General features: G+C 37.1%; 56 protein-coding genes, 1 tRNA gene and 1 pseudogene (1 of these 58 running past the window's edge). 30 read left to right on the top strand and 28 right to left on the bottom strand.

Translation table 11 applies throughout. The features are described from left to right. From xrtF to SJY23_RS02470, 9 genes are all read left to right on the top strand, one after another. Positions 1 to 167, top strand: the end of a protein-coding gene (gene xrtF / locus SJY23_RS02510; protein ID WP_396597322.1) for an exosortase family protein XrtF. 382 nt of this gene lie to the left of the window's left edge; only the last 167 of its 549 coding nucleotides appear in the window; its start codon lies beyond the left edge, outside the window; it ends in the stop codon at positions 165 to 167. Further along, the gene (locus tag SJY23_RS02505) at positions 160 to 591 is read left to right on the top strand and encodes an exosortase F system-associated membrane protein (protein WP_396597321.1); all 432 of its coding nucleotides are present in this window, start codon (positions 160 to 162) and stop codon (positions 589 to 591) included. The genes xrtF and SJY23_RS02505 overlap by 8 nt, the downstream gene beginning before the upstream one ends. A gap of 35 nt (positions 592 to 626) precedes the next feature. Then, a complete protein-coding gene (locus SJY23_RS02500; protein WP_396597320.1) occupies positions 627 to 1,190 on the top strand; it encodes a DUF3347 domain-containing protein in 564 nt (187 codons plus the stop codon). 521 nt (positions 1,191 to 1,711) lie between these two features. Then, positions 1,712 to 2,743 carry an alpha amylase catalytic subdomain protein gene (locus SJY23_RS02495; RefSeq protein WP_035335735.1) on the top strand — a complete coding sequence of 344 codons (1,032 nt, stop codon included), beginning with the start codon at positions 1,712 to 1,714 and terminating at the stop codon, positions 2,741 to 2,743. A gap of 104 nt (positions 2,744 to 2,847) precedes the next feature. Next, positions 2,848 to 3,264, top strand: a complete 417-nt coding sequence (locus tag SJY23_RS02490; RefSeq protein WP_396597319.1) for an HYC_CC_PP family protein — start codon at positions 2,848 to 2,850, stop codon at positions 3,262 to 3,264. A gap of 154 nt (positions 3,265 to 3,418) precedes the next feature. Next, positions 3,419 to 4,189 carry a hypothetical protein gene (locus SJY23_RS02485; RefSeq protein WP_035335737.1) on the top strand — a complete coding sequence of 257 codons (771 nt, stop codon included), beginning with the start codon at positions 3,419 to 3,421 and terminating at the stop codon, positions 4,187 to 4,189. A gap of 39 nt (positions 4,190 to 4,228) precedes the next feature. Beyond that, entirely contained in the window at positions 4,229 to 4,855 is a 627-nt protein-coding gene (locus SJY23_RS02480; RefSeq protein ID WP_396597318.1) for a heavy-metal-associated domain-containing protein, read from the top strand. Between the two features lie 85 nt (positions 4,856 to 4,940). Continuing rightward, the gene (locus SJY23_RS02475; RefSeq protein ID WP_396597317.1) at positions 4,941 to 5,813 is read left to right on the top strand and encodes an NHL repeat-containing protein; all 873 of its coding nucleotides are present in this window, start codon (positions 4,941 to 4,943) and stop codon (positions 5,811 to 5,813) included. A gap of 5 nt (positions 5,814 to 5,818) precedes the next feature. Further along, positions 5,819 to 6,586 (top strand): heavy-metal-associated domain-containing protein, encoded by a 768-nt coding sequence (locus SJY23_RS02470; protein ID WP_396597316.1) that lies wholly within the window; start codon positions 5,819 to 5,821, stop codon positions 6,584 to 6,586. A 317-nt stretch (positions 6,587 to 6,903) separates the two neighbouring features. Here SJY23_RS02470 and groL read toward each other — a convergent pair whose 3' ends face one another. The 9 genes from groL to miaB form a co-directional block, all read right to left on the bottom strand. Next, positions 6,904 to 8,538 carry a chaperonin GroEL gene (gene groL / locus SJY23_RS02465; protein ID WP_021778235.1) on the bottom strand — a complete coding sequence of 545 codons (1,635 nt, stop codon included), beginning with the start codon at positions 8,536 to 8,538 and terminating at the stop codon, positions 6,904 to 6,906. Between the two features lie 53 nt (positions 8,539 to 8,591). Further along, a complete protein-coding gene (locus SJY23_RS02460) occupies positions 8,592 to 8,942 on the bottom strand; it encodes a four helix bundle protein (protein WP_396597315.1) in 351 nt (116 codons plus the stop codon). A 35-nt stretch (positions 8,943 to 8,977) separates the two neighbouring features. Continuing rightward, positions 8,978 to 9,253 (bottom strand): co-chaperone GroES, encoded by a 276-nt coding sequence (gene groES, locus SJY23_RS02455; RefSeq protein WP_035335741.1) that lies wholly within the window; start codon positions 9,251 to 9,253, stop codon positions 8,978 to 8,980. 165 nt (positions 9,254 to 9,418) lie between these two features. Then, complete coding sequence (gene secG / locus SJY23_RS02450; RefSeq protein WP_035335742.1) at positions 9,419 to 9,760, bottom strand: preprotein translocase subunit SecG; 342 nt, start codon at positions 9,758 to 9,760, stop codon at positions 9,419 to 9,421. A 6-nt stretch (positions 9,761 to 9,766) separates the two neighbouring features. Further along, complete coding sequence (locus tag SJY23_RS02445) at positions 9,767 to 10,681, bottom strand: hypothetical protein (protein WP_396597314.1); 915 nt, start codon at positions 10,679 to 10,681, stop codon at positions 9,767 to 9,769. A 2-nt stretch (positions 10,682 to 10,683) separates the two neighbouring features. Beyond that, entirely contained in the window at positions 10,684 to 11,196 is a 513-nt protein-coding gene (locus tag SJY23_RS02440; RefSeq protein WP_035335744.1) for an LptE family protein, read from the bottom strand. A 39-nt stretch (positions 11,197 to 11,235) separates the two neighbouring features. Next, on the bottom strand, positions 11,236 to 12,459 hold the full coding sequence (locus SJY23_RS02435) for a tRNA modification GTPase (protein WP_396597313.1): 1,224 nt from the start codon (positions 12,457 to 12,459) through the stop codon (positions 11,236 to 11,238). Positions 12,460 to 12,525: 66 nt separating this feature from the next. Next, positions 12,526 to 13,794: a sigma-54-dependent Fis family transcriptional regulator gene (locus SJY23_RS02430; protein ID WP_035335745.1), complete on the bottom strand. Its 1,269-nt coding sequence runs from the start codon at positions 13,792 to 13,794 to the stop codon at positions 12,526 to 12,528. 110 nt (positions 13,795 to 13,904) lie between these two features. Next, the gene (miaB, locus tag SJY23_RS02425; protein WP_396597312.1) at positions 13,905 to 15,356 is read right to left on the bottom strand and encodes a tRNA (N6-isopentenyl adenosine(37)-C2)-methylthiotransferase MiaB; all 1,452 of its coding nucleotides are present in this window, start codon (positions 15,354 to 15,356) and stop codon (positions 13,905 to 13,907) included. 127 nt (positions 15,357 to 15,483) lie between these two features. Between miaB and SJY23_RS02420 the strand changes: the two genes are divergently transcribed. Then, entirely contained in the window at positions 15,484 to 16,416 is a 933-nt protein-coding gene (locus SJY23_RS02420; RefSeq protein WP_396597311.1) for a lipid A-modifier LpxR family protein, read from the top strand. A gap of 52 nt (positions 16,417 to 16,468) precedes the next feature. After that, a complete protein-coding gene (locus SJY23_RS02415) occupies positions 16,469 to 17,239 on the top strand; it encodes a hypothetical protein (RefSeq protein WP_396597310.1) in 771 nt (256 codons plus the stop codon). Between the two features lie 61 nt (positions 17,240 to 17,300). Here SJY23_RS02415 and SJY23_RS02410 read toward each other — a convergent pair whose 3' ends face one another. Then, positions 17,301 to 18,146 (bottom strand): hypothetical protein, encoded by an 846-nt coding sequence (locus SJY23_RS02410; RefSeq protein ID WP_396597309.1) that lies wholly within the window; start codon positions 18,144 to 18,146, stop codon positions 17,301 to 17,303. 264 nt (positions 18,147 to 18,410) lie between these two features. On the opposite strand from SJY23_RS02410, the gene topA reads away from it, so the two are divergent. The 7 genes from topA (at position 18,411) to SJY23_RS02375 (ending at position 28,030) form a co-directional block, all read left to right on the top strand. Then, the gene (gene topA / locus SJY23_RS02405) at positions 18,411 to 20,957 is read left to right on the top strand and encodes a type I DNA topoisomerase (RefSeq protein WP_035335751.1); all 2,547 of its coding nucleotides are present in this window, start codon (positions 18,411 to 18,413) and stop codon (positions 20,955 to 20,957) included. A 3-nt stretch (positions 20,958 to 20,960) separates the two neighbouring features. Beyond that, positions 20,961 to 22,127 (top strand): formimidoylglutamase, encoded by a 1,167-nt coding sequence (locus tag SJY23_RS02400; protein WP_396597308.1) that lies wholly within the window; start codon positions 20,961 to 20,963, stop codon positions 22,125 to 22,127. Positions 22,128 to 22,235: 108 nt separating this feature from the next. Next, entirely contained in the window at positions 22,236 to 23,606 is a 1,371-nt protein-coding gene (gene gldK, locus SJY23_RS02395) for a gliding motility lipoprotein GldK (RefSeq protein ID WP_035335754.1), read from the top strand. A gap of 81 nt (positions 23,607 to 23,687) precedes the next feature. After that, entirely contained in the window at positions 23,688 to 24,323 is a 636-nt protein-coding gene (gene gldL / locus SJY23_RS02390) for a gliding motility protein GldL (RefSeq protein WP_396597307.1), read from the top strand. A gap of 47 nt (positions 24,324 to 24,370) precedes the next feature. Next, entirely contained in the window at positions 24,371 to 25,939 is a 1,569-nt protein-coding gene (gene gldM / locus SJY23_RS02385) for a gliding motility protein GldM (RefSeq protein ID WP_396597306.1), read from the top strand. A gap of 13 nt (positions 25,940 to 25,952) precedes the next feature. Then, positions 25,953 to 26,843 carry a gliding motility protein GldN gene (gldN, locus tag SJY23_RS02380; protein ID WP_035335758.1) on the top strand — a complete coding sequence of 297 codons (891 nt, stop codon included), beginning with the start codon at positions 25,953 to 25,955 and terminating at the stop codon, positions 26,841 to 26,843. A 131-nt stretch (positions 26,844 to 26,974) separates the two neighbouring features. After that, on the top strand, positions 26,975 to 28,030 hold the full coding sequence (locus SJY23_RS02375; protein WP_396597305.1) for an NAD(P)/FAD-dependent oxidoreductase: 1,056 nt from the start codon (positions 26,975 to 26,977) through the stop codon (positions 28,028 to 28,030). 9 nt (positions 28,031 to 28,039) lie between these two features. Here the strand turns inward: SJY23_RS02375 and SJY23_RS02370 are convergent, their stop codons facing one another. After that, positions 28,040 to 28,435: a DUF983 domain-containing protein gene (locus SJY23_RS02370; protein WP_035335760.1), complete on the bottom strand. Its 396-nt coding sequence runs from the start codon at positions 28,433 to 28,435 to the stop codon at positions 28,040 to 28,042. A gap of 82 nt (positions 28,436 to 28,517) precedes the next feature. On the opposite strand from SJY23_RS02370, the gene SJY23_RS02365 reads away from it, so the two are divergent. The 7 genes from SJY23_RS02365 to SJY23_RS02335 all read left to right on the top strand — a co-directional run bounded on the left by SJY23_RS02365 (position 28,518) and on the right by SJY23_RS02335 (position 37,827). Further along, positions 28,518 to 30,428, top strand: coding sequence for an ABC-F family ATP-binding cassette domain-containing protein (locus tag SJY23_RS02365; protein WP_035335761.1), 1,911 nt, complete (start codon positions 28,518 to 28,520; stop codon positions 30,426 to 30,428). Between the two features lie 336 nt (positions 30,429 to 30,764). Continuing rightward, on the top strand, positions 30,765 to 31,901 hold the full coding sequence (locus SJY23_RS02360; RefSeq protein ID WP_035335762.1) for an efflux RND transporter periplasmic adaptor subunit: 1,137 nt from the start codon (positions 30,765 to 30,767) through the stop codon (positions 31,899 to 31,901). Between the two features lies 1 nt (position 31,902). Then, complete coding sequence (locus tag SJY23_RS02355; RefSeq protein WP_396597304.1) at positions 31,903 to 35,151, top strand: efflux RND transporter permease subunit; 3,249 nt, start codon at positions 31,903 to 31,905, stop codon at positions 35,149 to 35,151. 1 nt (position 35,152) lies between these two features. Then, entirely contained in the window at positions 35,153 to 35,836 is a 684-nt protein-coding gene (locus SJY23_RS02350; RefSeq protein WP_396597303.1) for a hypothetical protein, read from the top strand. After that, on the top strand, positions 35,836 to 37,170 hold the full coding sequence (locus SJY23_RS02345; protein ID WP_396597302.1) for a TolC family protein: 1,335 nt from the start codon (positions 35,836 to 35,838) through the stop codon (positions 37,168 to 37,170). Before SJY23_RS02350 ends, SJY23_RS02345 begins: the two co-directional genes overlap by 1 nt. 51 nt (positions 37,171 to 37,221) lie before the next feature. Continuing rightward, a complete protein-coding gene (locus tag SJY23_RS02340) occupies positions 37,222 to 37,401 on the top strand; it encodes a CPXCG motif-containing cysteine-rich protein (RefSeq protein ID WP_396597301.1) in 180 nt (59 codons plus the stop codon). Between the two features lie 69 nt (positions 37,402 to 37,470). Further along, the gene (locus SJY23_RS02335) at positions 37,471 to 37,827 is read left to right on the top strand and encodes an STAS/SEC14 domain-containing protein (protein WP_396597300.1); all 357 of its coding nucleotides are present in this window, start codon (positions 37,471 to 37,473) and stop codon (positions 37,825 to 37,827) included. 3 nt (positions 37,828 to 37,830) lie between these two features. On the opposite strand, the gene SJY23_RS02330 is transcribed toward SJY23_RS02335, so the two are convergent. After that, positions 37,831 to 39,387, bottom strand: a complete 1,557-nt coding sequence (locus tag SJY23_RS02330; protein ID WP_396597299.1) for a hypothetical protein — start codon at positions 39,385 to 39,387, stop codon at positions 37,831 to 37,833. A 163-nt stretch (positions 39,388 to 39,550) separates the two neighbouring features. Between SJY23_RS02330 and SJY23_RS02325 the strand changes: the two genes are divergently transcribed. From SJY23_RS02325 to SJY23_RS02315, 3 genes are all read left to right on the top strand, one after another. Beyond that, positions 39,551 to 39,623 (top strand) — tRNA-Met (locus tag SJY23_RS02325). Between the two features lie 200 nt (positions 39,624 to 39,823). Further along, positions 39,824 to 40,696, top strand: coding sequence for a 30S ribosomal protein S6--L-glutamate ligase (gene rimK, locus SJY23_RS02320; protein ID WP_396597298.1), 873 nt, complete (start codon positions 39,824 to 39,826; stop codon positions 40,694 to 40,696). Beyond that, positions 40,689 to 41,651 carry a succinylglutamate desuccinylase/aspartoacylase family protein gene (locus tag SJY23_RS02315; protein ID WP_396597297.1) on the top strand — a complete coding sequence of 321 codons (963 nt, stop codon included), beginning with the start codon at positions 40,689 to 40,691 and terminating at the stop codon, positions 41,649 to 41,651. The genes rimK and SJY23_RS02315 overlap by 8 nt, the downstream gene beginning before the upstream one ends. Positions 41,652 to 41,726: 75 nt before the next feature. Here SJY23_RS02315 and SJY23_RS02310 read toward each other — a convergent pair whose 3' ends face one another. From SJY23_RS02310 to SJY23_RS02295, 4 genes are all read right to left on the bottom strand, one after another. Further along, positions 41,727 to 42,140, bottom strand: coding sequence for a YeeE/YedE family protein (locus tag SJY23_RS02310; RefSeq protein ID WP_035335784.1), 414 nt, complete (start codon positions 42,138 to 42,140; stop codon positions 41,727 to 41,729). 3 nt (positions 42,141 to 42,143) lie between these two features. Then, on the bottom strand, positions 42,144 to 42,701 hold the full coding sequence (locus SJY23_RS02305) for a YeeE/YedE family protein (RefSeq protein ID WP_396597296.1): 558 nt from the start codon (positions 42,699 to 42,701) through the stop codon (positions 42,144 to 42,146). A gap of 144 nt (positions 42,702 to 42,845) precedes the next feature. Beyond that, complete coding sequence (cydB, locus tag SJY23_RS02300; protein ID WP_035335786.1) at positions 42,846 to 43,883, bottom strand: cytochrome d ubiquinol oxidase subunit II; 1,038 nt, start codon at positions 43,881 to 43,883, stop codon at positions 42,846 to 42,848. A 2-nt stretch (positions 43,884 to 43,885) separates the two neighbouring features. Then, positions 43,886 to 45,280: a cytochrome ubiquinol oxidase subunit I gene (locus SJY23_RS02295; protein ID WP_396597295.1), complete on the bottom strand. Its 1,395-nt coding sequence runs from the start codon at positions 45,278 to 45,280 to the stop codon at positions 43,886 to 43,888. A gap of 215 nt (positions 45,281 to 45,495) precedes the next feature. Between SJY23_RS02295 and SJY23_RS02290 the strand changes: the two genes are divergently transcribed. Continuing rightward, positions 45,496 to 45,861, top strand: a complete 366-nt coding sequence (locus SJY23_RS02290) for a hypothetical protein (RefSeq protein WP_396597294.1) — start codon at positions 45,496 to 45,498, stop codon at positions 45,859 to 45,861. A gap of 69 nt (positions 45,862 to 45,930) precedes the next feature. Beyond that, the gene (locus SJY23_RS02285) at positions 45,931 to 48,036 is read left to right on the top strand and encodes a TonB-dependent receptor plug domain-containing protein (RefSeq protein ID WP_396597293.1); all 2,106 of its coding nucleotides are present in this window, start codon (positions 45,931 to 45,933) and stop codon (positions 48,034 to 48,036) included. 68 nt (positions 48,037 to 48,104) lie between these two features. On the opposite strand, the gene SJY23_RS02280 is transcribed toward SJY23_RS02285, so the two are convergent. From SJY23_RS02280 to SJY23_RS02225, 12 genes and pseudogenes are all read right to left on the bottom strand, one after another. Continuing rightward, the gene (locus tag SJY23_RS02280) at positions 48,105 to 48,578 is read right to left on the bottom strand and encodes a Dps family protein (RefSeq protein WP_035335792.1); all 474 of its coding nucleotides are present in this window, start codon (positions 48,576 to 48,578) and stop codon (positions 48,105 to 48,107) included. Positions 48,579 to 48,635: 57 nt separating this feature from the next. After that, a pseudogene (locus SJY23_RS02275) lies at positions 48,636 to 49,300 on the bottom strand (peroxiredoxin). 183 nt (positions 49,301 to 49,483) lie between these two features. Beyond that, positions 49,484 to 50,362: a cysteine synthase CysM gene (gene cysM / locus SJY23_RS02270; RefSeq protein WP_396597292.1), complete on the bottom strand. Its 879-nt coding sequence runs from the start codon at positions 50,360 to 50,362 to the stop codon at positions 49,484 to 49,486. 7 nt (positions 50,363 to 50,369) lie between these two features. Further along, positions 50,370 to 51,155, bottom strand: a complete 786-nt coding sequence (gene epsC / locus SJY23_RS02265; RefSeq protein ID WP_396597291.1) for a serine O-acetyltransferase EpsC — start codon at positions 51,153 to 51,155, stop codon at positions 50,370 to 50,372. Positions 51,156 to 51,346: 191 nt separating this feature from the next. After that, the gene (locus SJY23_RS02260; RefSeq protein ID WP_035335795.1) at positions 51,347 to 51,607 is read right to left on the bottom strand and encodes a DUF202 domain-containing protein; all 261 of its coding nucleotides are present in this window, start codon (positions 51,605 to 51,607) and stop codon (positions 51,347 to 51,349) included. A 3-nt stretch (positions 51,608 to 51,610) separates the two neighbouring features. Then, positions 51,611 to 51,877: a heavy-metal-associated domain-containing protein gene (locus SJY23_RS02255; protein WP_035335796.1), complete on the bottom strand. Its 267-nt coding sequence runs from the start codon at positions 51,875 to 51,877 to the stop codon at positions 51,611 to 51,613. A gap of 138 nt (positions 51,878 to 52,015) precedes the next feature. Further along, the gene (locus tag SJY23_RS02250; RefSeq protein WP_396597290.1) at positions 52,016 to 52,381 is read right to left on the bottom strand and encodes a rhodanese-like domain-containing protein; all 366 of its coding nucleotides are present in this window, start codon (positions 52,379 to 52,381) and stop codon (positions 52,016 to 52,018) included. Between the two features lie 227 nt (positions 52,382 to 52,608). Beyond that, positions 52,609 to 54,015: a rhodanese-like domain-containing protein gene (locus SJY23_RS02245; protein ID WP_396597289.1), complete on the bottom strand. Its 1,407-nt coding sequence runs from the start codon at positions 54,013 to 54,015 to the stop codon at positions 52,609 to 52,611. A 158-nt stretch (positions 54,016 to 54,173) separates the two neighbouring features. Then, entirely contained in the window at positions 54,174 to 55,586 is a 1,413-nt protein-coding gene (locus tag SJY23_RS02240) for a rhodanese-like domain-containing protein (protein ID WP_396597288.1), read from the bottom strand. Positions 55,587 to 55,783: 197 nt separating this feature from the next. Beyond that, complete coding sequence (locus SJY23_RS02235) at positions 55,784 to 56,596, bottom strand: sulfite exporter TauE/SafE family protein (RefSeq protein ID WP_396597287.1); 813 nt, start codon at positions 56,594 to 56,596, stop codon at positions 55,784 to 55,786. A gap of 75 nt (positions 56,597 to 56,671) precedes the next feature. Next, a complete protein-coding gene (locus SJY23_RS02230; protein WP_035335800.1) occupies positions 56,672 to 57,304 on the bottom strand; it encodes a Crp/Fnr family transcriptional regulator in 633 nt (210 codons plus the stop codon). Further along, entirely contained in the window at positions 57,304 to 57,591 is a 288-nt protein-coding gene (locus SJY23_RS02225) for a DUF983 domain-containing protein (protein WP_225969284.1), read from the bottom strand. Before SJY23_RS02225 ends, SJY23_RS02230 begins: the two co-directional genes overlap by 1 nt. Positions 57,592 to 57,671: the final 80 nt, after the last annotated feature.

The following is a 57,671-nucleotide window of genomic DNA, read 5'->3' as shown; positions in this document are numbered from 1 at the left end:
GGATGAATGTTTTGCGCATTGCATTACTTACCATAGGGATTTATGAATATCCACAATATGCAGATGTACTTCATGGAACCATCTTTCCGGCGGTAATTTATGGTACCGTGTTCTTGTTATGGATAGGTTGGATCAACTCTTATAAAAAACCGGTGAAGGATGAATAAGTTAATCCGCGTCCTGATAGGTGGATTGTTTTTGTTGGGGTTGTTGTATGTACGCTTTCGCGAAAGCGAACTATTTTACGATCCGCTTATTGATTACTTCCATGGTGATTATCAGAATACAGCAATACCACAATTAATTGAAGGGAAGTTCTTTTTAAATGTACTTTTAAGATACTTTATAAACATGGCACTCTCACTCGGAATTTTATGGGCAGTTTTTACAGATAGGAGTATTTTAAAATTCACGAGTATATTTTACTTGATAGTTTTGGTGATATTATTACTGCCATTTTACTACCTACTACATCATCATAACCCTTCAGAATACCTGCCTCTTTTTTATGTGCGTAGATTCTTAATACAGCCATTGTTAATTTTTCTCTTATTACCTGCTTTTTTTTATTACCGTAAGGTTGATAAATAGGGTATGTGTATTTTTGTAGCCTAACATGTTATAAGATGAAAAACACTTTATTAGTAATAGCAGCTCTAGCGATTGTGTCGTGTAAACAACAAATAGTTTCAGATGTACAAACGGCACCTACTCAAATAGGTGTAAACGCTGTAGTTACAGAAAATGGAGATTTAAATGTGACTAACGCTGTTGAAGAGGTAACATTTAAGACGGATGAAGCGTCACAAATTCACGCAGCATATTTAAGTTTAAAAGGAGCCTTGGTAAATACAGATCCTTACGAAGCTGCAGAAATTGCTTCTAACTTTAAGAGCACACTTGAATCACAAACTGAAAGTGATATCGCAAAAGGTTTAAACGATGATCTTGCACTTATCTCAGTGTCTAAGGATGCTGCAGAGCAACGTGTAGCTTTTGAAAATATTTCTAAAAAGGTAGAGGTGTACTTGTCTAACGAGATTACATCTGGCACTATATATAAGCAATACTGCCCGATGGCATTTGAAGGTAAAGGTGCTTACTGGTTATCAAATTCTAAAGAAATACGCAATCCTTACTACGGTGATAAGATGTTGAAGTGTGGTGTCGTAGATAAGGAGATACAATAAGGACTTGTTTAATATATTCCTTGTCAATAACAGACCTACCTGTTGAAAGCAATTTACGCACTTATACTATTTTCCATTTTTGCATTACGTCCAGTTATGAACGTAAGCAATATGCTGTACTATGAGCTTAATATAGATTATATAGTAGAGACGTATTGTGTAAATAAAGATAAACCAAAGCTACAGTGTAACGGTAAGTGTTATTTGTCTAAGCAGCTATCACTAGATACTTCAGATAGTAGTAAAGAAACTCTGGGTTTACGTATTGTAGGGGCGTTTTACCCCTTATACTTTCAGTCAGAACAGTCATTTGCTATAACATCTTTAGTAAGTAATTACACTCAGAATTTTTACCCTTTAATAGAGGGTAAAATAGCCTCATATCAATCTGATATAGATTGGCCTCCACAACTATCAGTATAGTATTTATGAGAATGGTACGTATATGTACTGTTCAAAACCTTATGCATTCTCTATGAAGAGATATGCCCATTTTACTAGACAATAATTTACACATAATAATGAAAAATTTTATAATGGTTTTGCTTGCTATAGCAATGACCACAGTATTAAGCGCACAAGAAACTCAAACTCAAAACCCTTGGTCAAGTAATCGTCCAGATGGGCATGCTCCTATATCTGTTATGGGTGACCATACTCACAAAAAAGGAGAATTTATGTTTTCATATAGATATATGAATATGCAAATGAATGATCTCAAAAGAGGTAATGATGATGTAAGTTTTGAGAGTGTATTACTTCCTAATGGTGGAGAGTATATGGTTACACCTACAGATATGCCTATGAATATGCATATGTTAGGAGGTATGTATGCCGTATCAGATAAAGTAACCCTAGCTGCAATGATAGGATACACATCTATGGATATGGAGCACCTTACTGCAATGGGAGGAAATTTTGAAACTTCATCTAGTGGCATCTCAGATCTTAAAATCTCTGGTCTAGTTACACTTTTTAATAAGAACAGACAGCAGTTACATGGTAAAGTAGGGGTGTCATTACCTACGGGAAGTATAGATGAAATGGATGTTACTCCTGCATCTAATGGTAATGAGGTGATATTGCCTTACCCTATGCAGATAGGAAGTGGTACACTAGATGCATTACTAGGTGCGACTTATATCTGGCAGTCAGACTCTTTTTCTGGTGGTAACCAGCTAGATGCTGTTGTGCGTACGGGTACTAATGATCGTGACTACCGTTTGGGTAATAGTTATGCTTTAAATAACTGGGTGGCCTACAAGGCAACAGATTGGATTAGTTTTTCTGCAAGGGTAAAAGGAACTGTAGTTTCAGAAATAGACGGAGCAAATCCAGATTTAAATCCACTTATGGTAATCACTGCAGATACTAGAAACTCTGGTGGTACTTATATAGATGGAGGATTAGGGTTTAATCTTTATGCTTACAAAGGAGCATTAAAGAATGTACGTCTCGGTGTTGAGGTAGGTACACCTTTATTGCAAGATGTAAATGGAGTACAGCTTAAGCGCAAGGAAACTGTGACAGTTGGACTGCAATACTCATTATAATCAGTGCTACTATATAATTACTATGTGATCATATAGGCACAGTAATTGTTATTAAAAAGCCAAGTAACATCATTGTTATTTGGCTTTTATTTATTTTTGCATTAATGAAAATCGGTTTCCATAAAATAACATCTTTGTTTTTAGCGCTTTTAGTGCTAGGATCTACGATGTCTTTTAGTGTAGATAAGCACTATTGTGGAGATCACTTAATTGATGTTGCGATTTTTGGTGAAGCTGCTCCTTGTGAGATGATGCAATCCTTAGACGCTAAGTATGGCAAAGACACTTACAAAAAAATGGGATGCTGCAAGAATGAGCAAACCGTTTTTGAAGGTCAAGATGAGCTCAAAATACAATTTGATCAATTTACTACAGATCAACTTGTATTTTTAAAAGCCTTCACCTACAGCTATACATATCTTTTTGTAGAAGCAGATATACACTCTGCATCGGTTACAAATCATCCTCCTCCCTTGATAATTACAGATTATCAAGTTGCTTACAATCAATACCTAATATAATACCTGTATACACAGGTATCTCTTCGTGCAATATCATTGCATATTTGGGATTCCGCTATGGTTTTTATGCCATAAAGATATAAGCTAGTTGCTCTTTTTAGTAACTACACTTTTATTACTAATTACCCAATCTTTGGGTATAACGAGAATCACAATGAAAAAAATATTTATAGTCTTATTGGTGACATTCGCTTTCGCGAAAGCGTACTCACAAGGACCACCACTTACCGCAGATAAACCTATCATGTTAGGTGGCGGAAGTTTTATAGCAAAAACACTCACCGAAATACGCGTTTCAGAAGATGGTACAGCAACGCGAGTACCTCTTATGCTGCATTATTTACCTTCAGCTAACACACTTGTAGCGGTGCATTTACCTTACGTAACTTATGATTATGACGATTTTCGCGGAAGCGGAAGCACATTAGGTGACATTAACATTGTAGGTAAATATCAGTTCTATAGAAAAGATGGAACGGGTAAAACCTTCCGAATGGTTGCCAAAACATTACAGACCTTACCTACCGGAGAAGCTCTCGATATTGAGGGTATAAGTACCGGTAAATACTCAGGGTATTATGGTGTGGTAGCAGGTTATGAATCGCTTAAATATGGTATTTCTAACGAAGCAGGATATAGCTGGATGCCAGATGGTTCTCTTGATAAATTGGTTTATAAATTAGGATTTGGATTGCCATTGCTTAAGCCTACGTATCCAGTAAATCAAGTAAACTTGTATTTCGAATATTCTAGCGAGTGGTTTTTAGAGCGTGATCAATTTGAATTGCTGTATGCTCAAGGAATTCAATATGCAAGAAAACAATGGACGTGGGAAGCAGGGGTTCAAGTACCGCTTAGCCAAAACGTTCCTGAGGCAATAGAGAGAAAATATTCTATATATCTAGGAACACGTTTTATACTTTAATAATAACAGTATCTCATATAGAGAATTAAATTAAATACTATGAAAACAATAATATCAATATTAGTAATAGCCTTGTTTACCACTATGGGTGTGCAAGCGCAAAAAGAAATGGATCAATTTGAAGTACAGGTAGACGGTCTAGGTTGTCCATTCTGTGCATACGGATTAGAGAAAAAATTCAAAGAGTTTAAAGGAATAAAGAAAGTAGCCATCGATATTGAAACAGGCGACTTTAGTTTTTTATATCCTGCAGGAAAAGCACTTACGATGGATGCTGTCGTAAAACAGGTAGAAAAAGCTGGATATACACCTATTACCTCAAAAATCACTAGAGCTGATGGCCAAGTGGAACTCTCTGAAACGAATACTACGGAGCTAACAGAAGAGAGCATTGTAAAAACTCAGAAAATGCTTGTAGCAGGAAAGTGTGGAATGTGTGAGGCACGTATTTTGAAAGTTACAAACGGTATAGAAGGAGTGACAGACGCTGCTTGGAATCAGAATAATCAAATGCTTGAAGTTAGTTTTGATAACAGTCAGACTACAACAGATGCGATACAAAAAGAAATAGCTAAGGCTGGTCACGACACAAAAGCTCATAAAGCAACAGCAGGAGCTTATGACAATCTTCCGGCTTGTTGTAAATATGAGCGCTTAGTACAATAGTGTCTTTCACCCCTAAGGTAGAGACGAGTGAGGCAGTTATGTGATAAGCATGCCGCTGCCTCTCTTTTTTAAACACAAAACAACTATGAAAAATTTATACATTATACTCATTGCGGCTCTCACTGTATATAGCTGCAAGGAGGAGCCAAAAACTCAAGTCGCTTGGGTGCATTCTAAAACAATTAATCTTCAGGGCATAAATCCAATAGGAATTGCACAAGATGAAAATGGACTATGGCTAAGTGATGGAGATCACAATAGGGTCGTTCAAGTCAACCTTAATGGAAGTGTACAGAAAACTATAGATTCACTAGATAGGCCTATGCACATTGCAGCAGATGCTGGTATTGTATACATCCCGCAATACGGTAATGATGAGGTGTTGTCTGTATTAGGGACTACAAAAAAGCCTATTGTAATCACAGATAGTCTAGATGCGCCTGCTGGTATAGATGCTAGAGGAAACGCCATAGCCATAGCAGATTTTTATAATAACCGTATTTTATATACTGAAGATGGTGTGACTTGGTCTTCGTTTGGGAAAGAGGGTAAGGCAGCTGGAGATTTTTACTACCCTACTGATGTGCAAATCACAGATGATGCCATCTGGGTAGCCGATGCCTATAACAATAGGCTTCAAAAGTTTGATAAAAAAGGAAATCACCTGATGACAGTAGGCGAAGATCAAAAGATGAATGCAGCCACAGGTATTTATGTTTCAGATGATGAAGTGTTCTCTACAGACTTTGAGAATAATAGGGTATTAGTTTTTGATCATGAGGGAAATTTTAAACAAGAAATTAATGACGCTGTTTTAAAACCTACAGATATGTTGCTAGTAGGTGAGATATTATATGTAACTAATTATAAAGGGAAGTCGCTGAGTGTTTATGAGCAAAAAGAAGTGCTCGTAGAAGCTCCTCATGAGGAGGAACACCATGATGACCATAATCACTAATGGCTATGATAAAGCAAGCGTATACGGTAAAGGGAATGACTTGTAATGGTTGCAGGGCAGGTGTAGAAAAAAAGCTAGGCGATATTGATGGTGTTACAAATGTAATTGTTTCTCTAGAAGATGAAGAGGCTATCCTTATGATGCTTGATCATATTTCTATAAAGACACTGCAAGATGCTTTGCCAGAAAAATATAGCTTGTCATCAAAAATTGTCTCGAGAGCTGCTAGTGAAACGCAAGAGAGTAGTTCTGGAGTGTTTGTAAATAGTGAGAAAGCTGCCCAAGTGGTTGAAGAATCAAAATGGCAACAACTCAAACCGTTGTTTTTGATATTGTTTTACATTACAATAGCATCTACATTACTTAATTATAGAGAAGCAAACTGGCAGTCTGCTATGCTAGATTTTATGGGCTTATTTTATATTGTCTTTAGCTTCTTTAAAATGCTAGATCTCAAAGGTTTTTCAACAAGCTTTTCTATGTATGATCCGCTGGCTCATTCAGTACCGGTTTATAGTAGGGTATATCCATTTATTGAAACTATACTAGGGCTTATGTTTTTAATGCGTTTTCAGGTAGAAATAGCACTTATAGCTACTATTGTTATTCTTGGTATTACCACGGTGGGTGTGACTAAAACACTGTTTAATAAAAAGGAAATTCAATGCGCATGTTTAGGTACAGCTTTAAAACTACCTATGACAGAGGCGACTTTTATTGAGAATGCTATTATGATTGTAATGGCAATAATTATGCTTATAAAATTTATATGAAACTAAAGTTTACCACGGCCCAGATTTGCACTATTGTTTTAGTGTTCTTCTATATTGTTTGGGAATATAATATTCAAGTATATTTAATTGATGAGAATCTCGATTATGGAGTTGAGGTTCGCTATGATTTGATTTTTATTATTCCATTATTGCTAGTTATGATAGGGGTTTCTCTATGGCAATATTTCAAAAAGAAGTAATTACGCTTTCGCGAAAGCGTAACAGTAACCATAAAAAAACCTCTGCTTAAAAGCAGAGGTTTTTGATTTTTAGAACCACTCCGGGAGTAGCTCATAAATATATATGGCGATTCGCCATTACATCATTCCTGGCATTCCGCCTCCTCCCATAGGTGGCATTGCTGCTGGAGCATCTTCTTTAATGTCTGTAAGTGCACATTCTGTAGTAAGAATCATTCCAGAAACAGAAGCAGCATTTTCAAGTGCTACACGTGTTACTTTCTTAGGATCGATAATTCCTGCTTTAAGCATATCGGTGTACTCACCATTTTTTGCGTTAAAACCAAAGTCTTTCTTTCCTTCTAGTACTTTAGAAATCACAACAGCTCCTTCACCGCCAGCATTAGAAACAATCGTTCTAAGTGGAGACTCAATCGCACGGTTTACGATCTGCACACCAGTCTCTTGGTCTGCATTTTCTGTTTTGATTTTGTCAAGAGATTTCTTTGCACGCACAAGAGCAACACCTCCACCGGCAACGATACCTTCTTCTACAGCGGCACGAGTTGCGTGTAAAGCGTCATCTACACGGTCTTTTTTCTCTTTCATCTCAACCTCAGAGGCAGCACCTACATAAAGTACAGCAACTCCACCTGCAAGTTTTGCAAGGCGCTCTTGTAGCTTTTCTTTATCATAGTCTGATGTAGTAGTCTCTATTTGAGATTTGATTTGCCCTACGCGAGCTTTAATCATATCTGAGTCTCCAGATCCGTTTACAACAGTTGTGTTGTCTTTATCTATAGTAACTGTCTCTGCAGTACCTAGCATATCTAGCGTTGTGTTTTCTAGTGTAAAGCCTCTCTCTTCTGAGATTACAGTACCTCCAGTAAGGATAGCAATATCTTCTAGCATAGCCTTACGACGATCTCCAAAACCTGGTGCTTTTACAGCAGCAATTTTAAGAGCACCACGTAGTTTATTTACCACAAGTGTAGCAAGTGCTTCTCCATCTACATCTTCTGCAATGATAAGAAGTGGCTTTCCTGTTTGCGCCACAGGCTCAAGTACAGGAAGTAAATCTTTCATATTTGAAATCTTCTTGTCAAATAGTAAGATGTACGGGCTATCTAGCTCTGCACTCATTTTCTCACTGTTTGTCACAAAGTATGGAGAAAGGAAACCGCGATCAAACTGCATACCCTCTACAACATCTACATACGTTTCTGTCCCTTTTGCTTCTTCTACAGTGATAACACCTTCTTTACCTACTTTCCCAAAAGCTTCTGCGATAAGCTCTCCTATCACTTCATCATTGTTTGCAGAGATAGATGCTACTTGCTTTATCTTGTCTGAAGAGTTGCCCACTTTTGCAGTTTGCTTTTCTAGATCTGCAACGATAGCCTCTACTGCCTTATCAATACCTCTTTTAAGGTCCATTGGGTTTGCACCAGCAGCTACGTTTTTAAGTCCTTCTGTTACGATAGCTTGTGCAAGTACTGTTGCTGTAGTAGTACCGTCACCAGCAAGGTCATTAGTTTTTGAAGCAACTTCTTTTACCATCTGTGCTCCCATATTTTCAAGAGCATCTTCTAGTTCTATTTCTTTTGCTACAGTTACACCATCTTTTGTTACGTGTGGTGCTCCAAAAGATTTTGAAATAATCACGTTACGACCTTTAGGTCCTAAAGTAACTTTTACCGCGTTTGCAAGTTTATCTACACCACGCTTTAATCCGTCGCGTGCTTCTATATTAAATTGAATGTCTTTTGCCATTTTCTTTTGCTTTCGCGAAAAGCTTTATGCTGTATGCAATAAGCTTTAAGCTGTTATTTTAATTTTTGTTTTAAAGAATAAATCTTCTGTTTAATAATGTTCACTTTTGAATTTAGATTTTCAAAATGTTCATCATTTATATATTGAAGATCTTTTGATAGAATAAGTAAATATTCTGTTTCGCTTGCCGATCCCATTGCTATTGTCAGAAAGCGGTTGAATTCTGCATCACTATCTCTACCACATCCTTCAGCAATATTTGTTGGTATTGAAGCTGATGCTCTTCGTATTTGTGAAACAATGCCATAACTTTCATTTTGAGGAAATTTTCTAGAAACAGTATAAATATCTAAAGTAAGTTTGTGGCTTAACTCCCATATATTATACTTTCTAAAATCTCTCATAGCCTAAAGCTTATAGCATATTGCTTATTGCGGTATTATACAATCGCAAGGATATCATCCTCTTTCATAATCATATAATCTGCACCGTCAAATTTTAGTTCACTACCCGCATACTTTCCGTATATAACAGTGTCACCCACTTTAACGGTCATCTCGTGATCTTTTGTTCCAGATCCTACAGCTACTACTTTACCTCTTTGTTGTTTTTCTTGTGCGCTATCTGGAATATATAAACCAGATGCTGTTTGAGTTTCTGCCGCAACAGGCTCGATTACAACGCGGTCTGCTAATGGTTTGATTTTAATTGCCATTGTTATAGATTTAATTATTGAGTTGAATTGTTTTTGTAACGCTTAACTGGTTACGCGAGCGTAAAAGACAGAAATTATGCCACTCACTAAGCACTGACAAATTTTCATAAAACAAAAGAGCCAGCTAAAATAGCTGGCTCTTTTAATATGTTATGTTATGAGAGTCTATTGATCTCCTCCATTGTCAGGAAGGTTTACCGGTGCTGGTGCAGGAGTAGATTGCTCTACAGCATCTGCATCAAAAACTTGAGACTCATTTCTTACACTACCGTCAAAAATACTTAGGTTACTTGCAAGAATTAGTACTAATAAAATAGTCGCAAGTGCCCATGTAGCTTTGTCAAGAAAATCTGTAGTTTTCTGAACACCACCCATTTGTTGTGTCCCGCCACCTCCAAAAGAAGAAGATAATCCGCCTCCCTTAGGGTTTTGTACCATAATAACGACTACAAGAAGGAAAGCTACTATAATAATCAATCCTAAAAATATATAAAACGTAGTACTCATAATATTCTAATCTTTTTGTTCTTCAAGTTGTTCTACTGCCCGAATTTGGTCTGCAAAGAAACCACTTTTTTCTGGATATTTCAAACTTAAAATGCGGTATGCTTGTTTTGCCTTTGCAAAGTTTTTTTGCTCAACATAAACACGTGCTAAAGTCTCTGTCATAAGGGCGTCAGGAGAATATGGCAACTCTTTAATAATCTTCTTTTTTTCTGACTTAACAGACTTTATGGCGCTTATTTTTGGATTTGTTTCTATAAAAGAATCTATGATTTTGCGCTTACGCTCCTTGCTATTGTCTTCTTTTTTGAGAGTTAAAATCTCGACATTGTCTTCACTTCTTGTTGATTCGGTACCTTCTTTCGTGTCACTAGTGTCAACTCCAACGGTGTCATCTTGAGAACGGTCAATAGGTGTGAAAGAAGAAAGCTGTAGCCACTCAGAAAAAGAATGTGCTTCAGATTTTGTAAAAGGAAGTGGTTTGCCTACTTGAAGTGTATCTTCTGCCTTTGCCCTAGTCATTATAGAGTCTTTTTTCTCTATAAATAAATCTGGGTCAAGAATTTGAGAGGCCTTCGCTTGTTCTTCTTGCTCAACCTGTACAGATACATCTAGTGCATCTGTTATTTCTAAATCCCTTAAGAGTTTTTCTTGATCTTTTATTTGAGTACTTACAGCCGTCTGTAAGAAATGCTCAGATGTTATGTAGTCAAAAAGTACAGCTCTATCTGCCGTGTGACTAGCTGTACGTTTTAGTGCTTTGTTATAAGCAAAGCTCTCTTGGTTTTTTAATCCTTTTAAATACAGTGCGTGAGCACTTTGGAAAAATGGAAATGCATCAATGATAGTGCGTAACTCGCCTGTCTGCTCAGTATTAATCTGGTCAGGATGTTCTAGTAAATATGTGTATTGTTCTGTAGTCATTTTTACCAGCGAGCTAGTGATGCGTTAAAAACATCTTGAGTGATACGCTCGTAAATTTCATCTAAGGCGCCATCGAGTGCACTACCTACTAATTGTGTCTCACCAGGTACATCTGAGAAAAATGAAAACCTACGTTCAAAATCATACTCACCATCCTCGCGAGTGTTATTAAAAAATCTAACATTTACAGTAACTGTAAGTCGATTTTGTGCTGCTAGATTTTCAGATGTAGAAGCTTGTGGTGCAATGTAATATTCTATTATCTCGCCTTCATACACTACATCTGCGTTGCTATTTGTAAGTACTAGTGGTGATTGGTTTTGGATAATATCTCTAAGCTGTTCTGTAAACTCTCTATCTATACCGGGCTCAACAATTGCAGCCTCGTTTTGAAAAAAGCGAACTTCAAACGTCTCTTCCTTATCTATAGATACGCCACTTAATGAATACATTCCACAGCTTTGAATGGTCAAAGCTGTTATGATTAAAATGAATAGGTTATTTAAAGATTTCATGTGACTTGATCTATAAATTATATTGAATTGCTTGTGAAATTAGAAAATCGTGTATCCGATAATAAAGGAAGTCGTTTGGTAATTCGAATCCCACTCAATAAAATCACTAAGTAAATTTCTGTCTGTTTGATATCTAATTTCAGCACTATACCTATTATTAAATTTGTAGCCTATTCCAAAAGCGATATTACTTCCTGCCCGTACTTCTAACGGAGCGATGGAGGAATTATTTGCAGGGTCAAATTCGACAGCCGTTTCTGAAGATATATCTACGATAAATGATGCGTTTACAAAAAGTTTAGATTTGTCATTTAGAAAGAAATAATGTCTTAGACCTAATGGTATTTCTATAGATGAATAGTCAATTGATGTAGTAATAGCATCGCCAAAAACAGATCCAGCTTCCTGAGTCATTTCAGACTTAAAACTTTGGTATGAAGGTTCAATTATGAAAGCCCATTTATTATTATTTATTGGTAAAATTAATTCAAGTTCTAATCCAACACCAAAGTTTGTCTTACTCCCTAAATCGGCTTCTTTGACGGTGGCATTTGGATTTTTAATTGAGAAGGAGGAATTGTTTATTCTAGGCCTTATAGAAAGGTGAATAACCTTGCTTTTAGTCTCCTTATTATAATTTATGAAACTATAATTATTACATTCGTTGTGTTCAATAAAATAGCCAATTAAACTTCTCTTGTTGTAACTAACACCCTCTGGACTACTTGTGGCGTTTTTAGAACAAGTTATCTCTGTTTTTAATTGCTGTTTATATTGTGTATTTGTACTGATTTTTCCAGTTGTAGTTAAGAATTTCTTATATACAAGTTGCTTGATTTCAGCCCCAGATTTACTATAAAAATATCTGGTTATAGTTCCATTTTTGTAAGAGTATAAGCTAGTATTTCCTTCAACTAAAATATTTAGAAATAACGTTTTTGTTTCAAAAATAGGAGCTCTACTTTTATCTAAAAAATCAGCGCTAGCACTTGACATATCAATTTTTACTGTAGCTCTAACATACTTAGAAGAGTTTGAAATCATGAACTCCTTAACTGTACTGATGTCACCCGTTAAAGACTTGGAGTCTTTAGATAATTTATATTGAAAATTTTCTGGATTATTATTCCAATCATTGTCTTTAATTAAGCATTCGATTTTATTGTTGTTATTTTCAATAAAATACCCCTTTACGTATTCCGTTTGTGCAACGCTATTTATGCCAATACATGAAAGAATTAAAAATAGTAGTGCTTTGTTCATTTGATAAAGTTTTTTGATTGATGATTGATGGAATTTATTTAAGTAAAATACTCTTACAATTGTGACTTACAAGTCAAACTGCTTAATTTTTCTATATAGTGTGCGTTCGCTTATGCCTAGTTCTTGAGCGGCCACTTTGCGTTTGCCTTTGTGACGTTCTAGAGATTTCTTGATAAGTTCAAGTTCCTTATCGTGTAGCGATAGTGTTTCTTCCTCCTCGATTTCCTCTGCAAAATGATATGGATCTGTAGTAGGCTCTGGTTGAGGTGGAGTAGGGGTTTGTGCTTGTGATTTTTGAGGTATCTGTAGCACATCCATTACTTCTTCTACGGTTTCATAAGAATCATCGTCGTCATCATAAATCTTCTTAATGAGACTTTCATTCTCTTGGCGTACATCTTGCGTATTCCCGTTTTTCATTAACTCTAGTGTGAGCTTCTTGAGATCATTCAAGTCGGCTTTCATATCAAAGAGGACTTTGTATAGAATCTCACGCTCGTTTGAGAAGTCAGACTTTTCTTGAGACTTTACGATAGCAGGAAGTCTAGATCCTGTGTCGGGAAGATAGTTGCTTATAGTTGCTGCCGATACTTCTCGATTAGTTTCTAGTACAGATACCTGCTCTGCTACGTTACGTAGCTGGCGTATATTTCCATTCCATCGATATTGTAAGAGCAATTGTACAGCCTCGTCAGAAAGTCGTATGGTGGGCATCTTGTACTTCATCGCAAAGTCTGATGCAAATTTTCTAAACAGTAAGTGTATATCTCCTTTACGTTCCCTCAATGGTGGGAGTGGGATGTCTACAGTACTCAGTCTATAAAATAAATCCTCACGGAACTTCCCTTCCTCTATGGCTTCAAACATCGAGACGTTAGTTGCTGCAACGATGCGTACGTCTGTTTTTTGTGTTTTTGAAGAACCTACTTTTAAAAATTCCCCATTCTCTAAAACTCTTAGTAAACGTACTTGGGTAGGTAATGGTAGTTCTCCAACTTCGTCTAGAAATATAGTCCCACCATCTGCTTCTTCAAAGTATCCACTTCTTGTAGTGGTAGCACCTGTAAATGCACCTTTCTCGTGTCCAAAAAGCTCACTATCTATCGTTCCCTCAGGGATTGCTCCACAGTTTACAGCAATATACTTGTTGTGTTTTCTATGAGAAAGCGAGTGTATAATGCGAGGGATACTCTCTTTTCCTACTCCAGATTCTCCTGTCACCAGTACAGAGATATCTGTAGGAGCCACTTGTATAGCCTTTTCGATAGCGCGATTTAGTGCAGGATTATCTCCTATTATGCCAAATCGTTGTTTTGTGGTTTGTATTCCTTCCATAGTAAACGCCCATTACAGTGGGTATCTATTTGATTAGTATAAAATATGTTACGCTTTCGCGAAAGCGTTATTCTAACAAAAAACTATTGCTAGTGCATCACTTTTGGTTTTTATTGCCAGTACTCTGCGTAGCCTGTTGCCTCACCTATAAGTGTACCTGTCGTACATTCATTAATTTTTACATTAACGAAGTCGCCTACTTTGTAATCTCCTTTAGGGAAAACGGCAACGACATTCTGATCATTACGACCGCTCCACTCATCTTTATTCTTTTTTGACTCCTTTTCTATAAGAATCTCTACTGTTTGATCCTGGTAGCGTAATAAGTTTTCTCTAGAGATTGCTCTTTGTAAATCGATTACATCTTGTAAACGTCTCTTTTTTACCGCTAGCGGGATGTCATCTTCCATCTTACGTTCTGCCAGAGTACCTGGACGCTCAGAATAGTAAAACATAAAGCCAAAATCATATTTTACATAGTTGATAAGATCAAGAGTGCCTTGATGATCTTCTTCGGTTTCTGTAGGGAAACCAGTAATCATATCTTGACTAATCCCAATATGAGGGATTAGATTTTTAATATTATCAATAAGAGTTTTATACTCTGCAACCGTATGCTGACGATTCATTAATTGTAAAATCCTATCGCTTCCAGACTGAACTGGCAGGTGAATGTAATTACATACATTCTTGTGCTTTGCCATTACCTCTATCACATCAAGCGTCATGTCTTGAGGGTTTGAGGTAGAGAAACGTATGCGCATTTTAGGCTGAGCCTTTGCAACGGTGTCCATGAGCTGCGCAAAATTTACCGCAGTAGCTTTTGCCATTTCACTAGCCTTGTCAAAATCTTTTTTGAGTCCGCCGCCATACCATAAGTAGGAGTCCACGTTTTGACCTAGTAATGTGATTTCTTTAAAACCTCTATTAGCAAGATCTTGTACTTCTTCTAGTATAGACTGAGGATCACGGCTACGCTCGCGACCTCTCGTAAAAGGAACGACACAGAACGTACACATATTATCACAACCACGAGTGATTGATACAAAAGCAGTGACACCATTAGTTAATAAACGTACTGGTGAGATATCTCCGTACGTTTCTTCTTTGGATAAAATTACATTTACTGCATTTCTACCTTCTTCTACCTCGCTAAGTAAGTTAGGAATATCTTTATAGGCATCTGGACCTACTACAAGGTCTACTATTTTTTCTTCTTCAAGAAATTTGCTTTTAAGACGCTCTGCCATACAGCCTAGCACTCCTACTTTCATATTAGGATTTTGCTTGCGCTTTACGGCTTGATATTTTTCTAAGCGTTTACGTACAGTTACCTCTGCCTTCTCACGTATAGAACAAGTGTTTACGAGTACGAGATCTGCTTCTTCAAGAATTTGAGTGGTGTTATAACCCTCATTTGCAAGAATGGAAGCCACCACCTCGCTATCTGCAAAGTTCATCTGGCAACCGTAACTTTCTATAAAAAGCTTTTTTGTATTCTCAAGTTTGCGCTCTAGTGTAAGCGCTTCCCCTTGTTTGTGTTCTTCTATTATTTTTTCCATCTGCTTATTCGTCCAAAATCTTTGTCAAGGATTATGCAAAGATACGTCTAATGTGGAGTTGTGACAAAGTGGCAGACGTCAAGAATTACATAAAATTCTCGTTATTTGCTTTTATAAAACCCGAAGATTGCTACATAAACTATTTATCTTATCGTTGTTACTAGTCATTCAGACTGGTTATTCCCAATCTGTTGAGGAGACTAAAACACAACGATTGTTACAGCAAATCGCTGTGCAGCATGATAACGACTTTGTCTTTGCTATAGATCGTTATTATACAGCAGGAACATTCTTAAGTTATATTAGGCAATTAAAAGGAGACTTTATTTTTAAAAAGCAAGAGTATCCGCTGCAATTAGATGTTACATTAGGTCAGGAAACCTACACGCCTAGAGAACTCTTTGAAACTAATTTTGATTTTTTTGAACGTCCTTATGCGGGGTATCTTTTTGTAAAAGGCTCCGTTTCAAAAGCGCAAGAAGGTGTGCTTTTTAAAATTGATGCAGAACTGGGACTTGCAGGTGAGCAGTCTAAGGCAGGCGATATACAAGTTGCTTATCATGAACTTATCAATGAATTTATACCTGTTTGGGAAGGTGAGATAGGCAATAGTTTGCATGTTAACGGCTTTGGAGCTTTTGTTAAAGACTATCATTTAGAAAATTCTAATTTGTTTAAAAACGTTGCATTTCAGTCTACGGTAGCGTTAGGTACACGAAGAGTTTTTGTAAGACAAGAAGCGCTCCTTTTCATAGGTGATCGTGATGTGGTAGCTAGCTCTTCGGCTTTTGGGAGATTGGGAGGTAAGCATGAGTTTTATGGCTTTGCAGGAGTAGGAGCAGAGTATGTATTTCTTAACGCACTTATTCAAGGGCATCCTTTTGGAGATGACTCTGCTTTTACATTGCCTATAGTCTCAACCATCTTGTCTTTTAAATCAGGAATTACGTACCGTGGAGAAAAAAATCTATACAGTATCGTTTACAACTTTAGAACAAGAGAGACAAAGCGAGAAGGTAGAAGCCAGTATGTTGCCTTGCAATTTGCTCGGAGATTTTAATTAGACTGAGATATAATCTTATATTTTTACGTCTGTTTTTAAAAAATAAGAAATGATGTTATCAGATATGCTTGTCAAAATCAAACAAGCGCCACATATTGATTTTGGAGACTTGTTTGGCCGAGCGATTGATTTGTTTCAAAAAGTATGGCTTCATGGTTTACTTATGCAAGTGTTAACGATCGCTGTTTCTTGGGGAGTGTCTATGGCGGTCATGTTGCCTATGAGTTTAGGTGGTGCTTTTATAGAATATGGCGATGTCTCTTATAATGATGATGAGGTAGGTATCGTTGCAGCTATTCTTATGATGGTGATGTATGTAGTGATTCTAGTGGTTATGTCTGTAGTCAACTTTGCACTTCAAGCAGCTTTTTACAGAATCATACGTATGAAAGACCGCAACCGAAGTGGAGATCGCGGAGTAGGTTTCGGGATGTTTATCAAGAAAAAGTTTCTCAAGAAGGTGTTAGTACTTTCAATGATGCAGGTGGGGATTGCTGTGCTAGCCACCCTGTTTTTTATAATTCCATTGTTTTATGTGTTGGTGCCGTTACAATTTGCCATTGTGATATTTGCTTTTAATCCTGATTGGTCCGTAAACGATATCTACAAAGCAGCTTTTGCACTAGGGAATAAAAAGTGGGGAATTACTTTTGGGACTTGTGTTGTTATTGGTTTTCTAGCTATTGTCGTTGGGGTTATGGCCTGCTTTATTGGTGTGTATGCAACCGTTTCTGTTGTCTATTTACCGGCTTACCTTATATATAAAGGTGTGGTTGGTTTTACGGAAGATGAAGATATGATTGCTCAGATAGGAGCGTAGTAAAGTTACGCTTTCGCGAAAGCTGCTATAAACAGACCTTTATGATTTAAATAAAAAGCAATTAATTAATGTAAACATTCTTGACAGCCTTCTCTTCAAGCTTCTTAAGTTTTTTTTGGCTTTTTCTTAGAAATAGAGTAATACCGATACCTAGTTGATCACCACTTAGAGAATAAGTTCCCTCTGTGCGTTCAGATATTTCTAGATTGTCAAAAAGATATTCTCCAGTAAAATAATTAGGTATTGCTTTCTGGTAAATGATAGACACTTGATATAAAATAGGTTTAGTCATATAATAAAAACCTGGACTAATCTTTAGATTTGGATAAATAGGAAACTTACGTGTTTGCCCCCTTATTTCAAAAATCTCTCTTCCCTCGTTTAGATCTTCTACAAAAGCGCTTACTGTTCCTTCTACCGAACCTTCTCGTAATAAGGTTAAGTTTACGCCAATTCTAGCAGAAAAATAGATTCTAGATCCCATCTGCTTTTTCAGTTCCATTTCTAGTGGTACTGAAATTATGAGTTGACCTAAAGTACGCTCGTTAGATTCAAAATTCGTAAATCCTGGTATATCCCCATCTGGTAGTCTAAATTGAATACTTTCTAAAGGCAGTAAATTAAGATGTACACCATATCTAAATGAAAGCTCTCTTTCTGGTTGAATTACTTTGTTAAAACCAAAATTTACTCCAGGAATGCTATTTCCTTTAATATCAATGTTTCCTAATGTTCTAGTGTAGTTAGGGGCTCTGTTTAATACGGGATTAAAGGTGAATCCCCAAGTTTTATAACTAGCAAACTCTGGAAATTTATTTTTACTGTTTTGAGCGTAGGTCTTTTGTTTTGTTACAAAAATGAGAAGAATAGCAACTAAAATTTTTGTGAATCGAGATGTGTTTATCAAGTTAATTCAGGTTTTTGTTGCTAGTTGTTATTTGCTTTGTTCATAATAACCGCCAAACTAGGTGTTTATTATGTTGGTTCCTAAAGGATTTCCTTTTTTTGAGCGTTTTTTTTGATTTTCTAGTGCGATTTCGCGAAAGCGTAATAAACCCTATTAAACCGCAATTTACAAGGCTTTAAAAATGCATTTATTATAGAAATAACGGCCTTGCGGATTGCGATATAAATAAAACATCTACTTTTGTAATCTGAAAAAATAAAATGTATGGCAAAGAATCTCGTCATTGTGGAGTCACCTGCAAAGGCTAAAACGATAGAAAAATTTCTAGGCTCTGACTATAAAGTTGAGAGTAGTTTTGGGCACATAGCAGACCTTCCCTCTAAGGAGTTAGGTGTTGATGTAGATGGAGATTTTACTCCTAAGTATAAAGTCTCAGACGACAAGAAAAAAGTGGTTAAGAATCTAAAAGCACTAGCAGCAAAAGCCGATATGGTTTGGCTAGCAAGTGATGAGGATCGCGAGGGTGAGGCTATTGCATGGCACCTCGAGCAAGAGCTTGGATTAACTGCAGACCGCACGAAGCGCATCGTTTTTCATGAGATTACAAAGACTGCGATTTTGAGAGCAATCGATAATCCGCGACAGATTGATTACGATCTCGTAAATGCACAACAAGCGCGTAGGGTTTTAGATAGACTTGTAGGTTATGAACTTTCACCAGTGTTATGGAGAAAAGTTAAAGGAGGGCTTTCGGCTGGGCGTGTGCAATCTGTTTCTGTAAGACTTATTGTGGAGCGTGAGCGCGAGGTGTTAAACTTTGAGCCAAAGGCATCTTATAGAGTAGATGCAGAGTTTACAACAGAAGATGGGAAATCTTTTAGAGCAAAACTTCCTAAAAATATTACTACTAAGAAAAAAGCACAAGAATTTCTTGAGAAAAACCTAAAAGCAACTTTTAAAGTAGATGCGCTTACAAAAAAGCCAGCCAAAAAATCACCAGCACCGCCCTTTACAACTTCTACACTACAACAAGAAGCGAGTAGAAAGTTATACTTCTCTGTGAGTAAAACGATGAATATGGCGCAACGTCTCTATGAGGCAGGGCACATTACTTATATGAGAACAGATAGTGTAAACCTATCTAAAGATGCAAAAGCCGGTGCGCAAGCAGAAATACTAGCTGCTTACGGTAAAGAATTTCACAAAGAGCGTAACTATAAAGGGAAATCCAAAGGAGCACAAGAAGCTCACGAAGCGATACGCCCAACAGATTTTTCTAAACATTCTGTAAATATGGATCGCGATCAAATGCGTCTGTATGAATTAATCTGGAAGCGTGCTATTGCTTCACAAATGAGTGAGGCGCAACTAGAACGTACTAATGTTCAAATAGCTTCTAGTGCTGGTACAGATAATTTTACTGCAAATGGAGAGATTTTAAAATTTGAAGGATTCTTAAAGGTATACCTAGAGGGTAGTGATGATGAAGATGTGGAAGAGACTGGATTACTTCCAGATCTTAAAACAGGAGAGGCGTTGCTTAACAAATACATTACCGCAACAGAACGTTTTACGAGACCACCATATAGATATACAGAGGCTTCGTTAGTAAAGAAATTAGAAGAGCTTGGTATCGGTCGTCCATCTACTTATGCACCTACTATTACGACGATACAAAATCGTAAGTATGTGGAGAAGGGTACTGTAGATGGTAAAGAGCGATCATATGATGTTTTGAGTCTTGAGAATAACGAGATAAAAGATAGAACCTTAACAGAAATGGTAGGTTCAGATAAAGGAAAGCTAGTCCCTACAGATGTGGGAATGGTAGTAAATGATTTCTTGGTACAGCACTTTGAAAATATTCTTGATTACAACTTTACAGCAAAAGTCGAAGCAGATTTTGATGATATTGCAGAGGGTAAGCAGGAGTGGACGAAGATGATGAAGGATTTTTACACAGATTTTCATCCTCATGTAAAAGATGTTGAGAAAAATGCAGAGCGTGAAGTAGGTGAGCGTATTCTGGGTAAGGACCCAGAAACGGGTAAGCCAGTAAGTGTTCGTCTAGGGAAATTTGGGCCTATGGTGCAAATAGGCTCTGTAGAAGATGAGGAAAAGCCACGTTTTGCAAGTCTAGGACCAGATCAAACGCTAGCAAATCTCACCTATGAGCAAGCAATGGACTTGTTTAAGTTGCCTAAAGATTTAGGGACTTTTGAGGAAGAAGAAGTTTCTGTAAATAATGGACGCTTTGGGCCTTATGTGAAGTTTGGAGCAACTTATGTCTCATTACCTAAAGGTCGTGACCCAATGGATGTAGACCTAGATGAAGCTATTGTATATATAAAAGAGAAGCAAAAGGCAGATGCTCCTATCTATATGTATGAGGATTTGCCAGTTCAGAAAGGTACAGGTCGTTTTGGCCCTTACATTAAGTGGAATGGTATGTTCATTAATGTAAATAAGAAGTATGATTTTGATAACCTTTCTGACGATGATATCGTAGAGCTTATAGAAATTAAGAAGCAGAAGGAGATAGATAAGGTTCTTCAAGACTTTCCAGAAGAAGGCATTCGTGTAGAAAAAGCTAGATGGGGTCGTTCTAATATCATCAAGGGGAAGACTAAAATCGAACTAAGTAAAGATATAGACGCGGCAGCGCTTACCTTAGATGAAATTAAAGCCTATATAGAGAAGAAAGCGCCCAAGAAAAAAGCAGCAGCAAAGAAAAAGGCTCCGGCCAAAAAGAAAGCTACTGCTAAGAAAAAGGCGCCTGTAAAGAAAAAAACGACTGCAAAAAAGAAGTAATATATGGCCTTTGAGGTGCTCAGCCCTATACCAGAAATTGCGCTTGCGCATATACAATTACAACATCATCAATCACTAGGTAATAACATTAGATTACATAGCGGGGAGTTTGGAATGCCAGATCTAGAAGGTGTGCAAATTGCTATTATTTGCTTGCGCGAAAATAGGCGCGATCAAAATAACCTCGGAGAGTCATTATCATTTACAGAATTAAGGACTACTTTTTACGAACTCTTCCCTGGTAACTGGCACACAACAATTGCCGATTTGGGTGACATTCATGGAGGTGAAAGTGTAGATGATAGTTATTTTGCTGTCAGAACCATCAACGAAGCACTTTTCAAGCGAGGAATTGTACCTATGTACATAGGAGGAAGCCAAGATTTAGTATATCCTATTTATAGATCGTATGATAAGTTGGATCAAATGGTAAATGTGGTGAATGTAGATAGTCGTTTTGACTTAGGAGATGCCAGCCAGCCTATCCATAATAAATCGTATGTAGGGAAGATTATTGTTGAGAAACCATATAACCTTTTTAATTACTCAAATATTGGATACCAAACCTATTTTAACCCTCAGGAGGAGATAGATTTGATGGATAAACTTTATTTTGATAGTTATCGATTAGGTAATGTCTCGGCCATGATGAGTGTTGTGGAGCCCGTAATGAGAGATGCAGATCTCGTCGCGATAGATTTAAATGCTGTGCGTAGTAGTGAGCTGGGTACTAGGTATAATAAAATGCCTAATGGGTTTGATGGTAAGGAGATATGTACTATTGCTCGATATGCGGGCATTAGTGATAAGGTAACGTCATTTGGAGTTTTTGAATATAAGAATGATGCTCATGAGGAAAAAGCAGCGATGCTTGTTGCTCAAATAATGTGGTACTTTATTGAGGGAGTGAATTTTCGCGCAAGCGAAAACATGGATGTTGAGAAAGGTAACTTTCTAACATATCAAGTTCCAATTGAAGATGAAGTGTTAACGTTTTACAAAAGTGAAAAAACAGCCAGATGGTGGATTGAAATTCCATTTATTATGGGCTTGAATAATAAATTAAAAAGGCACACGTTATTACCTTGCACGTACCAAGATTATCTGGATGCTTGTAACCAAAATATACCTGAACGCTGGTTCAAGGCAAGGAAGAAAAACGAAATTTGACTATGTGTTTCAACGATGAAATGATTATTTTTGGCGAATAAATTGTTTATTACAAATAAAATAAATAGGTTTACGCCCTTAACTTTAGAATACTTAACCTAATATCCTATGAAAAAGTATATTGCATTTATTGCGATAGTAGCTTTGCTGTCTAGTTGTGGCAAAGGCGATCGAGGGGAACTCGTCGGTGCCAAAGGCAAGCGATGGAACCCTGAAAAACCTTATGGAATGACCCTCGTTTCTGGAGGTGCTTTCATAATGGGTAAGAGTGATGATGATTTTGCTGCGGTAAATGATGCTCCTACAAAAACAGTGACTGTGCGCTCTTTCTATATGGACGAAACAGAAATCACTAATGCAGAATATAGACAGTTTGTGGAGTGGGTACGTGATTCTACAGTACGTACAAAACTTGCGATCCTAGCAGATGAGCTTGGAGAAACTCCAGGTAATGGTGGTATAGGTGAGTTTGCTTTTAGCGATGCAGATCCAGAAAATATGACGCCGTACGAACAATACATGTATGACAACTACTTTGGATTAGGTGAAACTGGTTTTGAAGGTCGTAAACTCAATAAAGATTTAGATATCATTTGGGATACGGCAGAGTATCCAGATGAGTATTATGCTGAGGTAATGGATACCATGTATATCCCAATGGAAGAGGCTTATAATGGACAGCGTACTATTGACGTTGATAAATTAGAATTCCGTTATACATATCTCGACATTCAAGAAGCCGCAAAGAAAAATGGCGGCCGTCGTAAAGATCATATCAAAACAGAAACAGTAAAAATCTATCCAGACACAACGGTTTGGATTAAAGATTTTGCATACTCGTACAATGAGCCTATGCATAATGATTATTTCTGGCATGATGCATATGGTGAATATCCAGTTGTTGGAGTTACTTGGATGCAGGCAAAAGCTTTTTGTGAATGGAGAACAATGTACAAAAACGCTCACCAAAAATCAAAAAAGAGACAATTTGTAAATCGTTTTAGACTTCCTGGTGAAGCAGAGTGGGAGTATGCTGCTCGTGGTGGACTAGAAAGTGGTGATTACCCTTGGGGTGGTCCTTATGCAAAGAATGATAGAGGTTGCTTCCTTGCAAACTTTAAACCTCTAAGAGGTGATTATGGTGCAGATCAGGCATTATATACAGTAGAAGCAGATGCTTACGAACCTAATGATTACAACCTGTACAATATGGCAGGAAATGTGTCAGAGTGGGTAGCTTCTTCTTATGATCCAGCTTCTTATGAATATATGTCTACTATTAACCCTAACGTAAATGACAAAGACAATCGTCGTAAAGTTATACGTGGTGGTTCATGGAAAGACGTTGCTTACTTCCTACAGGTAAGCTCACGTGACTATGAGTATCAAGACTCTGCTCGTAGTTATATCGGTTTTAGAACCGTGCAGGACTTTATGGGTGTTGATGAGAAAATCAACCTTAGAAAGCCGAACAAATAACGAATTGAATAATTCCCAAATTATAACAATTACTTAATCTAATTTAACTTACTTAACTAAACTTAACTAAAAGAATTTATCATGGCACAATCTCAAACAAGAAAAAAAATAATGAACGCCGTTTACGGTATTGGAGCAGCTGTAGTTATCATTGGTGCACTTTTTAAACTTATGCACTGGAAAGGTGGAGACTTAATGCTTATTATAGGTCTTATAACAGAAGCGCTTGTTTTCTTTATTTCTGCTTTTGAACCAGTTGATTCAGATCTCGATTGGGCATTAGTTTACCCAGAACTAGCAGGTGGTGCAAGTGGATCAAAGAAAAAGGCAGCAACTCCTGTAGATGCGGAAGCTCAATTATCTAAAAAATTAGATAACATGCTTAAAGAAGCAAAGATTGATTCTGAACTTATGACAAGCTTAGGGACTAGTATCCGCAGCTTTGAAGGTGCTGCAAAAGGAATTGCTCCTACAGCAGACGCAATGACTTCTACAAAAAAGTATTCTGAAGAGATGTCTCTTGCAGCTGCGCAAATGGAATCTTTAAATAGTCTTTACAAAGTACAAGTTGAGTCATCTAGCCGTCAAGCGGAAATCAACGAGCAAGTAACTCAAAATGCTGGTAAACTTAAAGATCAGATGGAAAGTCTAGCGACAAACCTTTCTTCTTTAAACGGAGTTTATGGTGGAATGCTTTCTGCAATGAACAAAAACTAATTTTAGTTGTTTACACAATTAATAAACTAACAACTAAAATTTAAAAAATGGCAGGAGGAAAACAAACCGCAAGGCAGAAGATGATAAACTTGATGTACTTGGTGTTTATAGCGATGCTAGCACTACAGATGTCAAGAGAAGTATTATCTGCTTTCGGATCAATAAATGAAAAGTTTGAGCGTTCAAATGTTTCATTTGAAGCTAAAAATGACCTAGCATTTGAAGATATATCAAAAAAAGCAAATGAGAATGAAGAGTTCAAAGCAGCTGCAGTTACGGCTAAGAATGCTAAGGAACTAGGTAACACGTTGTTTTCATTTTTAGAAGAGGAGAAAGCCGCGCTTACTGGCGATATGGAAGATCCTACAGATTATGAGGCAATGGATAAAACGACTTTCATAGATGAGAGATACTATGCTGGCGGAAAAATCACACCAAAAGGAAGTGAGTATCTAACTCAAATGGACACTTACCGTGAAGGTATGTTGAAATTAGTTGGTGATAATGAAGCATTGGCTACTCAAATTAAAAATGACTTTAGTACTAGCGATGTAGTAACTGGGGGTGAAGGTGATGATGTTAAGAAAACTCAAGACTATATTTCTTATCACTTTGTAGGTTTCCCATCAGTTTCTTCTTTAACTAAGATGTCTCAATTACAGAATGATATTAAGGTTGTTGAAAACGAACTATTAACTAAACTACTTTCGGGTAATCTTAAGGAGCTTGCTTCTTTAGATAACTATGAAACTGTAATGACAACTTCAAAAGGAGCTTATTATACTGGTTCTACTTTTGATGGTGTTCTTTCTTTAGGTCGTGTAGATGCATCTACAAAGCCTTCTAGAGTAGAATTGAAGCTAGATGGACGCCCAATTCCAGAAAGTAAAGTTTCTTACGACGGTGGTAAACTCGTTTTAGGAGTTAATACTGGTGGAGTAGGTGATCATAAAATTACAGGATCATTGTTTTACCCTCAAGATGGTAAAGAAATTGAAGTAGCGGTTGAACAAGCTTTTACAACGATTAACAAGCCTAACTCTGCAACTATTGCTGCAGATAAAATGAACGTGGTATATCGTGGTGTTGCAAACCCGATGACTATATCATTTGCAGGTGTTGCAAATAATGCTGTAAGTGCATCTGGTGCTGGTCTTTCTAAAAGATCTGGTACTAGCTACACAATGACACCTGGTCAAGGACGTGAAGTAACTATTAATGTAACTGCAAAGCTTCCTGATGGAGGTGGTACGGTTTCTGATAAAGCTGTTTTCCGTATTAAAGATATTCCACGTCCAGTGGGAACTTTAGGAGGTGATGACGGTGGTAACTTAAAGAAGCCTAGAAATACAGTTGCAGCAGCGCCAATAGGAGCTAGTCTTCCAGATTTTGACTTTGATCTTAACTTAAGAGTTAATAGTTTCAAGTTTAGAGCAGGAGATGCGGCTACGGTTTCTGTACAAGGAAATAAACTTAATGGAGCAGCACAATCTGCATTAAAGCGTGCAAAAAGAGGATCTACAGTACAGATCTTTGATATTAAAGCAAGTATACAGGGTAACTCAGGATATAGATTGAAGACAGTTTCTCCAATCATCATTGAGTTAGCAAACTAAAATAAAAGTAATTATGAGTCTTAAACGTTTAATTTTTGTTGCACTCGGTCTATTGATGGCAGTTCCAGCATTTGCACAAGGAAATATCCTTAACGCAAAAACGCCGGATGAAATGTTTGAAGTTACCGAAGAGCAAAAAGCAAAGGACAATGACAATCCATTGCCATATGGTTACGTAGAAAAGCGTGACGTATTATGGGCAAAAAATACTTGGGAGGTTGTTGATCTTGATGAGCGCGTAAACTTCCCTTTATACTATCCTATCGATACTGTAAATATGGGGTCAGATCGTCGTTCACTTTTTGATGTTCTTGTCAAGAATATTAAGAACGGTAAAATAGATGCTATTTATAGAGACTCATACTTTACAGAGAAAATTCAGTTAGGAGATCTTTCCGCCGCAATGGTAAAAATTGATACTTCTGATGCTGGATATGATCAACTAAATGCTGGAGAATCTATCTCTGATTATAATATTGAGCGTACAGAGATTACTGCTTATGATATTAATGCATACCACATACGTGGTTACTGGTATATCGACAAGCGTCAAGGAGAGCTTAAATACCGCTTATTAGGTATTGCTCCAGTTTCTGGTGATGTAAACTTCTTAGATGATGCAAGTGCTGCAGATATTGAACTTTTCTGGATATGGTTTCCAGGAGCACGTGACGTATTGCACAATGCAAAAGCATTTAATCGTAAGAATACATCAATGCCTATATCATTTGATCACTTGTTAAATAGTAGGCGTTTTAATGCTACTATCTATAAGGAGGACAATGTACAAGGTGATCGTAAGGTTAAAGAGTACATCAATGATAACTCAATGATGCAGTTATTAGAGTCAGATCGTATCAAAGAACGCATTAGAGATATTGAACAAGATCTTTGGAATTACTAGAATAATTTCCAATCATATTATAAGCCACCTAAGCAATTCGTTTAGGTGGCTTTTTTACTTTATAATTTTTAACTTATAAATAGGAGTGCTACCTACAAGCTGTTAGGCTACTATTCTTGTATTTTTGTAAGGTGAAAGAAGTAGATTATATTATTGTGGGTCTGGGGCTGGCAGGAATCGCCTTTTGTGAAGAATGTGAGCGCAATGGGAAGACTTTTATTGTTATAGATAAAGGAATAGAAGGAGCTAGTCGTGTCGCAGCTGGTTTATACAATCCAGTAATACTTAAACGTTACTCATTACCTTGGAAGGCTATTGAGCAATTTGATCTTGCAATACCGTATTTTAGAACTTTAGAAGAGAAACTTGGTGAGTCCTTTATGGAGGAGTTGCCTGTGCGCAAAGTATTCCATTCTATCGAAGATCAGAATAATTGGTTTACTGCAAGTGATAAGCCTGGCCTAGATCGGTTTGTGAAAACGGCGATAATAAAGGAAGAACGAGGTGAGATTTCCGCACCATTTCACTACGGGGAAGTGCTAGAGACAGGGAGAGTTGCAATTACAAAACTACAGTCTTCTTATGAGAAATATCTTGCGGGTAAGTCCGCTTTCGCGAAAGCGGTATTTGATTATGACTTATTACAATTACAAGACTCCTCAGTAACTTATGATGGTTACAGAGCCACTCGAATCGTCTTTGCCGAAGGTTATGGAGTGAAGAGAAATCCTTACTTCGGAAAATTGCCCTTAGTAGGTAATAAGGGAGAATATATAATTATCAATGCGCCACAATTACAATTAAATGCAGCGATAAAATCTTCATTTTTCATCGTTCCATTGGGAAATGATCTTTATAAAGTAGGAGCGACTTATAATTGGACAGATAAAGACTGGCAAACTACAGTAGAGGCTCGTGAAGAGCTTTTAGAAAAGCTTGATGCTCTAATTAGTGTGGCTTATGAGATAGTTGGCCAAGAGGCAGGTGTGCGTCCTACAACGGGGGATAGAAGGCCACTGCTAGGTATTCACCCTATCTATAACCAGCTAGCTATATTAAATGGGCTAGGCACACGAGGTATTATGGCAGGGCCTTTGCTAGCAAAGTTGCTATATAATTTTTTAGAACATCAAGAAGCGCTCCCTACTGAAGTGGATGTGATGCGTTTTCCTAAAAAATTTAAGTAGTGAAAACTTTTATTTGCTTGATAGTTGATCTTTAGTGGGGTCATACTTCATGAAGAAGTTAATCCAAATATTGCGAGCTAGTCGCATGATCACAGGCATGAATATAATCATAGTTCCTACAATTGCAATAAATGTATTAACTAGCGTTGCCTCAAAAAAGAAGTAGGTGATTACAAATGCTGCTGTCGCAAAAGCAATCCCAACAGGGTAGCTTACATACATCGCTCCGTAAAAGAAAGAAGGCTCTATTTTATATTTGGTGTTGCAATGAGAGCAGCGTTCATGCATTTTAAGCGTTTGGGAAAGTACGTACGGATTTGGGTTTTTGTACATAGATTCATTTTGACAAACCGGACATTTTCCATTAATAATACTGTTTAGTTTGCTGCCTTTTAGAATTCCCATAATCTCCTTGGTTTATGAGTACAAATTTAAGCATCTTTGCAGTCCTCATACTTTATAAATCATAATATTTACTTATCTACTTATGCTTAATATTCATAACCTTTCTGTATCATTTCAAGGTGAATATCTTTTTGAAGAAATCACTTTTCGTCTCAATGGTGGAGATCGTGTGGGACTTGTAGGTAAAAATGGTGCAGGTAAGTCTACTATGTTGCGCATTATTTCTGGAGAGCAACCTTATGATACAGGCTCAATTGCCATTGAGAAGGAAATAAGTATTGGTTTTCTTAAGCAAGATATTGACTTTATTGAAGGGAGAACTGTACTTGAAGAGTCATATGAAGCATTTAAAGAAATTAAAGAGCTAGAGGCAAAACTTGATGAAATTAACAATCAGCTGGCAACTCGTACGGATTATGAGAGCGAAGGCTATAACCAGCTGATGATTGATATTAATGATGTGCAACATCAATATGAAGTACATGGAGGTTATAACTATAAAGGTGAGACAGAACGTATACTTCAGGGATTAGGATTTAAACGTGAAGATTTTGATAAGCTTACAGATACCTTTTCTGGTGGATGGCGTATGCGTATTGAGCTAGCAAAGCTATTACTTCAAAATCATGATATCTTATTGCTGGATGAACCTACAAACCACTTAGATATAGAATCTATTATCTGGCTTGAGACTTTTTTAAAAGGATATTCTGGGGCTGTGGCAATTGTATCACACGATAAAATGTTTTTAGATAACGTTACAAATCGTACAATAGAGATTTCTTTAGGTCGCATATATGATTATCCAAAACCGTATACAGAATATCTCGTACTACGCAAAGAATTAAGAGAGCAGCAGCTAGCTTCTCAAAAGAACCAGCAAAAGCAAATAGAGCAAACCGAGAAACTCATCGAGAAGTTTCGTGCAAAAGCTTCTAAGGCTACTATGGCGCAATCGCTTATTAAAAAGCTTGATAAGATAGATCGTATCGAGGTAGATGAGGATGATAATAGCGTGATGACATTAAAATTCCCAGTATCTATTACTCCTGGAAAGGTGGTGGTAGAGGCAAATGATGTAGAAAAGAGCTATGGTGATAAAAAAGTACTTAATAACATAGATTTACTTGTTGAGCGAAATACAAAAACTGCCTTTGTAGGGCAAAATGGCCAAGGTAAATCTACGCTGGCAAAGATAATTGTAGGAGAGCTAGAGCATCAAGGGAATGTGAAGTTGGGTCACAATGTGCAAATAGGATATTTTGCTCAAAATCAAGCTGAATATTTAGACGGTTCAAAAACCGTTGAGGAAACTATGATTGACGCAGCAGATGAGCGCACCAGGCCACTTGTGCGTAATATTCTAGGTTCTTTTCTCTTTAGGGGAGAAGAGGTTGATAAATACGTACGTGTACTTTCTGGAGGTGAGCGTAACAGACTTGCACTGGCTAAGTTGATGTTACAGCCTTTTAATGTGCTTGTGATGGATGAGCCTACGAACCACCTCGATATAAAATCTAAGAATGTGCTTAAGGATAGCCTTAAGCAGTTTGAAGGAACTCTTATCGTTGTATCTCACGATCGTGATTTCTTACAAGGACTTACAGATCGTGTTTATGAATTTAAAGACCACCGTATACGCGAGTTTCTAGGTGATGTAGATTACTATCTTGAACAGCGCGAGGTGACTAACTTACGCGAGATTGAAAAAAGAGACGTTATTAAAAAAGAAGCTCCTGTAAAAAGTTCAAAAAAATCATACGAAGATCAGAAGAAGCTCAAATCACTTAATAATCGGTTGAGTAAGGTGGAGTCTAATATCAATAAGTTAGAAAGAGAAGTTAAGCAGCTTGATGCAGACCTAGCAACTAATTATGATGAGACCGTGGCTAAGCCAGATTTCTTTGATAACTATAATAGTAAGAAAAAGAAACTAGATGGATACATGGAAGATTGGGGTAAGATAACGGAGGAGCTGGATGCGTTAAATTAAGATTTTAGTTACGCTTTCGCGAAAGCGTACTTATCACAACACATAAACTGTAAACCCCACTATTTGAGTGGGGTTTTCTTTTTGTAAACATTTTTTTTAGAAATAGTATCAAGTGTTATTTGGTTTTTATTAAGAATGAGGGAGTTAAGGGTGAGATTGTCACCGTTAAATCTTACTTCTGTATCGATAACCTAATCAGTATTTTAAGTGGTGGAGGTTCATTTTGTGCTTCTAGGAGTTATGAGGTTTTTTAAGACATCGTTAACAATAGTCGCGGCTTGACATGGTTAGCTTTGCGTATTGATCATTAGGTCATATTCAACCAAAAAAAATACGATGCGTAAAATCATCCTTTCTCTATTAGGAGTACTACTCATAATAGGCGCTTTCTTTGCTTCTGAGGCAATTGTTGCTAGTAACCAACGTACACGGCCAAAACCTGAAAAGGTGGTTAAAACAGTCTTTGTAGAGGACGTGGTTAATGGTGTGGTTCCTATCGAGATTTCGGCAAATGGTAACCTTGTGGCGCAACGCAGATTAGAGGTGTTCTCTGAAGTACAAGGAATTTTACAAAAAGGAAGTAAGCTCTTTAAGCCAGGTCAAACCTATAGAAGAGGAGAAACTATATTACGTTTAAATAGTGCAGAGTATTATGCATCTGTGCAATCTCAAAAGAGTGCTTTGTTTAATCAAATTACTGCTATTATGCCAGATTTGAGATTAGACTATCCAGAGGCTTACCCTAAATGGCAGAAGTATATTAGCAACTTTGATGTAAATAAGTCAACACCTGCACTTCCAGAAATTACCTCAGAAAAGGAAGGTTACTTTATCTCAGGGCGTAACATTCAGACTGCATACTATAATGTGAAGAACCTCGAGCAACGACTTGGGAAGTATAATATAGTAGCACCTTTTACTGGAATACTAACCGAGGCATTGGTCACTGAGGGAACTTTAGTGCGCCCAGGTCAAAAACTAGGAGAATTTATTGACACAAGTGTTTATGAGCTTGAAGTTGCAATAAGTAAGAATTATGCAGATTTGCTTAAAGTGGGTAATGAAGTAGCGCTTACAACGATTGATGGAGACCAATCTTACACTGGGAAGGTGACAAGAGTAAACGGTAATATAGATCAAGCTTCACAAACTATAAATGCATACATAGAAGTAAAGGACAGTGCGCTTAGAGAAGGTGTTTATCTTGAGGCTGTGCTCCAAGCTAAAGAGGAGACAGATGCAATTGCCATAGCAAGAGGATTGCTGCAGCCAAATAATCAAGTCTTTACTGTAAGAGATTCTATTCTTGATATTATCGATGTAAAGCCAGTGTACTTCTCAGATAAAGAGGTTGTTGTAAAAGGAGTGCCTAATGGAACAAAGCTTGTAAGCAAGCCAGTTCCAGGAGCTTATGCAGGTATGCTTGTAAAAATTTACCAAGAGAAAGATTCATCACAAGCACCAGCCGAGTAAGATGCGTAAAATTATAGAGTACTTCATAAAGTACCACGTAGCTGTAAACGTGGTGGTATTAATGTTTGTGGTTTTTGGGATATTTGGAGCTTTATCATTAAAGTCTTCATTTTTTCCACTTGTAGATTCAAAAAATATAAACATTACGGTTGTTTACCCTGGAGCTTCCCCTCAGGAGGTAGAGGAGGGTATTGTACTCAAAATAGAAGATAATCTTAAAGGCTTAGATGGTGTAGAGCGAGTAACTTCTACTTCAAGAGAGAATAGCGGAAATATAAATGTAGAGATCGAGAAGGGAAAGGATATTGACTTTATGCTTCTTGAGGTTAAGAATGCTGTAGATCGTGTGCCATCATTTCCTTCTGGTATGGAGCCACTAGTAGTGGCAAAGCAAGAAGCAATACGCCAGACCATATCTTTTTCTATAAGTGGAGAAGATGTGACCCTAGCTACGCTTAAACAAATAGGGAGGCAGGTTGAGAATGACCTAAGAGCAATTGAGGGTATCTCACAAATAAACGTATCAGGTTATCCTGATGAAGAGATTGAAATCGCCGTAAACGAGAATAGCTTGCTAGCTTATAATCTTTCGTTTGCAGATGTATCTCAGGCAGTAAGTAGATCAAATATCCTTACTACGGGAGGATCTATAAAAACAGAAGCAGAGGAGTATCTCATACGAGCAAATAACAGGGCTTATTATGGCGACGAACTCTCTAATGTTATTGTAAGATCTGATGCTAGCGGAAGAACGATACGGCTTAAAGATGTTGCAACTGTAAGAGATCGCTTCTCTGAAACACCTAATGCAAACTACTTCAATGGAAATCTTGCTGTAAATGTTTCTATCACCTCTACAAACACAGAAGACCTTATAGGTGCTGCAGAGAAAGCAAAAGAATATATCGCAGACTTTAATGACAAATACAATAACGTGCAACTTGCCGTTGTAAATGACTTATCTATAACACTTGTACAGCGTACTGCTTTACTTACAGAAAATGCGGTGGTAGGGATGATACTAGTGCTTATTTTTCTATCATTATTTTTAAATACCCGACTTGCCTTCTGGGTAGCCTTTGGACTTCCAGTAGCCTTTTTAGGAATGTTTATGCTGGCGGGGTATTTTAATGTAACTATAAACGTATTGTCTTTATTTGGGATGATTATCGTTATAGGTATTCTAGTAGATGATGGTATTGTAATCGCCGAAAATATCTATCAGCATTATGAACGCGGTAAGTTACCAGTGCAAGCTGCAGTAGATGGTACCATGGAAGTATTGCCTCCTATTATTTCAGCGATTTTAACGACAATTCTTGCGTTTGGTATTTTCTTATTCTTAGATGGGAGAATTGGGGAGTTTTTTGGAGAAGTTTCTGTAATTGTAATGCTTACCCTAGCAGTATCATTAGTTGAGGCTCTTATTATTCTTCCGGCCCACCTTGCGCATTCTAAAGCCTTAAAGAAACAGGATAACCGCCCCAAAAAAGGAATTGCAAATGTGTTTTCAAAACTGCGCTATGTAAACGAGTTTGGAGATCGCATTATGGTCTGGTTACGTGATAAAGTGTATAGCCCTATATTGCGTTTTGCATTAGACTACAAATTTTTAATGTTCTCCTTCTTTATTGTTTTTATCTTATTGACTTCAGGGAGTTTTCAAGCAGGGATTATAAGAGGAGCATTCTTTCCTAACGTGGCAAGTGATAATGTACGTATAACTCTCAATATGCCTAACGGTACAAATGCGGGAGTTACAGATAGTATTATCTCTATGATTGAAATGAAAGCTATTGAAGTAAATAAAGAGCTTTCAGAAAAATACAACAGCGAGATAGACGGACCACTGTTTGAGAATATCATCAAAACATTAGGCCCTGGAACTTCTACAGCAACGCTCAGTGTAAACTTACTCCCTGGTGAAGAAAGACCTAATGATATTACTTCCATACTTGTTGGTAATATGATACGTGAGAAAGTGGGTCCAGTCATAGGGAAAGAGAGCCTCGTGTACGGAGGTGGTGGAAACTTTGGAGGAAGCCCAGTTGCAGTTTCCTTACTTGGAAACAATATTACAGAGCTTAAAGCAGCTAAGGCAGAATTAAAGCAATCTCTTGAGTCCAATCCTGTACTTAAGGATATTACAGATAATGATCCAGCGGGAATCAAGGAAATAAGACTACAGCTTAATGAGTCTGCTTATGCTCTTGGCCTCAACTTGCAGACAGTAATGACACAGGTGCGTGCAGGATTCTTTGGGTCACAAGCACAACGTTTTCAAAGGGGGCAAGATGAGATAAGAGTTTGGGTGCGATATGATCGTGATAATAGATCTTCTATTACAGACCTAGATGATATGCGCATACTTACCCCTAGTGGTTCAAAAGTCCCACTTAATGAGATAGCGAGCTATACCATAGAAAGAGGTGATGTGGCTGTTAACCACCTAGAGGGAAGGAGAGAAATACAAATACTTGCAGATCTCAAAAATCCAAAAGAGGTAAGTGCTACAGATGTTATGACAGATTTGCGTACTAATGTAATGCCAGAAATCTTATCAAAGTATCCTACGGTAACCCCATCTTATGAAGGTCAGAATAGAGAGGCTGGTAAATTAACAGGTTCTTTAAAGCCGGTGGGACTTACTGTGCTCGCGCTTATATACATTGTGATTGCTTTTACCTTTAGAAGTTATAGTCAGCCATTAATGTTGTTGCTTTTAATTCCTTTAAGTCTTCCTGCAGTAGCATGGGGGCACTGGGTACATGATTTTCCGCTTAATATTTTATCTATGTTAGGTATTATCGCACTCGTGGGTATTATGGTAAATGATGGCCTCGTATTAATAGGTAAGTTCAATACTAACCTTAGGGAGGGGATGACCTTTGACGATGCTATTTTTGACGCTGGGCGTTCACGTTTTAGAGCTATATTCTTGACATCTATAACAACGATAGCAGGACTTGCACCACTTATTTTTGAAGAAAGTAGACAAGCACAGTTCTTAATACCTATGGCGATTTCTATCGCTTATGGAATTGGTTTTGCCACGATACTTACACTTGTGATGCTACCTATTTTTCTTTCCTTTAGTAACTGGGCAAAAGCGACCACAGATAGACTTATAAAGGGGCGTAAAACTCCTCGAGAAAATCAAGAGCGAGCAGTAAAAGAGATGGAAGAAGAGGCAGAAAATGAAGCTCAAGAAGATCGAGCAGCTTTACCACATAATACAAACATAGCTTAATATGAATTTGTATAAAAATCATACACAACGTGAGATACTAGCAGTGCTAGAGCAAAGCGATAAACTTACGTACGAGGCGAAGCTTAACTTGCTTAGAGAGATAAACAAACGTTCTATAGCGGTACCTACAGACGCGTTGCAGTCCCAAATCGCACAAAAAGAAGTTGCAATTAATAATCTAGACTATTTAAAGGACATAGGATTCATTTATGTTATGGATGAGCAAACGGATACTATCACCATACGTAGAGCTTCTGGAGCAAAGTTAATGGACATAGCAGCAGTTGTTGTAGGAGTGATTTTATCACTTGTAGGGCTCATTCATTGCTGGTTGTTGCTTGCTATTTTTACTGGTAGTAATGAATTTACGCTCACAAAACTATTTACCTACGCATTCATGATAAGTCTGGGACTCATTGGGTTTAAGATGCTAGGAGGGATTAACCGTTTTTTAGATTACAATAAGTTTTTACTAGTGCAACATCGAGACACTGTAACAATTAAGAAGGGTGATGTAAAAGGCGAGCATACATTTAATACAGCAGATTTAAAGCTAGAAGAAGAAGGTGAAGATGAGCTTATTTTAAGTGCAGGTGAGATTGAGATTATGCGTACCTCCCCGCACAATTTAGTTCAAAAACTCACTATGGAAGCGCTATTGCATAACATTTTAAGGAATCAATAATGAAACTTTCAGTACAAAATATAGCAGTATTTCTTTTATTGTTCGCTTTCGCGAAAGCGTACTCTCAAGAAACTCCAACCTCATTACTTACTAAGGAAGAGGCGGTACGTACTATGCTTGAGAATAATTTTGGGATTCTACTTGCAAATAATCAAGTGGCAGTTGCCGAAAATAATACAGGGATTTTAAATACAGGATATTTACCTACGATAAGCACTACAGCGGGTATAAATTATAATGTAGACAATCAAGAAGCTACTTTTCAAGATGGTACATCAAGATCTGTAAATGGAGCAGAGACGACAAGATACAATGCGTCTGTAAATCTAGATTATACACTTTTTGATGGCTTAGGGAGGTATTATAACTACAAGACTCTCAAGGAGCAATATGGTTTATCTAAGCTACAGGCTAGAGAGACAATTGAAAATGTGATGGTGCAGCTATTTACAGTATATTATGAAGTTGCGCGTGTCGAGGAGAATCTGGGTGTGCTAGAAAATGCACTTGAAATATCAAAAGAGCGTGAGCTTAGAGCACAATATCAATTTGATTACGGGCAAGTAAACAAGCTTGAAATCCTTAACGCGCAAGTAGATATTGTAACAGATAGTACAAATATTCTTAATGCAAGACAGCAGCTGCGCAATGCACAGCGTGATCTTAATGTGGTGCTCGCAAGAGAACTTGAAGACCTGAAAGTGGCAGATACTACTATTACTTTTATAAACCCTATAAGCATAGAGGAATATATTAATGAAGGCACTTCAAACAACATATCGTTATTGCAATCAGAACAAAATATTACTATAAGCGATTACCAGATAAAGCAAGCTAAATCCTTATTGCTTCCTACGGTAGGGATTACCGGAAGTTATGGATGGAATGAAGGAAATTTTCCAGCGACTAACTTCCTTGCTTCGAGCACATCTACAGGTTTTCAAACAGGTGCGACCTTGCGATGGAATTTATTTGATGGAGGGAGATCAATTGTGGGAGTGAAAAATGCAAAAATAGCATTAGAGAGCCAAGAGTATATCAAAGAGCAACTCAAGCAACAAGTAGAACGTGATATTTCAAACGCAAAGGGCAACTATTATAATGCACTTGCGATCTATAACTTGCAAGAGCAAAATGTAATTACGAGTAAGGCAAATTTTGATAGGTCTGAGGAGCGGTTTAAATTAGGTCAAATCACAAGTATAGAATTTCGTCAGGCGCAGTTAAATCTCCTTAATGCGCAAACTACCAAGAACGCAGCAAAGTATACCGCAAAGCTAGCAGAGATACAATTATTACAGCTCACAGGTCAATTACTTAATGTAGATTTTTAATACGTAGGTGGCGCTTTCGCGAAAGCGTACTCCTCTATAAATTAGATCATCATGTACGAACATTTTTTTCAATGCCCATACTGTTGGGAAGAGATTTCTATGCTCTTAGATCCATCTGTAAGTAGTGTTTATGTAGAAGATTGTGAGGTGTGTTGTAATCCTATTGAACTACAAGTAGGTTTTGAGGATGGAACTTTAACCTCATTCTCTGCTATAGACATTGAACAATAGACTATTTTCTTACAATACGTTTTACTTTTCCATTCTTAAAACATTTATCTTTCTATTAATAAATTCTTCATGATTATAGAACTTAATATCGCAGATGACACGCTAGGCTTTGTTTATGAAAACAAAATAGCGCAAGATGGTGTTAATCAAGTGAAGGCGGCAATAGAGAAAAAGCTTGAGAGTCACGATAAAATCAATATCTATCTTGAAGATGACGATGTGGATGAGATTGAGATAAGAGCATTTATTGACCATACTTTTTTTGATATCTCTTATGCAAAGCGTATTAATCGATTAGTGATCGTATCTAACAGATCGTGGATACGCCGAGTAGTGCGTCTCAAGGATTTATTAATGACCTCAGATGTGAAGGCTTACCCATCAAAAAAACGTGTAGATGCTTTGTGCTGGGTTATGAAAAAGTAAGAATTACCCTTTTCCTGCGAGCGTTTCAATCAAACCAGATTTGAGGTTAAGCCAAAGATAATTGAAGAATGACTTAGTTGTATCTCTTTCTGTTTCACCAGAGCCTTCTCTAAAATCTGTAGGTTTATCATTACTATCTTCTTTGATAAACAGATTTACAACCTTAGATAATAACTTGTTAATGCCTTTCCCTCTTTTACGCATTATTTCAATCTCAAAATCGTCATATTTCATACGCATATCAATGCTAGACTTGCTAGCATTACCGCCTATGGTAAAGTAGGTTTGGTACGTTTCACCTGTGAGTTTCACATTGAGATTAGGAGCCGTAAATTGATTCATTTGCTCTCCTTCTAATTTGCCTATGCTACCTTGAAATAGAAACTGATCACTATAATCGTTTACATCAAAAGACCAATCCACTTCAATAGGAGTGTTGTCCATAAATGTAGCGGTTAAATTTATAACTGTTTTATCTCCTTCTGGATAGGTGTTTCCTAGTTTGTTTATAGATGCATTAAGAGTAGAGAAATCTATGCGTCCTCCTTGATTATCATCCTTTAATTTTTCTTGATAAACAATACTGCCATCTTTAATAGTAACATCATCTACTAGGAGGTTAATAGGAGCATCCCTGAGCATTTTACTATAAAGAGGCTTGTAACTATTATCATCAGTAACTAGCTTGTCTCTATAAACATTTAAAGTAGGTTTGTCAATTAAGATTGAGTTAGCTCCTGCAAATAACTCACTATTTTCAAATCCAAAAGTGGGATTGTCTATTTCAATGACTGCTATTTCTAGATTAAAATGATCCCTTTCCGCTGGGATTAGATTCGACAGGTCAGCCTTACTGTATTTTGTATTCAGTGTGATATTGTTGAAACGTCCTTTTCTATCAGTTATGGTAAAATCGTCAAGAGTGAGTCGTTCGTAGTTGCCTACTTTTAGAGATATATCAGAACCTTTAGCATTGTAGTCGGAGTAATCTAGAGGTAGCTTTCTGGTTAACGTCTTACTATCTATATAAATGTCGTCTATTTCTAAAGTTATATCTGCTACGCTAACGGATATTGAATCTTTCGTTCCATCATAAATCTTCAAGGAAGCATTATCTATACTTAATTCTTCAACCAGAATGGGTTTAAAAACTTTGGCAAGAGGTTTTCTTACCGTGTCTGTTGATTTCTTGAATTTATGCTTGCTGTAAGTAATTGCTGCATCGTTGAGTTTTATATCTTCTATATTGATTTCTTTACGAACTAGATAGCTCCAGTAGCTCACATCTTCAATTGTAAATGAGTTTGCCTTAACAATTGTGTGCGTTATAGTATCCGTTTTGTTCTGAATATGCACTTCTGGATCTATAATAGTGATGGTTCCAGAGAAGCTTTTTAGATTTATATCGCTATATGAGACAGTAAAATGATCAGGAAGTCGATTTTTTAAAAAAAATTCTGCTTTATTTTTTACTGCACGATTTATTAAAAGTTGAGCTGTAAAAAGTGCTAGTATTAAGATTACCAGTGAGATGAGAATCGTTCTTGTTTTTTTATTCATAGGTTAAATATAATATGCAGTAATGGCTGAGAAAAAAGTTTGTGATTTCTTGTTAAATATGCCCTTTATGATTTGGTAATAAGGAAAAGTTTGTTGTATATTTGCACTCCAATTAACGCAGTACTGATGGCCTAATCAAGAAACGTGTTACTGGAACATATATCGCGGGATAGAGCAGTAGGCAGCTCGTCGGGCTCATAACCCGAAGGTCACTGGTTCGAGTCCAGTTCCCGCTACTAAGTTAAAAGCTTCACAGCAATGTGGAGCTTTTTTTATGCGTGGTATTTTGTTTTAGATACAGGATACATGTCTCGCTCTTTAGCTATCGTAAAGTTGATTTTTGCTTTACAAGAATGCACATAAATATTTGTTGCAAATAATATTAAATAACCACTTATTAGATTATCTTCTCGACAAAAGAAACTAAATCCACATTATGAGAATTGTAGTGCTATCACAGAATCCAAATTTATATTCCACAAGGCGTCTTATCGAAGCAGGGGAGAAAAAAGGTCACGAGATGATCATTATTGACCACACTAAGTGTAACCTCGTTATCGAAAAGAAAAACCCAACTATTGTCTATAAGGGTAAGGAAATAAAGGATATTGATGGGGTAATCCCGAGAATAGGGGCTTCTGTAACATTTTTTGGTACAGCAGTCGTGAGACAGTTTGAGATGATGAAGGTTTTCTCTGCAACAGAATCCCAAGCATTAGTAAGATCACGTGATAAATTAAGAAGTTTACAGATATTATCAAGAGCTGGTTTAGGACTTCCTAAAACAGTTTTTACAAACTACTCTAAGGATGTTGGTCAAGTTGTAGATGGAGTAGGAGGAGCGCCACTTGTAATTAAATTACTTGAGGGGACGCAAGGTCTAGGCGTAGTACTAGCAGATAATAAGAACTCTGCAGAGTCTATACTAGAAGCTTTTAATGGGTTACAAGCAAGAGTAATTGCACAAGAATTTATTAAAGAAGCTGGAGGTGCAGACATACGTGTATTCATTGTAGACGGAGTAGTGGTGGGCGCTATGAAAAGACAAGGTAAAGAAGGAGAGTTTAGATCTAACCTACACAGAGGCGGAAGTGCAAACGTTATCGAACTCACAGACGAAGAGGAAAATGCAGCGCTTAAAGCAGCAAAAGCAATGGGATTAGGAATTGCAGGAGTAGATCTGTTACAGTCTTCTCGCGGTCCATTAATACTAGAAGTAAATTCGTCTCCAGGTCTTGAAGGGATTGAGACGGCAACAGGAAAAAATATTGCAAACTACATTATAAAGTACGTAGAGAGAAATGCCTAATGATATTGAAATACTAGGGAACGCTGTTTCTTTAGGAAAAGGGTTACAAGTAAACCTAGACATTGCAAAGCTTCACACTAGAACAAAGATTGAGGTGCCCATCATTATTGAGCGAGCACCAAATCCTGGTCCATGTATTCTTATTACTGGTGGTATTCACGGTGATGAGGTTAATGGAGTAGAGATTGTAAGGCAGATTGTTTCAAAAAAATATAATAAGCCTACTCATGGTACAATCATATGTATTCCTGTAGTAAATGTTTTTGGTTTTCTTAATCAGACGCGAGAGTTTCCAGATGGAAGAGATCTCAATAGAGTGTTTCCAGGAAGTATAAGAGGATCACTTGCTAGTAGATATGCTTATAATTTAATGACAGAGATCATTCCGCATGTGGATTACTGTATCGATTTTCACACAGGCGGTAGAGAGCGTTTTAATGCTCCGCAGGTGAGAATTAATGAAGATGATGAGACCCTAGAACTTGCAAAAGCTTTTGGCGCGCCATTTATACTCAAATCAAAAAACAGGGAGAAATCTTTTAGAGATTCATGTGTAAAAAAAGGTAAGAAAGTCTTGCTTTTTGAAGGAGGAAAATCCCTTGCAATAGATAGCGATATTACAGATGCTGGCGTTACAGGAGCATTAAAAGTAATGCAACACCTAGGTGTGCGTGACTTTACAGAAGAACTTTCTGATGACTACAGCTGGAGGGTAGAGGCAAAGTCTATAATTATCGAGAAGTCATTCTGGATAAGAGCTCGTCATTCTGGAATGTATAGACCTCATGTAAAAGCAGGAACCTATGTAAAAAAAGGGGATGTAATTGCCAGCGTTTCTGGTCCTTTTGGTGATTTTGAAAAAAATATAAAAGCACCAAATTCAGGATATATTATCTGTATCAATCATGCCCCGATAGTAAATCAAGGAGATGCTATTGTACACATTACAAAATAAGAGATCTTTTTAAGTAATTACGCTTTCGCGAAAGCGTAACAACAACATTCAAAATACATAAAGGATAAACAGCCTCTAATGAGGTAGTTTATCCTTTAATAATCCATATACGAATGTACCCAACAGCGAGGCTCCGATAACTACAAGAATAGGAACGTAACCTGCTCCAATTAAGGTAAACATTGGTCCTGGACAAGCTCCTGCTAGTGCCCAGCCTAATCCAAATAAAATGCCACCTATCATGTAACGACTAAAGCTTTTTGCCTTAGGGTGGAAATGAATTGTCTCACCATAAAATGATTTGATGTTGAGACGTTTAATAAGTTGTACTACTATAATGCCTATCACTAGCGCAGATCCTATAATTCCATACATGTGAAATGACTCAAACTTGAACATTTCATAAATACGAAACCACGAAGCAGCTTCAGATTTAAACATAGTTATTCCAAAAAGAATACCGATTAATAGATATATAAGTGTTCTCATTTTTTAAAATATAAAGGGGAATAGTACGTGAATCATAAACAGGCCGCCTATAAAAAATCCTAAAACGGCTATGAGTGATGGTAGTTGTAAATTACTTAAACCAGAAATGGCGTGACCAGAAGTACATCCACCCGCATATCTAGCACCGAAGCCCACTAGAAATCCACCTATAATTAATAAGGCTAAGTTTTTAAAGCTAAGTAATGCGCTTGTGTCAAACATCTCTGTTGGTAAATAGGCTTTTCCCGCACTATTAAAGCCTAGGTTGTTGAGGTCTTTTATTGTATCTGGATTAATGGCTACTGCGATGTCTGTAGATAGCCATTGAGATCCTATATAACCGCCTATAATTGCACCTAGAACCACAGTGAGATTCCATCGTTGATGTTTCCAGTCAAATTTGAAGAAATCTGCTTTGTTTCCTGCGCCGCATATGGTGCACATTGTTCTTAAGTTAGAAGACATTCCAAAATTCTTACCTACCATAATAAGTAAAAACATGATGAAAGCAATGATGGGTCCTGATACATACCAAGGCCAGGGGGAGAAAATCCAATTCATGTTATTATTTTGTGCAAATATCCACTTTTAAAGCAATCTTATTTGTAACCTAGGTTACTCAAATAGATGATCGTAATAAAGAAAGCACACTAGAAGGTCTAGTGTGCTTTTAATGTGAGGATTATGCTTTTATAAAACACGCTGTTAATAACTGTGGTCATCTAGTTTTACTTTACCTGCAAAGGTTTTATACACAAAGAAAGTATAACCAAGAACCAGCGGAGTCCCTATAGCAACCATGGTCAAGCTTATGCCTAAGGACTTATCTGAAGATGCGGCATTGTAAATAGTAATACTATTTGCCGGATCAATTGTTGAGTATAGCAGCGTAGGGTATAACTCTATAGCCACAAGCACCATCATTAAAGAAATGGTAAGTGCAGAGAAGAAAAAAGCTATCTTAAAACGCTTTTTGTGAGCCAGTCTTGGGATGTTTGCAATACTTAAAAACGTAAGTATTGGTATGATAAATAAAGCTGGACTTGCTTTAAAATCATCAGAAAGATGAGGTATGTAAATAAGCGTGTATAAAGATGTGATTAGAAAGAACACTATAAAAAGAATAATGGCCTTTTTAAGAAGTCCTTCTAGTTTATCAAAAAGCTTTCCTTCTGTTTTGAGTAGTAAATAGATAGCTCCGTGGGTCATAAACAAGAATAGTGTAGTAAATCCTGTAATGATTGCATACGGATTTAAAAAGCCAAGAAATGGGCTTCCATCATACTCTAGATCTGGACCTATAGGTATTCCTTGCAGTACGTTGCCCATTACGACACCTAGTAAAAACGCTAGCATGATACTACTCACACTGTAGCATATATCCCACATTTTGCGCCACCATAACCATTCTTCTTTACTTCTAAATTCTATAGCAATTGCTCTAAAAATGATAAACATTAAAAAGAGCATAAAAGGGATATACAAACCAGAAAAGAAAGTAGCATACATCACGGGAAATCCTGCAAAGAGCGCCCCACCACCTATGACCAGCCATACTTCGTTCCCATCCCACACAGGTCCTACCGCATTAAGAGCGATACGCCTGCTAAGTTCTTTTCTAAAAAACAAATGCCACGCACCTGCTCCAAAATCAAAACCATCTAGTATGGCATATCCAGAAAAAACACCTCCTACCACGAGGAACCAAAGTGTAGGGTAATCTATACCTAATAAAGTTTCCATAGTTATGAGTTTAAAGTGTTTGCTACCTGTTCTGTAATTTCCTTAGTAAAGGTTCTTTCTTCCATATCATCGTCGTCTTCTTTATAAGGGCCGTGTTTGATCTTTTTAGTTAACAAGTAAAGAAATAAGAAAAGTAATAAAGCGTAAACCACAAAGAATAGTACCAGTGAGAACACAATCTGATTTGCAGTAACGGCTTGTGAGAAAGCTTCAGAAGTCCTCAAATGTCCATATACTACCCAAGGTTGTCGTCCCATCTCTGCAGCAAACCATCCTACTTGATTACCTAGTTGAGCTAGTATTACAGATGGCACAAATATTCTAAGCAACCATTTTGTTTCAAACAGCGTACCTCGCCACCATAAAAAACAAGCATACAGCGTAAGCCCAATGAAGAACATACCGATTGCAATCATAATATGATAAAACTGGAAAACCGCATTTACTTGTCCAGGTCTGTCTTCTTCTGGAAAAGCATTAAGACCAGTTACTGGAGCGTCAAAATCTTGATGCAGTAAGAAAGATAATCCTCCTGGTAATTTAATCCCTGTGACTTCTTGTGTTTCATTATCAACCCAACCAAAAAGATATAAATCTGCTGGACCACTTGCCTCATAATGCCCTTCTAAAGCAGCTAGTTTTGCTGGCTGATTAACAGCAACGCCCTCTGCCGAACTGTGACCAGTGACTAATTGCATTAATGAAAAGATAGTGGCAACTCCTAGCGCAATTTTAAAAGCCATTTTAGAAATCACAACATAACGACCTTTAATAAGGTAATATGCATGTACACTAAGTACTAAGAATGCTCCAGCGAGAAATGCTGCAAACCACGTATGAGTAAGTCTATCTACACTAGAAGGATTAAAAACCATTGCCCAGAAATCTGTAATTTCTGCACGGGCATTCATTCCTTCTCCTACAATATGATAACCAGCAGGCGTTTGCTGCCAGCTATTTGCTACCACAATCCAAACGGCAGAAAACATAGAGCCTAAAAATACGCCTATGGTTGCAACGAGGTGTACCCAAGGTTTTACACGGTTCCATCCAAAGAGTAAGATACCTAGAAATCCGCTTTCTAGAGCAAAGGCAAAAATACCTTCGGCGGCTAGTGCACTCCCGAATATGTCACCTACATAGCGAGAATATGTTGCCCAGTTTGTCCCAAACTCAAACTCCATTACGATTCCCGTAACCACTCCTATCCCAAAGGTGAGTGCAAAAATCTTAGTCCAAAACTTGGCAAGGATGTGATATTGTTCATTTTTTGTGCGTATCCACAAGCTTTCCATAATTACCATAATAAGACCTAAGCCTATACTTAATGGTGGGTAGATGTAGTGAAAGGAGATGGTAAAAGCAAACTGGATTCTAGCAAGAATTTCGGTATCCATAGTTCTGAAGATTTTGTAAACAAAAATAAAAATTAAACATTTTTGGTTGGGTAACAATGGTTACACAAGTGTAGTTTTAATTTATTTTTCTTGTGTAACCTAGGTAGCTTATAGAAGGTAGATTTCTCAATATTTTTGACTCGTTAACTTTTTTAATTACGCTTTCGCGAAAGCGTACCTGTCATCTATAAGTTTATTTAGTGAAGCTGTTTGCCATGTCCATACTATCATTGTTACTCTTGAGCAATAGCTTAAGAGTATCTGCCGTTTATGGATGGTACACTCTGGATATAGAAAGTTTTGTAGCTCAATTATGTGAGAACAAAGACAAACCTGAACTACAATGTAATGGTAAATGTTATCTAACTAAAGTAGCTGCCAATACATCATCTCAAGATGAACAAAAGACTCCAATTCTAGAGTGGGATCAATTGGTTTTTTGTCAGCTAGAGGTGAGCTTCCAAGAAGTAGCATTTCTGCCAGCCACAAAAGGTAATAATCATCACTACACGACTTTGTATAGTGATATGTTTTCTTACTCAATTTTCCATCCTCCAAAGGTGTGTCCTTTTTTTATTTAGAAAAGGAGAGGAAATAGATGTATGCTATTTCCTCCATGTCACTGTGATGTAATTTGGAAAAAAGAAACAATGAATATAAAAAGAATTGCGCTTCTGTGCGCACTTATACCTGTATCAATGATAGCTCAAGAAACAGGAAAAAAACAAGACACAACAACTTCAAAAACTATTCAATTAAATACAGTACTTGTTACCGGACAGGGAAATACGGACCCAGTACTAACTACAGTTAAAACAGATCTTCTTAAGAAAGTAGTACAACCCAAAAATGTAGCCGACTTATTTAATGATTTTAATGGCTTTTCATTAATTAAACGCGGTAACTATGCCATAGATCCGTCATTTAGAGCTATTCAGTATGAACAGCTTAATATTCAATTTGACGGTGGTACAAAGGCAGTGCACGCTTGTCCTAACAGAATGGATCCTATTACCACTCATGTTGTGCCCGAAGAGATAGAGCGTATTGAGGTCATAAAAGGGCCTTATACCGTGAGGTATGGAGCAACTTTTGGCGGAGTGATTAATCTAGTGACTCAGAAACCTCAATCTATGGACAACGGCTTGCATGGTCGTGTAAATACTGGATATAAATCTAATGGTAATTCTCTCGTATCTTCTTTATCGCTAAATCAAGTAACTGATAAATATGATATCACTGCAAATGCTGGTTATCGTGATTTTGGTAATTATGAAGATGGGGATGGTGTTGAGATTCCTTCGTCCTTTAGAAGTCTAGATTATGGTTTGAGGTTAGGGTATAACATAAACGATAACCAAAGAATTCAAGCGCACTGGAGACAATCATTTGGCAGAGATGTATTACATGCTGGATTACCAATGGATACAGAAGAGGATAATAGTTCAATTTTATCCATAGACTATAAGAAGACGAAGGAAAATGGTTTTATAAAAGAGCTTAATGTAAAAGCATATTACTCTTATGTAGACCATATCATGTCTAACGGGAACAGACCTTCATTCATGACTACAGAGGCGCTATCTGCTATAGATGCTACTACGGCAGGAGGGAAGCTAGAGTTAAAAATGAAACCAACAGATAATTGGATTCTCTATGGAGGTCTTGATGCCATGCTTATTGCAAGAGATGGTGGTAGGACGAGAGTTGTAAAACGTAATATGATGGGTATGGAGTTTGCAGAACCTTTGATTTTTCAGGATAAAGTATGGCAAGACTCTTATGTAAATGACTTTGGGTTATTTGCAGAAAATAAATATGCATTCTCAGATAAGACTATGCTTACTGCAGGAGTGAGATATGATCTTGTAGTCTCAGACATTCAAGATCCAGAGGCAGATTTCCAGGCGCTATATAATAACTTAGAGCAGCGAGAGGAACATAATATCTCAGCAACAGTATCTGTTAAGCATAAAGTGTCAGATAATGCGACTTTAGAGGCAGCTTATGGACGTGGTGTTAGATCTGCAAATATGATAGAGCGTTATATAAATCACTTTTCTGTAGGACAAGACCCCTTTGAATATGTGGGAAATCCTTTTCTAGAAGCTGAGGTAAATAACCAGTTTGAAATAGGAATAAAAGGCAAGAAAGTTTTAACTACGGGAATTGATGCCATTAGATATGGCCTGTCGGGTTATTACTCTCTTTATGAAAATTATATTGTAGCTGTAGTAGACCCTGCACTAGACCGTAAATTTATGCCTACGGCACAACCACAAGAAGTAAAGCGTTTTGTAAATCTTGATAAAGCCTACAAAACAGGTTTTGAAGCCGATGTAGCAATCGATTTTGCTCGTTATTTCAATGTCAATACTAGTCTCTCTTATGTTTATACTAAAAATAAAGATCTAGATGAGTCGCTGCCATTAACACCTCCTTTGATTACAAGACTAGGAGTAAGTTTTGAAAAAGATAGATACTGGGCTAGTGTAGATTATACAGTGACATCAAAACAAGATGATATAGCGTCAAGCTTTAGAGAGCAAGAAACAGCAGCTTATGAAACCTTAGATATACGTTTTGGTATGGAAGTTATTAAAGACTTTAATGTAGGTCTAGCAGTCTTAAATGCATTTGATGAGACTTATAATAATCACCTCAACTTTTCTTTTGTAAATCAGGCAGATTTTACAAGAGTACCTATAAACGACCCAGGTAGAAATTTCTCTGTATTTGTACAGTATGGATTTTAGATGGTAACTATAGAAAAAGCCCTTTTGATTTTATCAAAAGGGCTTTTTTATTATGTAAATGTTAAGTGCTAGTTGCGGTATGCAGAGAGCATCCACACTAGCTTTTCTTGTTGTGTGATGTAATCACTCATTAAAGCAACAGTACCCTCATCACCACCATCTCCAGCAGTTGTAAGTATTGTTCTTTCCTTTTGTAATAAAACCTTTAAAGATTCAAGGATGTTATCTATAGCCTCTTCACCATCAGTTACATTTTTGGCAGCTTCAATGTCTGAGCTATCTAAGTAATCCTTAAATGAATGAGTAGGGGTAGCACTTAAAGTAAGTACACGCTCTGCGATTTCATCTACTTTGATGAGTGCATCATTATATAACTCTTCAAACTTCACATGTAGTTCAAAAAATTTCTTTCCAGTAATATTCCAGTGAAAACCTCTTAGGTTCATGTAAAAGATCTGGTAGTTAGAAAGTAAGTCGTTAAGTTGTGTTGCTGTGGTTTGAGATGTCGAAATGTCTAAACCGATGTTGTTTGTATTGCTCATAATAGAGATATTGTATGGTTGTTTTTTATTTTATTATAAAGTGTAAATAATAATGTTTTAGATACTCTTCTTTGCGAGATACCAGGTAACTTTTTCTACAGAATCATCTGAAAGTCTCTCGTTTAGTGCATCTAGTGTTTTAGGTGGAGAGCAAATCACTTGATCACCTCTTTTCCAGTCTAGCGGCATAGATACCTTATGCTTATCTGACATTTGCAGTGCATCTAGCGCTCTTAGAATCTCATCCATATTACGACCTACATTAAGCGGGTAATACATAATAAGACGAATTTTTTTGGCAGGATCGATAAAGAAAACAGCTCTTACTGCTGCAGTCTCACTCTCGTTAGGCTGTAACATTCCGTATAGCTTTGATACCTTCATATCAATATCTGCTATGATAGGAAAATCAAAGTAAACACCTGTGTTTTCTCTTACATTTTGAACCCATCCTAAGTGAGCGTGTATACTGTCTATACTAAGACCTAGCAGTTCTGTGTTTAAGGCGTCAAATTCTGGTTTTCTAATCGCGAAACCACTCATTTCTGTGGTACACACAGGAGTGAAATCTGCAGGGTGAGAGAACATCACTGTCCACTTATCTTTTGCAAACTCAGACATTTTGATAGTTCCCTTTGTCGTAACTGCCTCAAAATCTGGGCTGTGTCACCTATTCTTGGCATTGAGATTACTTGTTCTGGCAATAGGTTTTCTTTATCCATAATAGTGCGTGCTTATCGTTAAGTTTTATTGTATAAAGATACGCTATAGATGTAGGTGGCTTAGTAACCTATGTTACATACTTAGTTTTTTTAAAATAACTTTAACAAATGAGGGTGATTATGCTTTTGCGAAAGCGTAACTACCCTCATTCTATTTATACTATATTATGAATTAGGCAATCACTATTCAAATAAATCTGACGAAAGATATCTATCTCCCCGATCACAAATGATGCTTACTATAACTCCGCTTTCTAGTTCGCTAGCTAGTTTTAGAGCAGCCGTAGTTGCGCCACCACTACTCATACCTGCTAGTATTCCTTCTTCTTGTGCTAGCCTTCTAGCCATGGCAATAGACTCATCACGACTTACTTCAATCGTTCTATCTACTTTTGAAGCATTAAAGATTTTTGGTAAATATTCTTGTGGCCATTTACGTATGCCTGGTATTCTAGATCCATCTGTAGGTTGTACTCCTACAATCTGGATATCGCTGTTTTGTTCTTTTAAAAATGTTGAGGTTCCCATGATGGTACCTGTAGTTCCCATAGAAGACACAAAGTGCGTTACCTCACCTTGAGTATCTCTCCATATTTCTGGACCTGTTGTTTTGTAGTGAGCTTGCCAGTTATGATCATTTGAAAACTGGTTAAAAGAGAAGTATCCTGCATTTTCAACCTTATTAATAGCATAATCTCTAGCGCCTTCTATCCCGTCAGGGTGAAGTGTAACTTTTGCTCCGTAAGCTCTCATGGTTTGCACGCGTTCCTTAGTTGCCTTTTCAGGCATTACAAGTTCTATTTCTAGACCATAAATAGCAGCAATCATGGCAAGTGCTATACCTGTATTACCACTTGTAGCCTCAATAAGCTTGGTGCTTTTATCTATAGCGCCGCTATCTAGCGCGCTTTTAATCATATTATAAGCAGCTCTGTCTTTTACACTACCTCCAGGATTATCACCTTCTAGTTTAAAATATAAACTCACATTTGGGTTTGTATTTAATGCTATAGACTTGACTATGGGAGTGTTTCCTATTTGATCTAAGAGCGTCTTATTCATTGCTTATTTATTTTTTATTGCGAATTTCTACTTTAGGATTGTGGAGTACTATAGAGTTTTGAGGTACTGTCTTTGTCACCCAAGTATTACCTCCTATGATACTATCTTTCCCTATAACTGTAATCCCACCTAGTATTGTTGCATTTGCATAAATCGTAACATTATCCTCAATGGTAGGGTGTCTTTTTATGCTCTTTAATTCCTTGTTTACCGTAAGTGCACCTAGGGTAACTCCTTGATATAGTTTTACATTATTATGTATTTCGGCAGTCTCTCCTATGACCACTCCGGTTCCGTGGTCAATAAAAAAGGATTCTCCTATTTGCGCTCCTGGATGAATATCTATACCCGTAAGCTGGTGTGCATATTCTGTCATTAGTCGTGGTATGAGTGGTAAACCTAACTCATAAAATTCTCTTGCCATTCTATAAATCGCAATAGCAAAAAATCCAGGATAGGCTAGGTACACTTCTTCTAGAGATTGTGCAGCGGGATCATTGCTATAAATAGCCTCTGCATCCTTTTTTAAACTACAAAAGAGCGTAGGTATTACGAGTGTAAAGTCATCCCATTTTTTACACGGACTACCTTTAATCTCTGGACAAGCAAGATCTCTTATGGTAATAAATAAGGCTTCAAGAGTCTCAAGAGTCTTTTCTGTATCAGTTCCATTATCAAACAGTGTGTTAAATAACAACTGTGTAAATCGTTGCGATTCTTGCTTCAACAAAATGGAAACTTTGATTTCCTTTTTCTGTTTATTGATAGATGTAATTAAATCGGTATAATTCATTTTTATATCTCGGTAGGTAATTATAAACATTAGTTAATGAAAAAGAGACAAAACTTATATTTTGTCTCATTTTTAACGCGTTTATGTAGGTCTATACGTTTTCTCCCTTCATCATTTTATTCCAGTATAAGTAGGGTAGCATGAATTTTTTAAGTGTCCAAAGCCTCTAGTGTTTATTACATTGTTAACTTTTAAGCTGCGTAATATCTTCTAATGCTTCTTTTTACATATAAGAAACGTATTAAGCCTATTAGAAACAGAGCAGGCGCTATAATGCTTAGCATAAAGCCTATCCACTTTATTTCTGTGAGAATGTCGAGTTTGATAATCGCTAGACCAGAACTCAAAAACACAATAAAGGTTCTAAAGTAGGCTAGAAAAGTACGCTCGTTTGCAAGTTTTGTTCTGTCTATCGCTAGTTTGTCAGTGAGTGATAGTGATAATTTTTTCATAAGTCATTTCATTTTTCCGGTAGCGCAACTTACAAAAGATTTTGCCTTAGAGAGCACTCCATTTTCATCTTCAATAGATGGGTAGCCTAATGACTTGAGCTTTTCTTTTACGCTTAATGCGTCTTCTGTACCTTGAGCAGTAAAGGAAACAGTAGCAGTTTCGGTGTCCACATGTACGTTTGATATATTGTCAAGTTCAGATATTTTTGATGTGATTGTTTTTGCACAACCACCGCATTTTAAGTTCTGTACTATAATTGATGTTTTCATAAGATATGTGTTGAGTAAATAATTATCTAAAGAGGCAGCTTGATGTAGGAGCCTTGTGAGTGGTATGTTACGCTTTCGCGAAAGCGTAATTAAAAAAATGTGATAGAATACGCCTGTTTTTAAACAGATGAATAAGCATTACTGCCAAGCCATAAATCCTCCCTTTAAGTCAAAAATCTGTTTGAATCCTAAGCTGTCTAAGGTTTTTGAAGCTTTCTTACTCCTGTTGCCAGATCTGCAGTAGATATAAACAGGCTCTTCTTTATTGTAAGAATTGAAAGCAGAAATGAAATTATTCTTATCAAAAATATCAATGTTTACAGCTTTCTGTATATGACCACTATCGAACTCATTCTTAGTTCTAACATCTACTAGCTGTACTTTTTTATTTGTGATAGCCGTTTTAAAATCTGCTGTATTAAGAACAGTGATATTGCTATTTTGTTGAGGCTTACTTCCAAAAAGGAATGATAATATGGACATAATAAGGATTATTTGTTTCATTGTTTTATTTATTAAAGATAGCTTTATAGCTCTCCACCGCCAGTAACTTAAGTTACATTTCATGTTAATTTAAAAACGAGATTATCAGTAATGATAACCTCGTTTTTTACTAACCAATCAATAAGACCATAGTCATCACTCTATGGAATGTCTTTGCTTTAATAGCAATTATTTTTATTGTCTCAAGAGCTATAGCGCTCATAGGGATACACTTGTTTTGTGATTTTCTAGAGCGTAGTAGGACAGACAAATTCTGACACCGGTGTCCCGGTTTCTTTAATATCTTTAAATCCACCTTTTACATCAATCAGATTGTGAATTCCTCTACTTTTTAAAATCGATGAGGCTATCATACTTCTATAACCTCCAGCACAGTGCACATAAAAAGGCTCATCTGGGAACTCGGCTAGATGATCGTTTAAGAAATCTAGTGGCGTGTTATTAGCCCCAATCACATGTTCTGATAGGTGCTCATTTTCTTTGCGCACATCAAAAACAGGCTTGTTACCTTTTTCTAATTCGTTTTTAAATGTAGTGGCTGTAATAGAGCTCACCGTATCGTATTCCATGGAAGCTTGCTTCCATGCAGTAAATCCTCCTTTTAGATATCCTAAGGTGTTGTCAAAACCTACACGAGATAATCTAGTAATCGTTTCTTTCTCTCTTCCTGGATCTGTAACTAACAATAAAGGTTGTTTTACATCTGCAATTAAAGCACCTACCCAAGGAGCAAAACTTCCATCTATACCTATAAAAATAGATCTAGGGATATGTCCTTTGGCAAATTCATCTTGATGACGCACGTCTAATACAATGGCTCCTGTCTCATTTGCCGCAGCTTCAAAAGCTTCTGGAGATAATGCCTGTGTGCCTCTTTTCAGAACTTCATCTATATCCTCATATCCTTCTTTATTCATTTTCACATTGAGAGGGAAGTATTGTGGTGGTGGTAGGAGGCCGTCTATAACTTCTGCTATAAATTCTTCCTTAGTCATATCTGCACGTAAAGCATAATTCATTTGCTTTTGATTCCCTAGTGTGTCTACCGTTTCTTTCATCATGTTCTTTCCGCAAGCAGATCCAGCTCCGTGAGCAGGGTATACCGTAACGTCATCTGCTAGCGGCATAATTTTATTGCGTAAGCTATCATAAAGAAAACCTGCGAGATCTTTTTCTGTGAGTTCGCCCATTTTTTGAGCAAGATCTGGTCTTCCCACGTCGCCTAGAAATAAGGTGTCTCCACTAAATATCGCATGATCCTTCCCGTCTTTATCTCTAAGAAGATATGTGGTGCTTTCCATTGTATGACCAGGCGTGTGCAAGGATACAATAGTGACATCTCCTAGTGGAAATTCTTGTCTATCTGTTGCTATAATAGCATCAAAGCTTGGGTTTGCATTTGGTCCAAACACAATAGGAGCACCTGTCGCCTTAGATAAGGTTACGTGACCACTTACAAAGTCTGCATGAAAATGAGTTTCAAAAATATATTTGATTTTTGCATCATCTTGTTTTGCCCTATTTAAATATGGCGTTACCTCTCTTAAAGGGTCAATGATAGCTACTTCACCATTACTTTCAATGTAATAAGCTCCTTGAGCTAGACAACCAGTATATATTTGTTCAACGTTCATAAGTATATTTTTTTACGCTTTCGCGAAAGCGGACTCAACTATTAATAATGTAAAATTACCTAATAGGAGTAATTGCTACAGTAACTTAGGTTACAGAGGGAAAAATAAATAGAGCTCTTACCATTATAAGGGTGATAGCTCTTCAAATAAATAGCCGGTTATAACAGAGTGGTAGGGCATACATACTCAGACCTAGGAACCGTAGTCCCTGTAATTTGAGCAAAACCACCTCGTACGTCGCTGAAATCTTGCCAGCCGCGTTGCTTTAAAATAGAAGCAGCAATCATACTTCTATATCCTCCGGCGCAGTGAAGAATGAAAGGCTTGTTTTTTGGGAATTGTGCGAGATGCTGGTTAATTTCATTGAGAGGCACGTTAATAGCCCCGAGTAGGTGTTCTGACGAGAATTCACTCTTTTTACGTACATCAAAAACAAGAGGTTGTCCCATTTTATATTCGGCTTCTAGCTGTTGAGGTGAAATACGAGTGATTGTTTCAAAATCTTTGCCGCTCTCTTTCCATGAGGAGAAGCTATTTTTTAAGAAACCAATAGTAAAATCATAACCTACACGAGAAAGTCTAGTAATCGTTTCCTCTTCTTTGCCTGGATCTGTAATTAATAAAATTTCTTGTTTTACGTCAGGAATCATTTCTCCTACCCATTGTGCAAAATTACCGTCTAGGCCTATGTTTATGCTGTTAGGTATAAAACCCTCTGCAAAGACTTCGGCATCGCGAGTATCTAGCATAAGTGCACCTGTTTCATTTGCTATTATTTCAAAGGCTTCTGGATCAAGTGGCTTAGTTGCACGATCCATAATAGTGTCTAAGCTTTCATATCCTTTAATGTTCATCAAGACATTTTGTGGGAAGTATCCAGGAGGTGCGGTAAGTCCAGTAAGTACAGCTTTTATAAACTCATCTTTAGACATTTCCTGAAGTGCATAATTGAATTTTTTCTGATTACCTAAGGTGTCTGTGGTTTCCTTACTCATCATTTTACCACAAGCAGATCCAGCACCATGATTAGGGTACACAATAAGATTGTCATCTAGGGGCATTATTTTGTTTCTCAAAGAGTGGTACAAGTGACCAGCGAGTTTTTCTTCTGTGAGGTCAGACACTACATGCTGCGCTAGATCTGGACGACCTACATCACCTATAAAGAGTGTGTCTCCAGTTATAATACCGTGCTCGTTTCCTAGTTGGTCTATGAGAAGGTAGGTTGTGCTCTCCATGGTATGACCAGGAGTATGGATAACTTTAACTTTATAATTGCCTACCTCAAAAATTTGACCATCTGTTGCTGTAATAGCATCATAAGCGGGTTTTGCTTCGGGACCAAAAACAATATCTGCTCCTGTTTTTTTACGTAAATCAAGGTGGCCACTTACAAAGTCTGCATGAAAATGTGTTTCAAAAACATACTTGATTGTAGCATTATCTATTTGTGCACGTTCTATATATGGTTGCACCTCTCTTAAAGGGTCAAAGACAGCAGCTTCTCCGTTACTTTCGATATAATATGCTGCATGAGCAATGCATCCTGTATAAATTTGTTCTACTTTCATTTTATGTGGATTTTTAAATTACAACAACATAAAAGTAAGCAGTCATTTCAAGTATGTAGGTTACTTAAGTTACACAAATGTAGATAGTTTATAAACTATGATATTTGTCATGTTATGTCTTGGTAGCGACAAGTGTTCTCACAAAAAAGGCTATTTCTAATAGTAAGAAATAGCCTTTTTTGTAATTTTTATTCTCTTTAGTGTTTTACAAAAAACTCCATGTAAAAAATGAATATTGCCATTACAAATATAAAGTAGCCAAAACCTCTTTTTAATTTATTTCCATCTATAAAATTACTGAGGTAACTGCCTATAAAAATCCCTGCAAATGATATACTTGTGAATATGGAAAGAAATAACCAGTCTATATCCATGGTTAAGGCATCTCCTAGAAAGAAGCCCATCAATGATTTAAAAGCGATAATGATTAAAGAAGTACCTACGGCAACTTTCATTTCTACATTTGCTAGTATAACGAGAGCGGGAATGATGAGAAAACCTCCTCCAGCGCCTATCATTCCAGTAATACCTCCTACGATGAGGCCTTCTATTAAAATAAGTGGGTAATTGTAAGTGACAGTGCCATCTCCCTTTTGTTTATTATCCTTTCTTTTTTTGAGCATAGAAAAGGCTGCAGGAATCATGAGGATTGCAAAGAGTCCAAACATTGCCATCCTACGAGTAAATTCAAAATCACCTGTGGTAAATAAAATATCTGGTAATGCAGGTACTACGTAGTGTCTCACAACGGTAACTCCCACAATAGCGGGTAGTCCAAAAACAATTGCTGTTCTCCAGTCTACATAGCCTTTGAGATGTTGTTTAAAACCACCTACGAGGGCACTTGCTCCTACAATGAATAAAGAATATGCAGTGGCGATTTTTTCATTTACAGAAAATAAGTAAGCAAGTACTGGGACAGCGAGTATAGAACCACCACCACCTATTAGACCTAAAGAAATGCCGATGATCAAGGCGCTTATATATCCAAGTATTTCTAGTATCTCCATTATGAGCTTCTTTGTATTGAGAAGCAAAAATAGACTTGCAATATATACCTAGGTGTAACCCAAGTTACTTAAGGGCTATAAATTTATAATTTGAATGTTATTTCTGTGGAGTTCGATTTTGCCTAAGTTTTCGAGCTTCTTGAGAAGTCTTGATACCACTACTCTTGAGGTGTGTAATTCATAAGCAATCTCTTGATGCGTATTATGAATAATTTGCTCATCGTTTACTCTAGCCTTTTCTTTCAAGTAGTTTAAAAGGCGTTCATCCATATTGTCAAATGCGATACTGTCAAGAGTTTGTAATAGCTCGTTAAGGCGGTTATGATAACTCTCAAACACAAAATTTCTCCAAGACTTATATTTAGCCGTCCATTCTTCCATTTTTTGAACGGGTACCATAATGAGCTTGGTGTCTGTCTCTGCAATGGCTCGTATTTCACTTTTAGTTTGCCCCATGCAGCAGGTCATTGTCATAGAGCAGGTATCTCCTTTTTCTAGATAGTAGAGTAGGAGTTCGTCACCATTTTTATCTTCTCTCAGTACCTTTATCACTCCAGAGACCAGTAGAGGCATGCCTTTTACATAACTGCCTATTTCCATGAGTTTAAATCCTGCGGGAACTTCTTTGTAAGTTCCTACTTGGAGTATCTCATTAATAAGCACATCTTCAAAGAGATGACCGTAGCTCGTTTTTAATTCTTGAATCATTATTCGGCTTTTTTGAGAATGTTAGGGTCGTATTTAAAAAAGAAATGAGCCCAAATCGACTTTGATACAGCGCCAATGTAAGGCATCGTCAAGATAAGAGCAATCACAATACTGGTTAAAATACCTGTAGGGCCAAAATCTAAACCAAAAATAAGAGATAAAACATAAACGGCCACAGCAACCGCAATACCAACTCCATATGAAACATACATAGAGCCAGTATAAAAACTAGGTTCTATGCTATATTTTAATTGACATTTGGGGCAGTTCTTTTTAACCTTATTCATATTAGATAGCTTATAAGGATGTGCTTCAAGAAATTCGCCTTCTCTGCATTGAGGACATTTTAAAAATAAGATGCTATATA

The sequence above is a fragment of the Dokdonia sp. R86516 genome (genome assembly GCF_044596715.1).
Taxonomy (GTDB): domain Bacteria; phylum Bacteroidota; class Bacteroidia; order Flavobacteriales; family Flavobacteriaceae; genus Dokdonia.
The sequence above is the reverse complement of the archived record's forward strand: the minus strand, read 5'-3'. Positions and strand labels throughout refer to the sequence as shown.

Excerpts from the sequence above, each read along its gene's own strand:
- SJY23_RS02435 (WP_396597313.1), bottom strand. The coding sequence starts at position 12,459 with ATGAACAAAGCACTACTATTTTTAATTCTTTCATGTATTGGCATAAAT.
- SJY23_RS02260 (WP_035335795.1), bottom strand. The coding sequence starts at position 51,607 with ATGAAAAAATTATCACTATCACTCACTGACAAACTAGCGATAGACAGA.
- epsC (WP_396597291.1), bottom strand. The coding sequence starts at position 51,155 with ATGAATTATACCGATTTAATTACATCTATCAATAAACAGAAAAAGGAA.
- SJY23_RS02370 (WP_035335760.1), bottom strand. The coding sequence starts at position 28,435 with ATGGGAATTCTAAAAGGCAGCAAACTAAACAGTATTATTAATGGAAAA.
- SJY23_RS02310 (WP_035335784.1), bottom strand. The coding sequence starts at position 42,140 with ATGAGAACACTTATATATCTATTAATCGGTATTCTTTTTGGAATAACT.
- SJY23_RS02505 (WP_396597321.1), top strand. The coding sequence starts at position 160 with ATGAATAAGTTAATCCGCGTCCTGATAGGTGGATTGTTTTTGTTGGGG.
- SJY23_RS02415 (WP_396597310.1), top strand. The coding sequence starts at position 16,469 with ATGATGTTATCAGATATGCTTGTCAAAATCAAACAAGCGCCACATATT.
- SJY23_RS02340 (WP_396597301.1), top strand. The coding sequence starts at position 37,222 with ATGTACGAACATTTTTTTCAATGCCCATACTGTTGGGAAGAGATTTCT.
- gldN (WP_035335758.1), top strand. The coding sequence starts at position 25,953 with ATGAGTCTTAAACGTTTAATTTTTGTTGCACTCGGTCTATTGATGGCA.
- rimK (WP_396597298.1), top strand. The coding sequence starts at position 39,824 with ATGAGAATTGTAGTGCTATCACAGAATCCAAATTTATATTCCACAAGG.
- SJY23_RS02400 (WP_396597308.1), top strand. The coding sequence starts at position 20,961 with ATGGCCTTTGAGGTGCTCAGCCCTATACCAGAAATTGCGCTTGCGCAT.
- SJY23_RS02315 (WP_396597297.1), top strand. The coding sequence starts at position 40,689 with ATGCCTAATGATATTGAAATACTAGGGAACGCTGTTTCTTTAGGAAAA.
- SJY23_RS02345 (WP_396597302.1), top strand. The coding sequence starts at position 35,836 with ATGAAACTTTCAGTACAAAATATAGCAGTATTTCTTTTATTGTTCGCT.
- SJY23_RS02335 (WP_396597300.1), top strand. The coding sequence starts at position 37,471 with ATGATTATAGAACTTAATATCGCAGATGACACGCTAGGCTTTGTTTAT.
- SJY23_RS02330 (WP_396597299.1), bottom strand. The coding sequence starts at position 39,387 with ATGAATAAAAAAACAAGAACGATTCTCATCTCACTGGTAATCTTAATA.
- SJY23_RS02225 (WP_225969284.1), bottom strand. The coding sequence starts at position 57,591 with ATGAATAAGGTTAAAAAGAACTGCCCCAAATGTCAATTAAAATATAGC.
- SJY23_RS02245 (WP_396597289.1), bottom strand. The coding sequence starts at position 54,015 with ATGAACGTTGAACAAATATATACTGGTTGTCTAGCTCAAGGAGCTTAT.
- cysM (WP_396597292.1), bottom strand. The coding sequence starts at position 50,362 with ATGAATAAGACGCTCTTAGATCAAATAGGAAACACTCCCATAGTCAAG.
- miaB (WP_396597312.1), bottom strand. The coding sequence starts at position 15,356 with ATGGAAAAAATAATAGAAGAACACAAACAAGGGGAAGCGCTTACACTA.
- SJY23_RS02495 (WP_035335735.1), top strand. The coding sequence starts at position 1,712 with ATGAAAAATTTTATAATGGTTTTGCTTGCTATAGCAATGACCACAGTA.
- gldM (WP_396597306.1), top strand. The coding sequence starts at position 24,371 with ATGGCAGGAGGAAAACAAACCGCAAGGCAGAAGATGATAAACTTGATG.
- SJY23_RS02430 (WP_035335745.1), bottom strand. The coding sequence starts at position 13,794 with ATGGAAGGAATACAAACCACAAAACAACGATTTGGCATAATAGGAGAT.
- SJY23_RS02440 (WP_035335744.1), bottom strand. The coding sequence starts at position 11,196 with ATGAAATCTTTAAATAACCTATTCATTTTAATCATAACAGCTTTGACC.
- SJY23_RS02230 (WP_035335800.1), bottom strand. The coding sequence starts at position 57,304 with ATGATTCAAGAATTAAAAACGAGCTACGGTCATCTCTTTGAAGATGTG.
- SJY23_RS02460 (WP_396597315.1), bottom strand. The coding sequence starts at position 8,942 with ATGAGAGATTTTAGAAAGTATAATATATGGGAGTTAAGCCACAAACTT.
- SJY23_RS02240 (WP_396597288.1), bottom strand. The coding sequence starts at position 55,586 with ATGAAAGTAGAACAAATTTATACAGGATGCATTGCTCATGCAGCATAT.
- SJY23_RS02365 (WP_035335761.1), top strand. The coding sequence starts at position 28,518 with ATGCTTAATATTCATAACCTTTCTGTATCATTTCAAGGTGAATATCTT.
- SJY23_RS02490 (WP_396597319.1), top strand. The coding sequence starts at position 2,848 with ATGAAAATCGGTTTCCATAAAATAACATCTTTGTTTTTAGCGCTTTTA.
- SJY23_RS02350 (WP_396597303.1), top strand. The coding sequence starts at position 35,153 with ATGAATTTGTATAAAAATCATACACAACGTGAGATACTAGCAGTGCTA.
- SJY23_RS02255 (WP_035335796.1), bottom strand. The coding sequence starts at position 51,877 with ATGAAAACATCAATTATAGTACAGAACTTAAAATGCGGTGGTTGTGCA.
- SJY23_RS02290 (WP_396597294.1), top strand. The coding sequence starts at position 45,496 with ATGTCCATACTATCATTGTTACTCTTGAGCAATAGCTTAAGAGTATCT.
- SJY23_RS02360 (WP_035335762.1), top strand. The coding sequence starts at position 30,765 with ATGCGTAAAATCATCCTTTCTCTATTAGGAGTACTACTCATAATAGGC.
- groES (WP_035335741.1), bottom strand. The coding sequence starts at position 9,253 with ATGGCAATTAAAATCAAACCATTAGCAGACCGCGTTGTAATCGAGCCT.
- secG (WP_035335742.1), bottom strand. The coding sequence starts at position 9,760 with ATGAGTACTACGTTTTATATATTTTTAGGATTGATTATTATAGTAGCT.
- gldL (WP_396597307.1), top strand. The coding sequence starts at position 23,688 with ATGGCACAATCTCAAACAAGAAAAAAAATAATGAACGCCGTTTACGGT.
- SJY23_RS02355 (WP_396597304.1), top strand. The coding sequence starts at position 31,903 with ATGCGTAAAATTATAGAGTACTTCATAAAGTACCACGTAGCTGTAAAC.
- groL (WP_021778235.1), bottom strand. The coding sequence starts at position 8,538 with ATGGCAAAAGACATTCAATTTAATATAGAAGCACGCGACGGATTAAAG.
- SJY23_RS02285 (WP_396597293.1), top strand. The coding sequence starts at position 45,931 with ATGAATATAAAAAGAATTGCGCTTCTGTGCGCACTTATACCTGTATCA.
- cydB (WP_035335786.1), bottom strand. The coding sequence starts at position 43,883 with ATGGAAACTTTATTAGGTATAGATTACCCTACACTTTGGTTCCTCGTG.
- SJY23_RS02295 (WP_396597295.1), bottom strand. The coding sequence starts at position 45,280 with ATGGATACCGAAATTCTTGCTAGAATCCAGTTTGCTTTTACCATCTCC.
- gldK (WP_035335754.1), top strand. The coding sequence starts at position 22,236 with ATGAAAAAGTATATTGCATTTATTGCGATAGTAGCTTTGCTGTCTAGT.
- SJY23_RS02250 (WP_396597290.1), bottom strand. The coding sequence starts at position 52,381 with ATGAAACAAATAATCCTTATTATGTCCATATTATCATTCCTTTTTGGA.
- SJY23_RS02475 (WP_396597317.1), top strand. The coding sequence starts at position 4,941 with ATGAAAAATTTATACATTATACTCATTGCGGCTCTCACTGTATATAGC.
- SJY23_RS02445 (WP_396597314.1), bottom strand. The coding sequence starts at position 10,681 with ATGACTACAGAACAATACACATATTTACTAGAACATCCTGACCAGATT.
- topA (WP_035335751.1), top strand. The coding sequence starts at position 18,411 with ATGGCAAAGAATCTCGTCATTGTGGAGTCACCTGCAAAGGCTAAAACG.
- SJY23_RS02235 (WP_396597287.1), bottom strand. The coding sequence starts at position 56,596 with ATGGAGATACTAGAAATACTTGGATATATAAGCGCCTTGATCATCGGC.
- SJY23_RS02485 (WP_035335737.1), top strand. The coding sequence starts at position 3,419 with ATGAAAAAAATATTTATAGTCTTATTGGTGACATTCGCTTTCGCGAAA.
- SJY23_RS02470 (WP_396597316.1), top strand. The coding sequence starts at position 5,819 with ATGATAAAGCAAGCGTATACGGTAAAGGGAATGACTTGTAATGGTTGC.
- SJY23_RS02480 (WP_396597318.1), top strand. The coding sequence starts at position 4,229 with ATGAAAACAATAATATCAATATTAGTAATAGCCTTGTTTACCACTATG.
- SJY23_RS02280 (WP_035335792.1), bottom strand. The coding sequence starts at position 48,578 with ATGAGCAATACAAACAACATCGGTTTAGACATTTCGACATCTCAAACC.
- SJY23_RS02500 (WP_396597320.1), top strand. The coding sequence starts at position 627 with ATGAAAAACACTTTATTAGTAATAGCAGCTCTAGCGATTGTGTCGTGT.
- SJY23_RS02305 (WP_396597296.1), bottom strand. The coding sequence starts at position 42,701 with ATGAATTGGATTTTCTCCCCCTGGCCTTGGTATGTATCAGGACCCATC.